General features: G+C 69.7%; 52 protein-coding genes (1 of these 52 cut by a window edge). 24 read left to right on the forward strand and 28 right to left on the reverse strand.

Annotated elements, in window-relative coordinates; genetic code table 11:
* Positions 1–698: 698 nt before the first annotated feature.
* The 4 genes from ACFY1H_RS03045 to ACFY1H_RS03060 form a co-directional block, all read right to left on the reverse strand.
* On the reverse strand, positions 699–1,367 hold the full coding sequence (locus ACFY1H_RS03045) for a DedA family protein (protein ID WP_360598142.1): 669 nt from the start codon (positions 1,365–1,367) through the stop codon (positions 699–701).
* Positions 1,368–1,529: 162 nt separating this feature from the next.
* Complete coding sequence (locus ACFY1H_RS03050) at positions 1,530–2,354, reverse strand: YceI family protein (protein WP_366580256.1); 825 nt, start codon at positions 2,352–2,354, stop codon at positions 1,530–1,532.
* A complete protein-coding gene (locus ACFY1H_RS03055) occupies positions 2,351–4,972 on the reverse strand; it encodes an MFS transporter (RefSeq protein WP_386944190.1) in 2,622 nt (873 codons plus the stop codon). Before ACFY1H_RS03055 ends, ACFY1H_RS03050 begins: the two co-directional genes overlap by 4 nt.
* Positions 4,973–4,979: 7 nt before the next feature.
* The gene (locus tag ACFY1H_RS03060; protein WP_285971553.1) at positions 4,980–5,504 is read right to left on the reverse strand and encodes a MarR family winged helix-turn-helix transcriptional regulator; all 525 of its coding nucleotides are present in this window, start codon (positions 5,502–5,504) and stop codon (positions 4,980–4,982) included.
* 245 nt (positions 5,505–5,749) lie between these two features.
* Here ACFY1H_RS03060 and ACFY1H_RS03065 point away from each other — a divergent pair, with 245 nt between their 5' ends.
* Complete coding sequence (locus ACFY1H_RS03065) at positions 5,750–6,175, forward strand: PPOX class F420-dependent oxidoreductase (RefSeq protein WP_366580260.1); 426 nt, start codon at positions 5,750–5,752, stop codon at positions 6,173–6,175.
* Positions 6,176–6,263: 88 nt separating this feature from the next.
* Positions 6,264–7,658, forward strand: coding sequence for an FAD-binding oxidoreductase (locus ACFY1H_RS03070; protein WP_386944193.1), 1,395 nt, complete (start codon positions 6,264–6,266; stop codon positions 7,656–7,658).
* 61 nt (positions 7,659–7,719) lie between these two features.
* On the opposite strand, the gene ACFY1H_RS03075 is transcribed toward ACFY1H_RS03070, so the two are convergent.
* The 4 genes from ACFY1H_RS03075 to ACFY1H_RS03090 all read right to left on the reverse strand — a co-directional run bounded on the left by ACFY1H_RS03075 (position 7,720) and on the right by ACFY1H_RS03090 (position 10,777).
* A complete protein-coding gene (locus ACFY1H_RS03075) occupies positions 7,720–8,433 on the reverse strand; it encodes a DedA family protein (RefSeq protein ID WP_386944195.1) in 714 nt (237 codons plus the stop codon).
* A gap of 77 nt (positions 8,434–8,510) precedes the next feature.
* Positions 8,511–8,912, reverse strand: a complete 402-nt coding sequence (locus tag ACFY1H_RS03080) for a hypothetical protein (RefSeq protein WP_366580263.1) — start codon at positions 8,910–8,912, stop codon at positions 8,511–8,513.
* A gap of 39 nt (positions 8,913–8,951) precedes the next feature.
* Positions 8,952–10,142: an N-acetylglucosamine-6-phosphate deacetylase gene (nagA, locus tag ACFY1H_RS03085; RefSeq protein WP_366580265.1), complete on the reverse strand. Its 1,191-nt coding sequence runs from the start codon at positions 10,140–10,142 to the stop codon at positions 8,952–8,954.
* Between the two features lie 59 nt (positions 10,143–10,201).
* Positions 10,202–10,777: a SigE family RNA polymerase sigma factor gene (locus ACFY1H_RS03090; protein ID WP_285971557.1), complete on the reverse strand. Its 576-nt coding sequence runs from the start codon at positions 10,775–10,777 to the stop codon at positions 10,202–10,204.
* A gap of 170 nt (positions 10,778–10,947) precedes the next feature.
* Here ACFY1H_RS03090 and ACFY1H_RS03095 point away from each other — a divergent pair, with 170 nt between their 5' ends.
* The gene (locus ACFY1H_RS03095) at positions 10,948–11,229 is read left to right on the forward strand and encodes a YciI family protein (RefSeq protein WP_386944842.1); all 282 of its coding nucleotides are present in this window, start codon (positions 10,948–10,950) and stop codon (positions 11,227–11,229) included.
* 3 nt (positions 11,230–11,232) lie between these two features.
* Here ACFY1H_RS03095 and ACFY1H_RS03100 read toward each other — a convergent pair whose 3' ends face one another.
* The 5 genes from ACFY1H_RS03100 to ACFY1H_RS03120 form a co-directional block, all read right to left on the reverse strand.
* Positions 11,233–12,183, reverse strand: coding sequence for a PDR/VanB family oxidoreductase (locus tag ACFY1H_RS03100; protein WP_386944843.1), 951 nt, complete (start codon positions 12,181–12,183; stop codon positions 11,233–11,235).
* A 64-nt stretch (positions 12,184–12,247) separates the two neighbouring features.
* Positions 12,248–13,111 (reverse strand): metal-dependent hydrolase, encoded by an 864-nt coding sequence (locus ACFY1H_RS03105; protein ID WP_386944198.1) that lies wholly within the window; start codon positions 13,109–13,111, stop codon positions 12,248–12,250.
* A complete protein-coding gene (locus ACFY1H_RS03110; protein WP_386944200.1) occupies positions 13,108–14,580 on the reverse strand; it encodes a flavin-containing monooxygenase in 1,473 nt (490 codons plus the stop codon). The genes ACFY1H_RS03105 and ACFY1H_RS03110 overlap by 4 nt, the downstream gene beginning before the upstream one ends.
* A gap of 81 nt (positions 14,581–14,661) precedes the next feature.
* A complete protein-coding gene (locus ACFY1H_RS03115; RefSeq protein WP_386944202.1) occupies positions 14,662–15,135 on the reverse strand; it encodes a pyridoxamine 5'-phosphate oxidase family protein in 474 nt (157 codons plus the stop codon).
* 11 nt (positions 15,136–15,146) lie between these two features.
* Positions 15,147–16,034 (reverse strand): SDR family oxidoreductase, encoded by an 888-nt coding sequence (locus ACFY1H_RS03120; RefSeq protein WP_386944204.1) that lies wholly within the window; start codon positions 16,032–16,034, stop codon positions 15,147–15,149.
* Positions 16,035–16,140: 106 nt separating this feature from the next.
* Between ACFY1H_RS03120 and ACFY1H_RS03125 the strand changes: the two genes are divergently transcribed.
* Complete coding sequence (locus ACFY1H_RS03125) at positions 16,141–16,785, forward strand: maleylpyruvate isomerase N-terminal domain-containing protein (RefSeq protein WP_366580271.1); 645 nt, start codon at positions 16,141–16,143, stop codon at positions 16,783–16,785.
* Here ACFY1H_RS03125 and ACFY1H_RS03130 read toward each other — a convergent pair.
* Positions 16,782–17,696, reverse strand: a complete 915-nt coding sequence (locus tag ACFY1H_RS03130) for an aldo/keto reductase (protein ID WP_386944206.1) — start codon at positions 17,694–17,696, stop codon at positions 16,782–16,784. The two genes, ACFY1H_RS03125 and ACFY1H_RS03130, sit on opposite strands and share 4 nt — an antisense overlap.
* Before the next feature lie 61 nt (positions 17,697–17,757).
* On the opposite strand from ACFY1H_RS03130, the gene ACFY1H_RS03135 reads away from it, so the two are divergent.
* Positions 17,758–18,579, forward strand: coding sequence for an LLM class F420-dependent oxidoreductase (locus tag ACFY1H_RS03135; RefSeq protein WP_366580275.1), 822 nt, complete (start codon positions 17,758–17,760; stop codon positions 18,577–18,579).
* Between the two features lie 113 nt (positions 18,580–18,692).
* Positions 18,693–19,724: a class II fructose-bisphosphate aldolase gene (fbaA, locus tag ACFY1H_RS03140; protein WP_366580277.1), complete on the forward strand. Its 1,032-nt coding sequence runs from the start codon at positions 18,693–18,695 to the stop codon at positions 19,722–19,724.
* A gap of 86 nt (positions 19,725–19,810) precedes the next feature.
* Here the strand turns inward: fbaA and ACFY1H_RS03145 are convergent, their stop codons facing one another.
* Positions 19,811–21,001 (reverse strand): hypothetical protein, encoded by a 1,191-nt coding sequence (locus tag ACFY1H_RS03145; protein WP_386944209.1) that lies wholly within the window; start codon positions 20,999–21,001, stop codon positions 19,811–19,813.
* A 226-nt stretch (positions 21,002–21,227) separates the two neighbouring features.
* On the opposite strand from ACFY1H_RS03145, the gene ACFY1H_RS03150 reads away from it, so the two are divergent.
* From ACFY1H_RS03150 to ACFY1H_RS03165, 4 genes are all read left to right on the forward strand, one after another.
* Entirely contained in the window at positions 21,228–21,638 is a 411-nt protein-coding gene (locus ACFY1H_RS03150) for a DUF3151 domain-containing protein (protein ID WP_366580280.1), read from the forward strand.
* Positions 21,639–21,766: 128 nt separating this feature from the next.
* Positions 21,767–22,642 carry a helix-turn-helix domain-containing protein gene (locus ACFY1H_RS03155; protein ID WP_386944211.1) on the forward strand — a complete coding sequence of 292 codons (876 nt, stop codon included), beginning with the start codon at positions 21,767–21,769 and terminating at the stop codon, positions 22,640–22,642.
* Positions 22,614–22,784, forward strand: coding sequence for a DUF397 domain-containing protein (locus ACFY1H_RS03160; RefSeq protein ID WP_386944213.1), 171 nt, complete (start codon positions 22,614–22,616; stop codon positions 22,782–22,784). Before ACFY1H_RS03155 ends, ACFY1H_RS03160 begins: the two co-directional genes overlap by 29 nt.
* The gene (locus ACFY1H_RS03165; RefSeq protein WP_386944215.1) at positions 22,784–23,428 is read left to right on the forward strand and encodes a TetR/AcrR family transcriptional regulator; all 645 of its coding nucleotides are present in this window, start codon (positions 22,784–22,786) and stop codon (positions 23,426–23,428) included. Before ACFY1H_RS03160 ends, ACFY1H_RS03165 begins: the two co-directional genes overlap by 1 nt.
* Positions 23,429–23,476: 48 nt before the next feature.
* Here ACFY1H_RS03165 and ACFY1H_RS03170 read toward each other — a convergent pair whose 3' ends face one another.
* A complete protein-coding gene (locus tag ACFY1H_RS03170; protein ID WP_386944217.1) occupies positions 23,477–24,664 on the reverse strand; it encodes a GGDEF domain-containing protein in 1,188 nt (395 codons plus the stop codon).
* A 313-nt stretch (positions 24,665–24,977) separates the two neighbouring features.
* Entirely contained in the window at positions 24,978–26,237 is a 1,260-nt protein-coding gene (locus tag ACFY1H_RS03175) for an MFS transporter (protein WP_386944218.1), read from the reverse strand.
* 342 nt (positions 26,238–26,579) lie between these two features.
* Here ACFY1H_RS03175 and ACFY1H_RS03180 point away from each other — a divergent pair, with 342 nt between their 5' ends.
* Positions 26,580–28,508: an FAD/NAD(P)-binding protein gene (locus ACFY1H_RS03180; RefSeq protein ID WP_386944845.1), complete on the forward strand. Its 1,929-nt coding sequence runs from the start codon at positions 26,580–26,582 to the stop codon at positions 28,506–28,508.
* Here the strand turns inward: ACFY1H_RS03180 and ACFY1H_RS03185 are convergent.
* Complete coding sequence (locus tag ACFY1H_RS03185; RefSeq protein WP_386944220.1) at positions 28,498–29,787, reverse strand: PQQ-binding-like beta-propeller repeat protein; 1,290 nt, start codon at positions 29,785–29,787, stop codon at positions 28,498–28,500. The genes ACFY1H_RS03180 and ACFY1H_RS03185 overlap by 11 nt on opposite strands.
* A gap of 272 nt (positions 29,788–30,059) precedes the next feature.
* On the opposite strand from ACFY1H_RS03185, the gene ACFY1H_RS03190 reads away from it, so the two are divergent.
* Positions 30,060–30,638 (forward strand): hypothetical protein, encoded by a 579-nt coding sequence (locus ACFY1H_RS03190; protein ID WP_386944221.1) that lies wholly within the window; start codon positions 30,060–30,062, stop codon positions 30,636–30,638.
* Positions 30,639–30,644: 6 nt separating this feature from the next.
* On the opposite strand, the gene ACFY1H_RS03195 is transcribed toward ACFY1H_RS03190, so the two are convergent.
* Positions 30,645–31,298, reverse strand: a complete 654-nt coding sequence (locus tag ACFY1H_RS03195) for an HAD family hydrolase (protein WP_386944223.1) — start codon at positions 31,296–31,298, stop codon at positions 30,645–30,647.
* Positions 31,295–31,909 (reverse strand): 3,4-dihydroxy-2-butanone-4-phosphate synthase, encoded by a 615-nt coding sequence (ribB, locus tag ACFY1H_RS03200; RefSeq protein WP_386944225.1) that lies wholly within the window; start codon positions 31,907–31,909, stop codon positions 31,295–31,297. Before ribB ends, ACFY1H_RS03195 begins: the two co-directional genes overlap by 4 nt.
* 260 nt (positions 31,910–32,169) lie before the next feature.
* Here ribB and ACFY1H_RS03205 point away from each other — a divergent pair, with 260 nt between their 5' ends.
* The 11 genes from ACFY1H_RS03205 to ACFY1H_RS03255 all read left to right on the forward strand — a co-directional run bounded on the left by ACFY1H_RS03205 (position 32,170) and on the right by ACFY1H_RS03255 (position 44,748).
* A complete protein-coding gene (locus ACFY1H_RS03205) occupies positions 32,170–33,450 on the forward strand; it encodes an acyl-CoA dehydrogenase family protein (protein WP_386944227.1) in 1,281 nt (426 codons plus the stop codon).
* On the forward strand, positions 33,447–34,451 hold the full coding sequence (locus tag ACFY1H_RS03210) for a phosphotransferase family protein (RefSeq protein ID WP_386944229.1): 1,005 nt from the start codon (positions 33,447–33,449) through the stop codon (positions 34,449–34,451). Before ACFY1H_RS03205 ends, ACFY1H_RS03210 begins: the two co-directional genes overlap by 4 nt.
* A 104-nt stretch (positions 34,452–34,555) precedes the next feature.
* On the forward strand, positions 34,556–35,593 hold the full coding sequence (locus tag ACFY1H_RS03215) for an LLM class flavin-dependent oxidoreductase (RefSeq protein WP_366580302.1): 1,038 nt from the start codon (positions 34,556–34,558) through the stop codon (positions 35,591–35,593).
* Positions 35,590–37,161 (forward strand): long-chain fatty acid--CoA ligase, encoded by a 1,572-nt coding sequence (locus ACFY1H_RS03220; protein WP_386944231.1) that lies wholly within the window; start codon positions 35,590–35,592, stop codon positions 37,159–37,161. Before ACFY1H_RS03215 ends, ACFY1H_RS03220 begins: the two co-directional genes overlap by 4 nt.
* Entirely contained in the window at positions 37,158–38,276 is a 1,119-nt protein-coding gene (locus tag ACFY1H_RS03225) for an LLM class flavin-dependent oxidoreductase (RefSeq protein ID WP_386944233.1), read from the forward strand. The genes ACFY1H_RS03220 and ACFY1H_RS03225 overlap by 4 nt, the downstream gene beginning before the upstream one ends.
* Positions 38,277–38,304: 28 nt before the next feature.
* The gene (locus tag ACFY1H_RS03230) at positions 38,305–39,105 is read left to right on the forward strand and encodes an alpha/beta fold hydrolase (protein WP_386944234.1); all 801 of its coding nucleotides are present in this window, start codon (positions 38,305–38,307) and stop codon (positions 39,103–39,105) included.
* Positions 39,102–39,815 (forward strand): SDR family oxidoreductase, encoded by a 714-nt coding sequence (locus ACFY1H_RS03235; protein WP_366580310.1) that lies wholly within the window; start codon positions 39,102–39,104, stop codon positions 39,813–39,815. Before ACFY1H_RS03230 ends, ACFY1H_RS03235 begins: the two co-directional genes overlap by 4 nt.
* Positions 39,816–39,962: 147 nt before the next feature.
* A complete protein-coding gene (locus tag ACFY1H_RS03240) occupies positions 39,963–41,051 on the forward strand; it encodes an LLM class flavin-dependent oxidoreductase (protein WP_366580312.1) in 1,089 nt (362 codons plus the stop codon).
* Between the two features lie 92 nt (positions 41,052–41,143).
* The gene (locus tag ACFY1H_RS03245; RefSeq protein ID WP_386944236.1) at positions 41,144–41,629 is read left to right on the forward strand and encodes a flavin reductase family protein; all 486 of its coding nucleotides are present in this window, start codon (positions 41,144–41,146) and stop codon (positions 41,627–41,629) included.
* Entirely contained in the window at positions 41,629–42,870 is a 1,242-nt protein-coding gene (locus ACFY1H_RS03250; protein WP_386944238.1) for a bifunctional 3,4-dihydroxy-2-butanone-4-phosphate synthase/GTP cyclohydrolase II, read from the forward strand. Before ACFY1H_RS03245 ends, ACFY1H_RS03250 begins: the two co-directional genes overlap by 1 nt.
* 51 nt (positions 42,871–42,921) lie before the next feature.
* Positions 42,922–44,748, forward strand: a complete 1,827-nt coding sequence (locus ACFY1H_RS03255) for a GAF domain-containing protein (RefSeq protein ID WP_366580316.1) — start codon at positions 42,922–42,924, stop codon at positions 44,746–44,748.
* Positions 44,749–44,939: 191 nt separating this feature from the next.
* Here the strand turns inward: ACFY1H_RS03255 and ACFY1H_RS03260 are convergent, their stop codons facing one another.
* The 3 genes from ACFY1H_RS03260 to ACFY1H_RS03270 all read right to left on the reverse strand — a co-directional run bounded on the left by ACFY1H_RS03260 (position 44,940) and on the right by ACFY1H_RS03270 (position 47,435).
* Positions 44,940–45,839: a glycosyl hydrolase family 18 protein gene (locus ACFY1H_RS03260; RefSeq protein ID WP_386944241.1), complete on the reverse strand. Its 900-nt coding sequence runs from the start codon at positions 45,837–45,839 to the stop codon at positions 44,940–44,942.
* A 138-nt stretch (positions 45,840–45,977) separates the two neighbouring features.
* Positions 45,978–46,616: an HNH endonuclease family protein gene (locus ACFY1H_RS03265; RefSeq protein WP_366580320.1), complete on the reverse strand. Its 639-nt coding sequence runs from the start codon at positions 46,614–46,616 to the stop codon at positions 45,978–45,980.
* 147 nt (positions 46,617–46,763) lie between these two features.
* The gene (locus tag ACFY1H_RS03270) at positions 46,764–47,435 is read right to left on the reverse strand and encodes a hypothetical protein (RefSeq protein WP_386944243.1); all 672 of its coding nucleotides are present in this window, start codon (positions 47,433–47,435) and stop codon (positions 46,764–46,766) included.
* A gap of 74 nt (positions 47,436–47,509) precedes the next feature.
* Between ACFY1H_RS03270 and ACFY1H_RS03275 the strand changes: the two genes are divergently transcribed.
* Positions 47,510–48,796, forward strand: a complete 1,287-nt coding sequence (locus ACFY1H_RS03275) for an adenylosuccinate synthase (RefSeq protein WP_366580324.1) — start codon at positions 47,510–47,512, stop codon at positions 48,794–48,796.
* Positions 48,797–48,832: 36 nt separating this feature from the next.
* Here the strand turns inward: ACFY1H_RS03275 and ACFY1H_RS03280 are convergent, their stop codons facing one another.
* The 5 genes from ACFY1H_RS03280 to ACFY1H_RS03300 all read right to left on the reverse strand — a co-directional run.
* A complete protein-coding gene (locus ACFY1H_RS03280; protein ID WP_386944245.1) occupies positions 48,833–50,473 on the reverse strand; it encodes a Na+/H+ antiporter in 1,641 nt (546 codons plus the stop codon).
* 37 nt (positions 50,474–50,510) lie between these two features.
* Complete coding sequence (locus ACFY1H_RS03285; protein WP_386944247.1) at positions 50,511–51,971, reverse strand: alpha/beta fold hydrolase; 1,461 nt, start codon at positions 51,969–51,971, stop codon at positions 50,511–50,513.
* Positions 51,972–52,030: 59 nt separating this feature from the next.
* Positions 52,031–53,575 (reverse strand): amino acid permease, encoded by a 1,545-nt coding sequence (locus ACFY1H_RS03290; protein WP_386944248.1) that lies wholly within the window; start codon positions 53,573–53,575, stop codon positions 52,031–52,033.
* Positions 53,576–53,962: 387 nt separating this feature from the next.
* Entirely contained in the window at positions 53,963–54,973 is a 1,011-nt protein-coding gene (locus ACFY1H_RS03295; RefSeq protein WP_386944847.1) for a serine hydrolase domain-containing protein, read from the reverse strand.
* Between the two features lie 72 nt (positions 54,974–55,045).
* Positions 55,046–55,898: the 3' portion of a glycerophosphodiester phosphodiesterase gene (locus tag ACFY1H_RS03300; RefSeq protein WP_386944250.1), read on the reverse strand. The gene runs 278 nt beyond the window's last position; 853 of the gene's 1,131 nt are visible here — the last part of the coding sequence; its start codon lies off the right edge, out of view; its stop codon occupies positions 55,046–55,048.

Here is a 55,898-nt window from a genome sequence, read left to right on the forward strand (position 1 = left end):
AGCCCGCAAGCCCGCAAGCCCGGGCAGTTGCGGGTCGGTTTCCGTTGTGGCGCCGAACAACTCCGGTGATGGCTGTGCCTCACCGCGCTCGCGGTTTCTCGATACCGGCCGGGCGATCGGAGTTATCCACACCCTGGGTCCAGTTGTGGACAAGTCGGCGGTTTGCGGCCTTGGCCACCGGTTTTGTCGTACCCCGCCGGTAGACTGGGCATGGGACGTCCCCCCAGGGAGGGCGGGGGCCGTCCGGCGGTTGCTGGTGAGTGTTGGCACAGCAACTCAGCCAAAGAGGTCCGTGTGGGAGGGGCGTGCTGAGGCCACGCCGAAGCGGCGCGGGAAAAGGTGGACCGTGGCTGTATCGCCGCGAGGTCAGGGTCGTCGAAAGGCCGGGCGCGTGCCGCGTTGAGGACCGCTGGAACGTCAGGTTCAGAGCGGAAGGCCCGCCGGAAGTTCAGTGGTGAATCGCCGTGCCGCGGGGCGGTGGCAAGTCGTGCGAGGGACGGATCGGCGGTGCGCCCTCAGTCGAGTCGGTCGGGATGGCCGATCCGAAGGGCCTGGGGGCTGTGGACGCGACACGGTGCACAGGGGGCGATCGGTGTGGCCGAAGCTGCCGCGTGCTCAGCAGGTCTGTCGGCGTGGCCGCAGGGAACAGCGGAAGAAGCGTGGGCCAGCGGATCAGACGTGAAGCGAAGCCCGGAGCGTCATGCGTGGGCGTCGTCCGGTTCGTCCACCGGGCGGCGCATTTCCTGGCGGTACCGAAGCACCCCGTACCCCGTGCCCAGGACGAAGAACGCCACCGAGACCCACAGGGCGGCCGTCTTCAGCCAGGGGAGGGCGTCGAGTAGGCCGGCGCCGTAGTAGCCCAGCAGGACGAGCGTGGGGACCCACAAAAGGCCGCCCAGGCTGGTGGCCGCGAGAAACCGCCGGGGGTCCATGCGGGCGGCGCCGGCGATGAGTGGCGCGAGGGTGCGGATCCACGGGATCCACCGCGCCGCGACGATGGCGAAGAAACCCTTGCGGTCCAGGAAGCGTTGGGCGCGGTCGAGGTTGTGGCGGTTGAGCACTTTGCCGCCGCGGCGGGCGATGAAGCGGGTGCCCGTACTTCGGCCGATGTAGTAGCCCACCTGGTTGCCGCCGACGGCCACCACGAGGGCGGCGCCCGACAGGAGCCACGCGTTGGCGTCGGAGCCGTGCTGGGCGAGGACCACGCCGGCGCCGAACAGCAGGGAGTCGCCCGGCAGGAAGAGGCCGACGATGAGCGCGCATTCCACGAAGACGAACGAAAGCACGATCACCCAGACGAGCAGCGGACCGGCGGTGTCCAGCCAGCTCACGCCGACGCCGGCGGCCTCGATGCTTGCGGGGTTCACGCGAAGAGCCTACGTGGCTGCGATCGCCGGAAGAAAGGAACCATCGAATCCAGCCTTCCGGTCACTTTCGGTATTCCTGGAATGAACTGCGCGTTCACCAATGGACCAAACGAACGGGCCGCCCGGGACAGTTCCCCGGGCGGCCCGATTCTCGAAAAACCTCTAGAACTGCGGCAAGGACTCGCCTTGCACCGCTTCGATGTCCAGCTCCACCTTGACCGTGGTGCCGATCGCGGCGACGCCCGCGCGGACCATCGCGCTGTAGTTGATCGCGAAGTCGTTGCGGTGCAGCTGGGTCTCGGCGTGGAACGCGGCGCGCACGCCGCCCCACGGGTCCGGGCCGTGGCCCTGGTAGCGCAGGTCGAGCTCGACCTGGCGGCGCTCGCCGTGCAGGGTCAGCTCGCCCAGCAGCGCCCAGGTGTCCGTGCCGCGCTGCGAAATGCCCGTGCTCTCGAACGTGATCAGCGGGAAGGCCTCCACGTCGAGGAACTCGGCCGAACGCAGGTGGTCGTCGCGCATCTTGATGCCGGTCTCGATGCTGCCCGCCTTGATCTCGGCGCGCACCGTCGAACGCTCCACCGGCCGCGTGATGTCGATGCGCCCGCCGACGTCGGGGAAGCGCACCTTGATGCTCGCGATGCCCATGTGGCGGGCGGTCGCGACCACCGAGGAGTGCACCGGGTCGATCGTCCACGGGCCGGCCGGCGGCAGCTCCACGGCCTCGGCCACGGGGGCCAGGGCGATGTCGCCGAGCAGCCCGGCGCCGTCGGAACCGACCTGCACGGTGCGGGCCATCGGCGTGTACCCCGGCGCCGTGATCACGGCGGTGTAGACGCCCGGGGGCAGCGGATCGGTCGCCACCGCCCCCTTCGCGTCCGTGACCTGGCGCGCGATCTGACGGCCGTTGAGGTCGGTCACCGTGAGCACGGCGTTCTCGACCGGCCAGCCGCCGTTGGCGCGGAGCTGTGCGCGCAGGCCCCCGCTCATGAGCGGTCGACCAGCTCGTCGAGCGCCTGGTCGTAGCTCAGGCGCACGTTGTGCTCGGCCTCGCCGTCGGTGAGCGTCACCTGGCTGGTGGCCGGCGGGTAACCGCTCGCCACCACCGTGTAGGCGCCGACCGGCAGGTCGCTCACCACGTACCGGCCTTCACCGTCCGTGCGCGCGACCGCCGCGACGTTGCCGTTCGCGTCGAGCACGGTGATCCGCGCGTCCGGCACGATCCGGTCGCCCTCGGTGCGCGCGATGCCCTGCATCAGCACGGCACCGGCCAGCTCGACGTCGTGGCGCAGCACGCCGCTGTCGGGCACGGTCAGGGTGACCGCCACCGGGCGGTAGTGCGGGCCGCTCGCGACCAGCGTGTACTGCCCGGCACCGACGCCGCTGAAAATGTAGACGCCGTCGTCGGCCGTGATGAACGCGCCGTTGACCTCGCCGCGCGAGTCGGTGAGCGTCACGGTGGCGTTGGCCAGCGGGGAACCGATCCCCACGGACCGCACGACACCCGTCAGCTCGCCCGAGCCGGTGAGCGTCACGTCGAGCTTCGCCGGCCCGCCGCCGACCACCACACTGGAGGCCTGCGGCTGGTGGCCGGGCGCGGCCACGATCAGCACGTAGGTGCCCGGACCCTGCGTCGGCACGGAGTAGCTGCCGTCGCCGTTGCCGGTCGCCCGCGCCACCTGACGGCCCTGCTGGTCGATCAGCGTCAGCGCGGCGGCACCGACGTGGCTGCCGTCCTGCCGGCGCACGTGCCCGGTCACCGGGGGACCGCCCGCGCCCAGCGGCACGTCGATGCCCGCACCCGCGGCCGAGTTGGTGATCGGCATGGGCAGTGAGCCCGAAATCGCCTGCGGGTCGCCGTGACCGTTGCCGTTCATCGAGTGCCTTCCGCCTGCGCCGACGAGAACGGGTTCCCGCGGCTGTTCTTCGAAGAGCGAGCCCGGCTTGGCCGCCTGGTCGACGATGTCCGTCGGCGTCTCGTCCTCCTCGAGCAGCGCCTCGCCGCCCTCGACCGCCGCGGCGGCCGGGTTCATGCCCGCGAGCGGGATTTCCTTCAGGAAGCACAGGACGATCGTGGCCAGCAGCGCGACCGCGCCGGCGACGTAGAAGACCGTGGTGATCGAGTCGGTGAAGCCGATCAGGATCGGGGTCTTCAGCGCGTCCGGCAGCGTCTGGATGACGCTGGTGTTGGTCTGCAGGTCGGCCAGCTGCGCACCGGCACCGGCCGGCGGGTTGCCGCCGAACGCCTTGGTGATGTTGCCCGGCAGCACGTTGAACAGAATCGTCAGGAACACCGCGACACCGGCCGTACCACCGATCTGGCGGAAGAACGTGGCCGACGCCGTGGAGGCGCCCATGTCGCTGCGCGGACCGGCGTTCTGCACCGCGATGACCAGCGTCTGCATGCACTGGCCGAGGCCGAGGCCGATGATGGCCGCGGCGACCAGCGGGTGCCACAGCGGCGAGTTGTACTGCACCTGCGCGAAGAAGAACGCGCCGCCGGCGATCAGCAGGGTGCCGACGATCGGGAACACCTTGTAGCGCCCGGTCTTCGACATGATCCGGCCGGAGCCGATCGAGCTCAGCATCAGGCCGCCCATCAGCGGCAGCATCAGCAGACCGGACTCGGTCGGCGTGTAGCCCTGAACCACCTGCATGAACTGCGGGATCATCGTGATCGCGCCGAACATGGCGACACCGACGATGACACCACCGATGATCGCGACGGTGAACGTCGAGTTCTTGAACAGCCGCAACGGGATCAGCGCGGCGTCCTTCATCAGCTTCTCGACGAGGATGAACGCGACGATGCCGACGCCACCGATCACGTAGCAGATGATCGCCTTGAAATCGCCCCAGCCCCAGGTCTGGCCCTGTTCCGCGACGATCAGGAACGGCACCACGGCCACGACGAGCGAAAGCGCGCCCCACCAGTCGATCTTGTGCTTCTGCGGCACGTGCGGCACGTTCAGCACCTTGGCGACCACGAAGAGCGCGACGATGCCGATCGGCACGTTGATCAGGAAGACCCAGCGCCAGCCGGAGATACCGCCGAGGGTGTCGAAGCCGGCGAAGAAACCGCCGAGCACCGGACCGAGCACAGTGGACAGACCGAAGACGGCGAGGATGTAACCCTGGTACCGCGGGCGTTCGCGCGGCGGCACCACGTCACCGATGATGGTCATGGCCAGGGACATCAGACCGCCGGCGCCGAGGCCCTGCACCGCGCGGAACGCGGCGAGCTCGTACATCGACTGCGAGAACGTCGAAGCCAGCGAACCGGCGACGAAGATCGAGATCGCGGCGAGGTAGAACGGCTTGCGGCCGTAGATGTCCGACAGCTTGCCGTAGATCGGCGTGACGATCGTCGACGTGATCAGGTACGCCGTGGTGGCCCACGCCTGCAGGTCGAAGCCGTGCAGGTCGTTGGCGATCTTGACGATCGACGTACCCACGATCGTCTGGTCCAGCGCGGCGAGGAACATGCCGCACATGAGCCCGCTCAGGATCGTGACGATCTGGCGGTGGCTCAGCCGCGGCACACCGGCCGCGTCCACGACGGGTGCTCCCCCCCGTTGCTGAGGTTGTTTCTCGACGGTGGTGCTCATGCTGTTCCTAGGCCCCCTTGGAGTGCACCGAGTCCGCCGGCGCGGAGTCGGTCATGTCTGGAAAGTTGTTCTCGATACCGGTGTTGAGCCGCCCGAACAGCTCGTTGAGGGTCTCGCGATCCTCCTGGGTCCAGTCGCCGAGGACGTCGGCGAGCCAGAGGTTGCGCTGCTTGCGGTTCTCGTCGAAGACCCGCAGGCCTTCGGCGGTGGGCGCCAGCAAGCAGGCGCGGCCGTCTTCGGGGTCGGCCTGACGTTCCACCAGTCCGTGCTGCACGAGCGCGCTCGACTGCCTGCTGATGGTGGAGATTTCGGAGTGCAGGAACTCGGCGAGCTTGCTGGTGCGCTGCGGTCCCTCGTGGATGAGGCAGAAGAGGATCGCGTACGCGGCCCGCTCGATGCCGTCCGGACCCTGCTTGGAGACCTGGGACTTCGCCTTGGTGATCAGGCGCATGAAACGGACCAGCTCGTGTCCGAGCTGGTCGGCCAAGTCGAGCCCGTCCTTGGGCCGGGTGGCGGCGCTGTTCGGTGCCATTCGGTCGATCTTTCTCGCGGTGAAACGAACCGTTGTTTGGCGGCTGCAACTAGTTGCCTTAAGCAAGAGTGTGCCTGATCCGTGCTTGGCGCAAGCTCGCGGACCCCGGTTGTGTCGCATCACACTTTAGTTGTTGCATGCAAGCAGATATTCACCGGAGGGTGTTCGTCCGTTTTCTCCCGAGTCCGAAGGCCCTGGTCACGGTCGCGGGGAACAAGACGGGGCGTGCTGGGTTGGATAGGGGTATGACCGACGACACACCGCTGTACGACCTCATCGGCTCCCGGCGCAACGGCGTGCTGGCCACGCTCAAGCGTGACGGGCGGCCCCAGCTGTCCACCGTCAGCCACTACTTCGACGCCGCCGAGCGCAAGATCCTCGTGTCGATCACCGAGACGCGGGCCAAGACGAAGAACATGCGCCGCGACCCGCGCGTCAGCTACCACGTCGGCAGCGAGAACGGCTGGTCGTACGCGGTGGCGGAGGGCAAGGCCGTGCTGACGCCGGTCGCCGCCGCCAAGGACGACGCGACGGTGGAGGCGCTCATCGAGCTGTACCGCAAGATCGGCGGCGAGCACCCCGACTGGGACGAGTACCGCGCCGCGATGGTGGCCGACCAGCGGCTGGTGCTCACGATCAACGTCGACCGCGTCTACGGGCTCGCGCGCTGACGGGAGTCACGCCGGGCAAGTCGCCATCCGGCTGAAATTTGGAAATTCTATTCCGCACTGCGGAGATATCTGTGCTTACGATGAAGCCATGAGCACTGACGTCCTCCTGCAGCGACTACGCGACGAGCTCGGCAAGGAGGCCGTGCTCACCGATGCCGACGTGACCGCGAGCTACTCGCGCGACATGATGCCGCTCGCCGATTCCGGGAAACCGCTGGCGGTGGTGCTGCCCGCGGACACGGCGGGGGTGCAGGCCGTGGTCAAGGCGTGTGCCGAGGCGAAGGTGCCGGTGGTGCCGCGCGGGGCGGGTAGTGGCCTGTCCGGCGCGGCCAACGCCATCGACGGCTGCGTGGTCCTGGTCCTGACCAAGCTCGACGAGATCGTGGAGATCGACCCCGGCAACCGCCTGGCCGTGGTGCAGCCGGGCGTGGTCAACCTCGACTTCCGCACCGCCGTGGAGAAGCACGGCCTGTTCTACCCGCCCGACCCGTCGAGCTACGACTGGTGCACGATCGGCGGCAACCTCTCCACCAACGCCGGCGGCCTGTGCTGCGTGAAGTACGGCGTGACCACCGACTCCGTGCTCGGCCTCGAGGTCGTGCTGGCCGACGGGTCGCTGCTCAAGACCGGCCGCCGCACCGTGAAGGGCGTGGCGGGTTACGACCTGACGAAGCTGTTCATCGGCAGCGAGGGCACGCTCGGCGTGATCACACAGGCCACCGTGGCGTTGCGCCCGTTGCCGCAGGCGCCGGCGACGCTGGTCGCGGGCTTCAACACCACGGAGGCGGCTGGCGAGGCCGTGGCGCGGGTCGTGCGCGAGGGACTCGTGCCGTCGCTGCTGGAGATCATGGACGCGGCTTCGATCAAGGCGGCGGAGACCTACCTCAAGACCGACCTCGGCGCCGGATCCGACTGCCAGGCGCTGCTGCTGGCGCAGTCCGACGTCGGTGGCGAGGCCGCGTTGCGCGAGCTCGCCGTGCTGGAACAGATCTGCGCCGACTGCGGCGCCGACCTGGTCTACGCCACCGACGACCTCGAAGAGGGCAAGATGCTGCTGCAGGCCCGGCGCGTGGTCCTGACCGCGCTGGAGACCTACGGCATCTGGCTCACCGACGACGTCAGCGTGCCCCGCACCCGCATCGCCGAGCTGATCCGCGGCTGCGAGCAGGTGAGCGAGAAGGTGGGCCTGAAGATCGCCGTGGTCGGCCACGCCGGCGACGGCAACATGCACCCGACGATCGTCTACGCGCCCGACTCCGAGGACGAGTTCGCCCGCGCGCGGCAGGCGTTCGACGACATCCTGGAGATCGGCCTCTCGCTCGGCGGCACGGTGACCGGCGAGCACGGCGTCGGCAAGATCAAGCGCGATTGGCTGGCGCGCGAGATCGGGCCGGTCGGGATGCGGGTGCACCGGCAGATCAAGCAGGCGCTGGACCCGGAGAACGTGTTCAACCCCGGTTCGATGTTCTCGATGACGGACTGAGTTTTCACGCAAAACGGCGCCGATCCCCTGCTCGGGGCCGGCGCCGTTTTGTGCGTCCAGGTCAGTCGCGCACGCGCGGGATCCGCTGCGTGACCTCGGCGGCGTTCTCCTCCGGCGCGCCGACGCGGGCCTTCTTCTCGCGGCGGCCCTTGAGGTACTCGAACAGGATCGGGACCACGGACACGAGCACGATCAGCACGAAGATGGCGTCGACGTTGTCGCGGATGAAGCCGATGTTGCCCAGCAGCGAGCCCAGCACCGTGATGCCCGCGGCCCAGACGATGCCGCCCAGCACCGTGTAGGTGAAGTACCGCTTCGGGTCCATGCGGCCGATGCCGGCGATCCAGGTGATGAACGTCCGCACGAACGGCACGAACCGCGCCAGCACCACGGCCTTGGGCCCGTGGTGGTCGAGGAAGGCGTGCGTCTTGTCGACGTACTCCCTCTTGAAGAACTTCGAATCCGGCCGGTTGAACAGCTTCGGGCCGACGAAGTAGCCGATGTAGTACCCGCAGACGTTGCCGAGCAGCGCCGCGGCCGTCACCAGCACGCACACCACCCACAGGGGCGCCTGCAGCGTGCCGTTGGCGATGAACAGGCCCGCCGTGAACAGCAGCGAGTCACCCGGCAGCACCGGGAAGATGCTGCTCTCGATGAAGATGATGAGGCAGAGCACCGCGATGACCGGCACGGTCAGGCCGGACAGCAGCTGCTCCGGGTCCAGCCCCGACGGCAGGATGGACATGGTCGTCACTGTGCTCTGGGCGAGAATCACACCGAAAACGGTACAGGGTGACGCTGAGTGCCTTCACAGGGAGAACCACCGCAGGTAATGGGGGTTTTCCGGAATTGTCAGACGAGCGTGAGCAGCCCGATGACCGAACCAGCGGCCAAACCCAGCAACAGCGCCAGCAGCAGCACCCAGTGCGCGGGCAGCGGCGCGGGGCCGGGCGCGGCCTGGCGCACCGTCGCCGGGTCCGGTGCGGGAACCGGCCGAGCACCCGAGGCGACCGGCGCCGTCCGCTGGCCGGAGGCGTCGTCGAGGGCCGCGCGTTCGCGTTCGAGGGAGTCGGCCCCCGCGCCGGAGAGCAGGCCGTAGCGGGGCGGGAGCTCCTCGGTGGGGCCGGTCGCGCCGGCCGAGCCCGGGGCCGCCGAGGTCTCGGGGGCGGGCTGCGAGCTGGTGTGCGGGGCGAACACGGCCTGGGCGCGCAGGGCGTCGGCGAGCAGTCGCTCCGGGTCCTTCGGCTCGCTCATCCCTCTCCGTACTTCCCCGCGGGCGGCCCGCGTAGTCGCTTACGTGCTCAAGGTAGCCCGGCCGACCTCGGCGACCCACTCGCCCCGGCGCAGCACCCGGACCGGCCGCAGGTCGTCGTCGAGGATCACGACGTCGGCGGCGAGGCCCGGCCGCAGCGAACCCGTGCGGTCGGCGATGCCCAGCAGCTCGGCGGGCCGGCCGGAGGTTGCCCGGACGGCGTCGAGGACACCGAGTTTGGCACCCTTCACAAGGTTGCGGAAGGCGTTGTCCATCGTCAACGTGCTGCCGGCCAGTGATCCATTGTCCAGCGTCGCCACGCCGTCGTGCACGTCGACCTCGAGGCGGCCCAGGGTGTAGCGGCCGTCGGCGGCGTCGGTGGCCGACATGGCGTCGGTGATCAGCACGGTCCGGCCGCGCCCGGCGTGCTGCGCGGCCAGGCGCACCACGGTCGGGTGCAGGTGCACGAGGTCGCAGATGAGCTCGACCGTCACGCGCTCGTCGTCCAGCAGCACGCCGACCGGGCCCGGTTCGCGGTGGTGCAGGGGGCGCATGCCGTTGAACAGGTGCGTCGCCACGGTGGCGCCCGCGTCGATGGCCGGCCCGAGCTGCTCGGCGAGGCCGTCGGTGTGCCCGATCGCGGCCGTCACGCCCGACTCGGCGAGCTGGCGCACGGCCTTCACGCCACCGTTGAGCTCCGGGGCGAGCGTGACCATGCGGATCGCGCCGGCGCCCGCGCGCAGGAGCTTCTCGACGGTGCCGGTGTCCGGTTCACGCAGCGTGTCCGGATCGTGCGCACCGCAGCGGGCGCGCGAGATGAACGGGCCTTCGAGGTGGATGCCGGCGAGCTCGCCTTCCTGCACGAGCTCGCGCAGCGCCGCGATCTGCTCGGTCAGCAGGTCGATCGGGTCCGAGACCAGGCTCGCGAGCGTCGTCGTGGTGCCGTGGCGCCGGTGCGCGCGCACGGCCGTGAGGATCTCGTCGGGGTCCAGAGTGGAGAACGAAGCGCCGCCACCGCCGTGGCAGTGGGTGTCGACGAACCCGGGCACCACGAGCGCTCCGCCCACGTCGACGACCTCGGTCTCGGGGCCACCCGGCGGCGTCCCCGTGCCGACCGCGGCGATCCGCCCGTCGGACACGGCGAGCCAGCCGTCGTCGAGTACGCGGTCGGGGGCGACGACCCGGCCGCCCGTGATGACGAAGTCTCCGGCGTGCTTCACGCCCTCCAGCATATATTGGTCTGGACCAGACATGGCTACGCAACTCGGTGATCGAGATTGGTCCACCCGGGTCACTGTGGGGTCTGCATCGCCTTCTGCAGGGCCTCCAGCGCCCGGCTGGCGGTCGATTTCACCGTACCCTTGGAGATGCCGGCGGCCTCGGAGATCTCGGCCTCGGACAGCCCTCCGTAGTACCTCAGCACCAGCACCTCGCGCTGGCGCGGCGGGAGCTTCGAAAGGGCGCTGACCACGGCTTGGTGCTCGCTCGACAGCATCGCGAGGCTCTCCGCGGACCGCGCGTTCACGGCGTGCGGAGGCACGTATTCACGGGCGGTTTTCCGCCGCCGCAGCACGCTGCGTGAGCCGTTGACCACGGCCGTGCGCAGGTAGCCGACGGCCGCGGCCGCGTCGCGCAGCCGGCCCCAGTTGCGGTGCAGACCGGTGAACGCCTCCTGCACCACATCCTCGGCCGTGGCCGGTTCGTCGACCAGCAGGATCGCCAGCCGCACGAGCCGCATCCGGTGCTGGCGGTACAGGTCCTCCAGGGTCAGCGGTGCGGCCGGCTGCTGCGGCGGCACCGGCCCGTCCATGGTCCGCAGGTGCCCGAGGGTCGCCTCGACACTGCGTTCCGCGTTGCCCTCCAGCATGTACCCCTGCCTGCCTGTTCTCGACCCCTGTGGTGCCCCTGCGCCGAGCTGCTGACGCAGCCCTAGCGTATCGGGTGAGCTCGGTCCCGCCACTGGTCGGATGCTGGGACCACGAGGTGTTGCCCGGTAGCGTCGGCAGCGTCACCAACGCACCCACCCGGGAGATCCACATGGCCTGGTACCTGGTCGAAATCCGTTACGTGCAGGAGAAGGTGGCCGACGTCCGGCCCCGTCACCGTGAGTGGTTGAGCCAGCACTCCGCCGAAGGCCGCGTGGCCGTCGCGGGACCGCTCGCCGACGGCTCCGGTGGTCTGGTCCTGTGGCAGGCCGAGGACGAGGCGGCGCTCGAGGAGCTGATCGGCAAGGACCCGTACCAGCTCGAAGGCGTCGTCGCCGAACGCTCGATCCGGGAGTACAAGCCGGTGCTCGGCGCTTGGGTGCCGCAGGTGTAGCACCTACAGCTCCAGGACGGCGGGTCCGCGGTCCACGCAGATCCGCACCGACCCGCCGTCCGGGGTCGCCACGGCACACGTGCCGCAGAAGCCCTGGCGGCAGGAGAACGCCACGTCAGGCAGCACTTCGCGCACCACGTCGAGCGTCGAACGGTCGGCCGGCACGGCGAGCGTGCGGCCGCTGCGGCGCAGGACCACGGTGTACGGCCGTCCGCCGACGATCGGCGGGGTCGAGAAGCGTTCGAAGTACACGGCCCTGGCGCCGGTGAGCTCCAGGTCCACTCGGACGCCGGTGATCATGGGCGTCGGCCCGCAGCAGTAGACCGAGGCGCCGTCGGGGACACCTTCGAGCAGTTCCGCGCCCGAGGCGGGGATGCCGTACTCGGTGTCCGGGCGCAACCACACGCGATCCTCGGGCAAATCCGAAAGTTCTTCCACAAACGGCATCGACGCGCGGCTGCGTCCCGTGTAGACGAGCCGCCAGTCGACACCGCGGGCCTCGGCCGCGCGGACCATCGGCAGGATCGGCGTGATGCCGATGCCGCCGGCGATGAAGACGTAGGACTCGGCGGCGACGAACGGGAACGCGTTGCGCGGTCCGCGCACGTCGACCTTGGTGCCGGGTTTGAGCGTGTGCACCTCACTCGACGCTTCGCCGATCCGCCGGACGGCCACGCGATAGTGCGTGAGGTCGCCGGGGTCGCCGCAGAGCGAGTACTGCCGGACCAGCCCCGACGGCAGCCTGAGGTCGAGGTGCGCGCCCGGCCGCCAGCCCGGCAACGGCTCGCCTTCGGGCCGCGTGAGCCGCAGGGACACGACGTCGTCGGCCTCGGGCCGGACGGTGGTCACGACCAGCGGTAACGTCCGGTCCACGGCCTGCACGGGCGGACGGCGCCGGCCGGAGTAGCGGGCGAGCTGCCGGTAGACCGCGCCGACACCGGCCAAAGTGGACATCAGCCGGTCGCGGCGGCCCGAGCCGTCGAGCCGCGGCGGGAAGTCGGGGATCACTTCGGTGCGGTCACTTCGGAGCGTCGGCCGCCCGGGCCGCGGGTGAGCTCGCCAGGTACGCCACGGCCTGGTCGGTGTTGCCGGTCTCCGTCGGGTGGTACGAGCGCCGGAAGTACGGCCGGATCTCCCGCAGCAGCTGGCGCGGCGCGGGCACCACGCCCTTCTTCGCGGCCTTCAGGTACGCGCGCCAAGACGCGCGCCCCGGCCGCGTCGGGTCGTTGCGCATGAGGAACTTCGTGCCCCGCACGAAAACCCACGCCAGCGCCGGCGTCACCACGGCCATGCTGCGCACACGGCGCGAGTAGCGGCCGTCGAGGTGGCAGAACAGGTCGTAGGCCACGGACCGGTGCTCGACCTCTTCGGCGCCGTGCCAGCGGAGCAGGTCGAGCATCGTCGGGTCGGAGCCGGCGGCGTCGAGCGCCTTCGCGTCGAGCACCCACTGGCCGAGGAACGCCGTGTAGTGCTCGATCGCGGCGATCAGCGCGAGCCGTTCGACGAGCCATTCCTCGCCGGCGCCCGGACGATCGCCCAGCAGGCGACGGAACAGCCACTCCATCTGCGCGACGTACGGCCGCACGGGCAGGCCCGCGGCTTCGAGGTGCTCCGCGGCGCCGTCGTGGGCCTCGGCGTGCATGGCCTCCTGGCCGATGAAGCCGAGGACGTCCTCCTTGAGGCGCTCGTCGCGGATCAGCCGCACGGCCTGCTTGAAGACCTCGACGAACCAGCGTTCGCCTTCGGGCAGGGCGATGTGCAGCACGTTGATGCTGTGCGTGGCCTGCGGTTCGCCGGGGATCCAGTGCATCGGCAGCTCGGCCCAGTCGAACTTGACGTCACGCGCGTGCAGCACGATCTGTTCGTGGTCGGCCGAGGTCACGACGGCCTCCCGGACAGCTCGTAGTCGCTCGGCTCCACCCGCCGCGTCTCGAGCCAGTACTTCCACGTGAAGCCGGGCCAGATCGTGCGGTTCACGCCCTTGGCGTCGAGGTACCAGCTCGTGCAGCCGCCCTGCGTCCACACGCCCTTGACTAGCTTGTCCTGGATCTCGTTCTGGAACCGGTCCTGCACGGACGGGCGCACGTCGAGCGCGGCGGCACCGTGGGAGTCGGCGAGCTTGATCGCGTCGACGACGTAGCGCGACTGCGACTCGATCATGAACACCACGGAGTTGTGGCCCAGCGCGGTGTTCGGGCCCAGCAGGAAGAACAGGTTCGGGAACCCGGCGACGGTGATGCCCTTGTGCGTGCGGATGCCTTCCGTGGCCCAGGTTTTCGCGAGGCTGCGGCCTTCGACTCCGGTGATGTCGAGGTACTCCAGCGCATCCGTGACGTGGAAGCCGGTGCCGTAGACGATCGCGTCGACCTCGTGCTCCACGCCGGCTTCGTCCACGACGCTGTTCGTGCGCACCTCGCGGATGCCGTCGGTGACCACGTCGACGTTCGGTCGGTCGAGGGCCGGGTAGTAGTCGTTGGAGATGAGCACGCGCTTGCAGCCCATGGTGTAGTCCGGCGTCACCTTGCGGCGCAGCTTCGGGTCGCGGATGCCCTTCGCGATGTGGCGGCGCGCGATCGATTCGGCCGCGTGCATGAGCTTCGGGTGCCCGTTGAAGCCGATCGCGCGTGCTTCGAGCAGCCAGTACAACGCGTTGCGGTACAGGCGTTGCGTGCCCGGCACGTAGCGGAACAGCTGCTTCGCCCAGCCGGGCATCGCGTGGTCCGGCTTCGGCATGATCCACGGCGGCGTGCGCTGGAACAGCGTCAGCTCGGCCACTTCGGGAGCGATCTGCGGCACGAACTGGATCGCGCTCGCACCCGTGCCGACCACCGCGACCTTCTTGCCGCGCAGGTCGAACTCGTGGTTCCACTGCGCCGAGTGCCACGTCCGGCCCGTGAACTTCTCGATGCCCGGCAGCTTCGGGATCGACGGGATGTGCAGCCCGCCGACGCCGGAAACCAGGAACTGCGCGGAGAATTCGTCGCCACTCTTGGTCTCGACGGTCCAGCGGCGCTCGCCCTCGTCCCAGTGGGCGCCGGTGATCTCCACGCCGAACCGGATCCGCTCGCGCAGCCGGTACTTGTCGGCGACGCCCTTGAGGTAGCCGAAGATCTCCGGCTGCGGCGAGAACGAGCGTGACCAGTCGGGGTTCTGCTCGTAGGAGAACGAGTACATGTGCGACTGGACGTCGCAGGCGCACCCGGGGTACGAGTTGTCCCGCCAGGTGCCGCCCACTTCGTCGGCCTTCTCCAGGATCACGTAGTCCCGGATGCCGGCCTTTTCGAGCTGGATCGCCTGCCCGAGCCCGGAAAACCCGGTGCCCACGATCACGACCTTGAACCGCTCGGTCATCTGTCGGCCTCCGCTGCGCTGGGGGTCTGCCGCAGATAACGTTACCTCAAGTAACAGTTACTCGAAAGTACCTGCTACCCGCTAGTACGTTCCGCCGAGCTTCGTGTGGTCCCACGAGACGACCTTGGTCGGGTGGAAGATCAGGCCGATGCGCTTCGGGGCCTGGCGGCCGATGAACTCGCTGAGCTCGGCGGGCACGGGGTCGCCCGGCTTGGCGCCCGCGTAGCGCTGCATGAGCGTGATGCCCATGCCGGTGACCTTGTCGGTGTCCTCGACGATCTGCACGTCGGACTCGATCGAGACGCCGCGCAGCTTCTCGTAGGAGTCGCCGCTTTCGATGAGCACGGTGGCCTCCGGCAGGCGGCGCAAGTTCTTCGCCTTCTGCGAGCTGCCGTACGTCCACGTCGCGACGCCGTCCTCGTGCGGGAAGTACCACAGCGGTGCCAGGTGGGGCCGGCTGTTCGGCCCGACCGTGGCGACGTTGATGACCTTCTGCTCGTCGAGGTAGGCCCGGATCTCCTCGGGCGTCATGCGGATCTGGTCGCGACGCGACATGTGCGGCTCCTCTAGCTCTTCCCGGTGGCCGCGCGGCCGCCGTGGCCGGTCACCGCCGACTCGTACGCGCCGCGCTTTTCGATGTCCTCCAGCGCGGCCTTGTCCGCCGCCGGCACGCGGGCCCGCGAGCCGAGCTCGATGATCGGCGGCAGGAACGCGCGCAGCAGCTTGAGGCCGCCGACCCAGCGTGGCACGTGGATCGTCCGGGCGCGCTTGAGGATGCCGGCTTCGAGGTCGTCGAGCGCCACGTCGAGCGGGTACGTCTTCCCGATCAGTCCCGGCATCGACGCCCGCAGCTTCCCGAACACCGGGTGCGCGTCGGCGCTTTCGACCAGGTCCGTGCGGATCCACGTGGGGTGCGCGACGCCGACCTTCACACCCAGGTGCGCCACCTCGGCGCGCAGGCTGTTGGAGAACGCTTCGACGCCCGCCTTCGCTGCCGCGTAGTTCGCCATGCCGGGCGCGTGGGTGATCGCGGCCAGCGACGAGATCGCGAGCAGGTAGCCGCGCCGCTCGATCACGTGCGGCAGCGTCACGCGGAACGTGCGCCACACCCCGAGCAGGTCGACCTCGATGACCTTCTCGAACGCCCGCGGGTCCACGCTTCGCACGAAGCCGGCCGTGGCGATCCCGGCGTTGGCGATGACGATGTCGATCCCGCCGAAGTGCTCCACCACGCCCTGGGTGGCCGCTTCGAGATCGTCCCAGCTGGTCACGTCGGCTTCCCACGCCTTGGCGTTCGGCCCGATCTTCTCGGCGACCTTCGCCTGCTCGTCCGCCTCCAGGCCGACCAGTGCGACCTTGGCCCCACGCGCGGCCAGCCGCTCCGCCAGCCCGGCCCCGATGCCCCGCGCGGCCCCGGTGATCAGCACGACCTTGCCGTCCACGTTCTTGACCACTGGTGCCCTCCTCGGCGTGCGTTTCCGCTTGTGGAGGGGACGGTACCCCAACCTACCCGGGGTAAGCTACTTATCGGTAGGTTGCGGTGGGTGGTTGGGTACGGGCATGGATGACGCACCCGTGGGGGATCTCGACCAGCCGTTTCTCGACGCCGCGGCGGTCTGTTCGACGTTGTTGCGGCTCGACGTCGTCCGGGAGCGCTGGGCCGAAGCCAGCGCGTTGCCGGAGCTTTCGGTGGGTGCGCTGGCCTGCCACCTCGCGCGCCAGGTGACGCGCGCGGCCGAGCTGCTCGCGGTCCCGTCGACCCTGCCGGTGCTCGCCGCGGTCGACGAGCACTACGCGCGCGCCGCCTGGGTCACGTCGACCTCGCTCGCCGATCAGGCCAACGACCGCACCACCGACGACGCCGAGGCCGAGCGTGGTTTCGACTGGATGCTCGCGCGGTACGACGACGACCGCGCCTTGGTCGCGCGGCTCTTGCGGGGCGAGGCGGCGGAGCGGGTGGATCTCCCGTGGCAGGGCTGGTCGTTGTGCCGCAACGACTTCCTGCACACCCGCCTGCTGGAGCTCGTCGTCCACTCCGCCGACCTCGCCGCGAGCGTCGACCGGCCGGCGCCGGACTTCCCCGACGCGGCCTTCGCACCCGTGCTCGCGTTGCTGTCCCGGCTCGCCGTCCGCCGGCACGGTCAGGGCGCGGTCGTCAGCACCCTGACCCGCCGGGAGCGGGCGCGGAACATCAGCGCGTTCTAGACCGACGCCTTGCTCAGCATCTCGACCTCGACACCCGTCAGCTCCAGCTCCACCGACGCCACGAGGTCCGTGAGCTGCTCCGGCGTCCGCGCGCTCGCGATGGGCGCGGCGACCGTCGGCTGCACGCGCAGCCAGGCCAGTGCCACCGAGGCGACGGACGCGCCGTGCGCCGAGGCGATCGAGTCCAGTGCGGCCAGCACGCGCTCGCCGCGGTCGTCGAGGTACGCGATCGCGCGCGGGGCGCGGGGCGAGTCGCCGGGCTCGTCGGCCGAGCGGTACTTGCCGGTGAGGAAACCCTTGGCCAGCGCGAAATACGGCAGGGTCGAGAGGCCCTCGCGGGAGACCGTCGGGGCGAGGTCGTTCTCGTAGTCCCGCTCCACCAGGTTGTAGTGCGGCTGCAGGGCCACGTAGCGCGCAAGGCCTTCACGGTCCGAAATGGACAGTGCCTCGGTCAGCCGCTCCGCCGAGTAGTTCGACGCCGCGATGTAGCGCACCTTGCCCGCGCGCACGAGCGAGTCGAACGCCGACAGCGTTTCCTCGAGCGGCGTGTCCTGGTCGTCCCGGTGTGCGTAGTACAGGTCGATGTGGTCGGTTTGCAGGCGCCGCAACGAATCCTCGGCGGCGGCCGTGATGTTGGCCGCAGACAGACCCGGGCGCTGGTCCCACGCGCCGACCTTCGTGGCGACCACGATGTCGTCGCGGCGGCCGCGCTTGGTGAGCCAGTTGCCGATGATCGTTTCCGAACCGCCGCCACCGCCGTACACGTCCGCGGTGTCGAGGAAGTTGCCGCTGGCTGAAGCGTAGGCGTCGAGAACCGCGTGGGAAGTCGCTTCGTCCGCGGTGAAGTTGAAGACGTTGCAGCCGAGGTTGAGGCCGTAGACGTCGAGGTCCGAGTTGCCGAGCTTGGTCATGCCACGAAACTACAACCGAGACCCGGAAGAATCCGCCGGGCGACGGGTGTTGGGATGGGTTATGGCTATCGAACTGGGCAGGATCGGCATTTGGCGCAGCGCCACGCAGACGAACGGCGAGTTCGCGGCGGAGGTGGAGAAGCTCGGCTACGGCGCGGTGTGGCTCGGCGGCTCGCCGGGCGGCGACCTGGCGATCGTCGACGAGCTGCTCGGCGCGACCGACCACCTCGCCGTCGCGACCGGCATCGTCAACATCTGGGCCGACACGCCCGAGTCCATCGCGAAGGCGTTCCACCGCATCGAGGCGAAGCACCCGGGCCGGTTCCTCCTCGGCATCGGTGCGGGCCATCCGGAGGCGACGCAGGAGTACAAGAAGCCCTACGCCGCCCTCGTTGAATATCTCGACGGCCTCGACGCGGCGGGCGTCCCGCAGGCGTCGCGCGCGCTCGCGGCGCTGGGCCCGAAGGTGCTGAAGCTGTCGGGCGACCGCACCGCCGGCGCGCACCCGTACCTGACCATCCCGGAGCACACGCGCTCCGCCCGCGAGATCCTCGGCGCGGGTCCGCTGCTCGCCCCCGAGCACAAGGTCGTGTTCGACACCGACCCGGAGCGCGCGCGGGCGCTCGGCCGCAAGACCGTGCAGTTCTACCTGCAGCTGTCCAACTACACGGCCAACCTGCGCAAGCTCGGCTTCACCGAGGAAGACCTCGCCGGCGACGGCAGCGACCGCCTCGTCGACGCCCTCGTGCTGCACGGCGACGCCCCGGCCATCGCGGCGGGCGTGCGCGCGCACCTCGACGCGGGTGCCGACCACGTGAACATCCAGGTCTTGAACGAGGACCCGTTCCCGGCATACCGGGCGCTGGCGGCGGAGTTGTTCTGAATCGTTCCACGTGAGGATGTCCATAGGCGTTCCAAATGAGGTGGACCGGCCCACGCGGCCGGTCCACCTCGTACGATGCGGCTGAGAAGCCAGTCAGTTCCGAGGAGGAAACGATGCCCATCGCCACCCCCGAGGTCTACGCGGAGATGCTCGACCGGGCCAAGGCGAACGAGTTCGCCTACCCGGCCATCAACGTGACCTCGTCGGAGACCGTGAACGCCGCGATCCGCGGGTTCGCCGAGGCGGAGAGCGACGGGATCATCCAGGTCTCCACCGGCGGCGCCGAGTTCGCCTCCGGCCAGAAGGTCAAGGACATGGTCACCGGCGCGTCCGCGCTGGCCGAGTTCGCGCAGGTCGTGGCGGCGAAGTACGACGTGAACGTCGCGCTCCACACCGACCACTGCCCGAAGGACAAGCTCGACGGTTTCGTCCGTCCGCTGATCGAGATCTCGGCCGAGCGCGTGAAGAACGGCCAGAACCCGCTGTTCCAGTCGCACATGTGGGACGGCTCCGCGATCGACCTCGACGAGAACCTGCAGATCGCGCAGGAGCTGCTCGCCAAGACGGCCGCCGCGAAGATCATCCTCGAGGTCGAGATCGGCGTCGTCGGCGGCGAGGAGGACGGCGTCGCGCACGACATCAACGAGAAGCTCTACACCGCCGAAGGCGACTTCCTGAAGACCATCGACGCCCTCGGTTCGGGCGAGAACGGCCGCTACCTGCTGGCCGCGACCTTCGGCAACGTCCACGGCGTCTACAAGCCCGGCAACGTCAAGCTCCGCCCCGACGTGCTCAAGGGCGGCCAGGAAGCGGCCGCCAAGAAGCTCGGCCTCGACGCCGGCGCCAAGCCGTTCGAGCTGGTCTTCCACGGCGGCTCGGGCTCGCTCCCCGAGGAGATCCGCGAGGCGGTGACCTACGGCGTCGTCAAGATGAACGTCGACACGGACACCCAGTACGCCTTCACCCGCCCGATCGTCGACCACTTCTTCAAGAACTACGACGGCGTGCTCAAGATCGACGGCGAGGTGGGCAACAAGAAGGTCTACGACCCGCGCTCCTACCTCAAGGCCGCCGAGGGTGGCATGGCGGCTCGCGTGGTCGAGGCTTGCCAGGCCCTGGGCTCGGCCGGGACGAAGGTCAAGTAAGACCTTGGTCTGAAGTCTGGTCTGGTTGCACGTGAAACGGCCCTTCCCCTGGGTGTCCCGGGGGAAGGGCCGTTTTCTGCACTTGGCTAGGCGACCAGCTTCTCGGGGGTCACCTTCCGCCGGGCGGTCCAGCGGCGCGTGACCGGTCCGGCGCTCGCCCACAGCACGAAGACGCCGACCAATGCCACCACCACCGTCCAGTACGCCACCGGCGGCGCGGACTCCGTGTGCGCGTCGCCGAGGAACCAGACGCGGAACTGCGACTGCAGCCACAGCGCGCCGTAGCCGAAGGCCGTCACCAGCAAGGCCCCGATGGCCGCGGTGGCGACGCGATGGCCGGCGCCGATCGTGAAGGCGAGGTCCACCGCCAACCCGACGGCCAGCAGGTAGAACGGCACCGTCGACACCGGGAAACCCAGCCCCAGCAGCAGCGGCCACATCACGCACCGGTAAGCCACGTAAGCACCGGCCACCGCCAGCGCGGCCCAGCGGAACCGCAGCGTGTGGCGGGCGAGGGCGAGGATGAGCGCCATCACCGCGATGCCCCACAGCGGGTAGACCCACTCCGGGATCGGCATCGTGAAGTGCAGGATCGCCGTCCGGTCGACGGGGTGCCCGATCTGGTTGGCGGCAAAGCTCAGCAGCGAAGGCTCGGCCTCGGGCGCCCCGCGCTCCCACGCGCGGAGGCCGAGGATGCCGTACTCCTGCTGGCCGTTGGGGAAGAACGTGTTCTCCAGGAAAAACGCCCACAGCGCCAGCAGCACGCCCGTCCGGAAGCGTCCCGGCGGTGCGAGGCGCAGCCAGCCGAGCAGGACGCCCGCCTGCATGATGCCGGTGCCGAGGTACAGCATCATGTGCGACGGGCTCCACGCGGTGAGGTCGAGGCCGTTCACGCGGTGGTTGATCACGTCCAGCGGCGCCGCGACGAGGAACACCACGAGGCCCGTCTGCATCAGCCGCAGCGACGGTTTGTCGCAGCCCAGGCCCGTGTAGCTGTGGATCGCGACCAGCACGATGATGATCACCGTGCCGACGGTGTTGATCAGGTGCGGGGGCGCCAGGTCGTCGCGCAGCCACCTGAAGTGCCACGACATGTCCCACGACGAGCCCAGCAGCTTGAACCCGAACGCCGCCAGCCACATCCCGTAGCAGAATCGCAGCACCCACGCGGGCGTCGGCTGTCCGGCCGCCCCGCGGTGCCAGTGCCGCCGGAAGAACAGCCGGGTCTTCCCGACCGGGCTCCGCGGGATCACGTCTACCTGCGTCATGGTCGTCATCATTCCCGGCGCGCGGGCAGCGGTGGTGCGGAAGGTGCCAAACCGCGCGAAAACCGGGGTTCACCCCTACGGGTGGCGGATTTGCCTCCGCGGCCTTTTTCACGGCATGGTGTCGCGCCATGATGCCGAAACGCGTTGTCGCCGCAGTCGTCGTCGCCGCCCTCGTACTGGCCGGCGGAGGCGTGCTGACGAGCCTCTTCCTCTGAGCGCGCGGCAGAATGTCGGTATGACGCACAACCTGCTTGGCCCCGAGCCGACGTTGCTGCCCGAGCACACCGCCGCCCAGGCCGCCCTGGACGCGGGCACCGACCCGTCGGCTGTCGCCGCCGAACACCCCGACTTCAGCGCCGCGTGGGCCGCCCTCGCCGAAAAGGCCCTCGCCGACGGCGAAACCGTCGCCGCCTACGCCTACGCCCGCACCGGCTACCACCGCGGCCTCGACCAGCTCCGCCGCGCCGGCTGGAAGGGCTTCGGCCCGGTGCCGTGGTCGCACCGCCCCAACCAGGGCTTCCTCCGCGCCCTGGCCGCCCTCGGCCTCGCCGCGGGCCGCATCGGCGAAACCGACGAGTACGACCGCGTGAAGACCTTCCTCAACGACTCCGACCCAGCCGCGGGCGAAGCGACGGGCCTGAAGTAAGCCAACCGGCGGCTGGCCCCCACCTCGAACCGGGTGGGGGCCAGCCGCGCCTCCGCCGTGGCGTTCCTTCGGGTGATCTCCGGTGTGAACGTAAGTGTTCCCAGTTGGGGACACTTTACTTTCTGTGAATGAAAACCACCGCCATGCTCACGCCGCGGATTCGCACCCTGGGTGCATCCCTTCGCGCGGCGCGGGTTGGTGCGCACTACGGCGTTCGTGAGCTGGCCCGCCGGATCGGGGTGAGCCCGTCGCTGGTGGTGCATTGGGAGCTGGGATCGCGGGTGCCGACAGCCGAAGATGTGTCCGGGGTGCTGGGAGCGCTCGGTGTTGTCGGCGACGAGAAACAGCGCATTCTCAACTTGGCTCACGGATCCGCCGAACAAGGATGGATCGCCTACGGCCGCCCGGGAACGCCGAACCAACTGCATTGCCTGGTGGCGTGCGAGCAAGCCGCGAAGGCGATGGTCGAGTGGTCGCCGCTCGGTATTCCGGGACTTCTCCAGACCTCTGACTACGCGCGGGCGCTGCTCGAGTCGACCGGGCTGGCGGCCGCCGAGGTCGAGCGGCGCATTGCGGTGCGGCTGGAGCGGCGGAAGCTCATTGTCGACGTCGACCCGCTGCCGTTCGAGGCTCTGGTCGGCGAAGCCGCTCTGCGGGACACAATCGGCACTGCGGCCACCATGGCCGGGCAGCTGCGCTCACTCGCGAGTTTGTCCGCGCGGCCGACGATCACGGTCCGAGTGGTGCCCTCGGGCATCGGCTGGCACCCCGGTCTCGCAGGGCGGTTCATCCTCTACACCATCCGCGACTCGCGACCGGTGGTCTACTTCGAGCATTTGAGCTCAGGTGCCTTCGTGGCCGATGACTACGATGTGCGGCAGTACCGCGCGGCTATCGAGGGGATCCGCAAGGTCGCACTCGACGCGGCCGATTCCGCCGCGCTGGCTACTCGGCTTGCGGAGGAGATCGAGGAACGTGGCGGAGACCAGGTGGCGCAAGAGTAGCTACAGCGACAAGGAAGGCGCCTGTGTCGAAGTCGCGCTCGATCGGGCCGCCGTTCTCGTGCGTGATTCGAAAGCGCCGGCGCTGCCTGGTCACAGTTATCCCGCCTCGGCTTGGCGGGCGTTCGTTCGCCACCTCCGCTGATGTCGAACCCCGCGCCGCGTGGGAGGCCGCGGAAGTGGCCCGTGGCGGAGCAGCGGGCCAAGGTGGTGCGGGCGGCGACCGAGGCGGTGGCGCGGCACGGGTTCGAGGCGGCGACGATCGAGGAGATCGCGAGGGCCGCCGGGGTGTCGCGGCAGTCCGTGTACGAGCAGTTCGGGGAGCGCAAGAGCCTGTTCGCCGTGGTGGTCGCCGACGCGGAGGAGAGGGCGTTCGAAGCGATCGGGGCGCCGGCGAGGGACGCGTCGGAGCCGGATTTGCGGGCGTGGGCGAGGGCGAACTACGCGAACATGTTCAGGTTCGTCGAGGAGGACCCGCACGCGTTTCCCGTGCTCAGAGAAGCCGAGCGAGCGGGGAATCCGGCGTTGACGAGGCTGCGGGAGCGGCTGGCCGTGATCTACGCGGAGGCGAGCCGCAAGCGGTGGGCGGCGTACGGGGTGGACTCGGGGCGGGCCGACAAAGCACTCGTGACCTTGTACTTCGCGATGACCGAAGCGTTGGTCCAAGTGTCCTGGGAAGGTGACCCGCCGGCCCAGGACGCGTTGGTGGATCTGCTCACGGAGTTCACCGTCGGTGGGGTGCTGAGGCTGCAGACCCAGGCGGCGGATGTGATCGAAAGGCTGCGCTAGGTCCGGCCGAAGCTCGGGGGAGGAAGCCGGCCGGACCCCGCGTGGACCCTATGCGACGGCCGCGAGCTCCCGGACCGGCGAGGAAACCGCGCCGATCACCCGGTTGCGGCCGCCGTGCTTCGCCGCGTACACGGCGGCGTCGGCGGAAGCCATGACTTCGTCGACGCTCGTGCCGTCCACCGGGAACGACGCGACGCCGATCGACGCCGTGCGCTCGGAGATCTCGACGGCCGCGCCTTCGTTGGTGTGCGTCGCGATCACGAGCTCGCTGATGCGCTGGCGGATGCGCTCCGCCGTGACGATCGCGTCTTCCTTCGACGTCGACGGCAGGAGCGCGACGAACTCTTCGCCGCCGAAGCGGCCGACGAGGTCGTGGGCGCGGGTCTCCTGCTTGACGACGGCGGCCACGGCCTTGAGCACGTCGTCGCCGGCGAGGTGGCCGAAGGTGTCGTTGATGGACTTGAAGTGGTCGAGGTCGATCATCAGCGCGCCGAAGCTGCCGTTTTCGCGCTCGGCGCGGGAGACCTCGCGCTGCGCGCCGTCCTGCCAGGTGGTGGCGTTGAGCAGCTGGGTCTTCTGGTCCGTGGTCGCGAGCTCTTCGAGGCGCTTGATCAGCACCGAGCGCTGCAGCACGTACAGGGGCAGGATCACCAGCACCGACAGCAGCGGTTCGCTGGTGAGCACCATGGTCAGCAGACCGCCGACACACAGGATCGACGCCTCGAGGAGGTTGTCGTCCATCGTGCCGAAGCAGGACGCGGGGGTCGCCTGCGCCGGGTCGGCGAGGTACAGGCCGAGACCGGTGAGCGCGGTGTTCACGACGAAGTAGCCGAGCGCCGCGGCGGCGACCATCGCGACACCGTGGCTGCCCGCGAGGTGACCGCCGAGCGCGGCGCCGAAACCGGACAGGATCATCGTCGTCGCGTTCGCCGCGACGCGGTGGGCCTCACCCGGACGGGTGCCGTGCCAGCTGCGGAACGCGAGGTAGCCGTAGAGCAAAACGGCCAGTCCGGCCACGAGCTGCGGCGGAACCAGCAACGCGGCGGGCAGCAGCCACACGGACGTCACGTTGATGTGCGGGCCCCGGCTGAGCATCCGGCGCTGGCGCTCGATCTGCCGGGTGATCTCGGTCTGAGCGACGGCCAGGCCCGTGATCAGCGCGAACAGCTCCAGCTGACCCGTGGTGACCGGCACCAGCAGGCTGCTCACGACCGCCAGCACGACGGCGACGGCCATGCTCGTGAGCGTGACGGCGATCCACCGTCGCGGCCTCGACCACAGCGCCCACCCCTTGACCGCAGCGACCGCGCCCTGCCCAGACCGTTCCCCCGATGTGACCATTTTTCCCCCAAACCCTTGCGCGAGTGTCCGGTGACAATCTCCTCACGCACAGTTTCGGGCCGTTTGCCGCCTGTCCACAAGAGCCTTAGGTGTGTACCTTTTTCCCGAACACGCCGGATGAAGGGTGACCAGCTATGCGCAGCAAGGATCAGTGACCGCGTAGCAGCACCGCAAGGTCGCGCAGGTCAGAGCCCACGCGCCGAGCATGTCAGGCATGCTCGGCGCGTGTGGCTTCCTTCGCCGTACCCTCGCTCGTCCGGCCGGAGAACGTCCGCTGCCACATGATCGTTAGCGGAATCGTAATCAGAAGTCCGACCAACCCGAAGATCCCGACAGTCGTCTGGGCGGTCAGGTGGTCGGCGATCACTCCGCCGATCAGGGGAACCACGCCCATCGTGGTCGTCAGGCCCGTGTTGGACAGGCCCATCGTCTGCGCCCGGGTCTCGTCCGGCACCGCCACGGTGAGCGAAGCCGTGGCTTGCAACAGCGCGATCGTGCCGAAACCGCCGGAGATCACGAACAGGATGATCGACGCGACGGGCCCCGGCTGCAGGAAGCAGAGCAGGAGCGGGATCGCGGCGAGCGCCGTCATCGGCCCGATCAGCTTCGGCCGCACCTCGGCGGGCACCCAGCGCGTGTAGATGAAGGTGAAGATCACGCTGCCCACCGGGTCGGCCGCAAGCAGCAGGCCGATCACCTCCGGGCCGCCGCCGGACGACGCGACGTACGGCGCCGCGATGCCCTCGTACACGGGCATGAAGCCGGCCAGCCAGGTGAACAGCATCAGCGAACGCAGCGCCGAGGTCGCGAAGCCGACCTTGCCGCCCGCGCTCAGCGACGCGAGGAACGGCTTGCGCTTCTCCCCGGTCGCGGCCGCCGGGCGCGCCTTCACGCCGAAGCGGATGAACAGGGCCGAGAGCACGAAGGTGCCGGCGTCGAGGACCAGCGCCAGACGCGGGTCGAGCGCCAGCAGCAGCACGCCACCGCCGGCGAAGCCGAGCAGCTGCGCCGACTGCACCGTCATGCTGCGGATGCCCATGCCGACCACGAACCGGTCGCCTTCGAGCACCTGCGGCAGGAGCGCCAGCTGCGACGCCTTGAAGGGTGGGTTCAGCAGCGAGACGCAGCCGACGAGCACGCACAGGACCCAGAACGGCAGCCCGGGGATGGCCACCAGCAGGATCAGCGCGGCCCGCGCCGAATCGACCACCACCATCACCGTGCGCCGGGAGAAGCGGTCGGCGATGCCGGTGAGGAAGATGCCGCCGAGCAGGGACGGGAAGAACGTGAGCGCGTAGGTGAGGCCGGTGAGCGTGGCCGACTGCGTGGTGGCGTAGACCAGCACGGACAGCGCGACGCGGGCCAGCTGGTCGCCGGCGATCGACAGCAGCTCGCCGAACCACATCGCGCGGAACTCGGCGACCCCGAAGACCTCGCGGAACGTCACCCGTCCCGGTGCTGCCGTCATGCGTGCTTCTCCCCGACATTCGTGTGCGGACGGTTCCGCACGGTGATCAGGCGGTGACCTTAGGACCTCGTGGTCACGAGCCAATCACAAAACGTGAGTTGCCAAGGTCAGTGTCCCGTGACTGTTGGTGAATCTCTAGGTTCTTTCGCCGGTATCCAACGGGTCACGGACAGTTCTCCGAGTGTCCAGACCATAGCGCCGAGCACCGTCAAGATCACGAGGGTAGCGTGATGTGGCCTGCGCCACACTCGTCCGGATGCCGCGCTGCGTAGTGCAGTTGCACCGGTGTCCGCACTGTGGGAGCGCCACTTCGTGGCCGCCTGGCGGCGTAGCTTCGAGTCCGTGGCCGATCACCCGACGTTCACGCTCGCCGTCGTGGGCGCCGGACCTCGCGGGGTCGGTGTCCTGGAGCGGCTCTCCGCCAACGCACCCGAACTGCTCGGCGACCGGCGGTTCGTGGTGCACCTGATCGACCCGTTCCCCGTGGGGCCGGGCCGCGTGTGGCGCTATGAGCAGTCGCCGCTGCTGCGCATGAACTCCATGCCCGAGGACGTCACGATGTACACGGACGACTCGGTGCGCATGGAGGGACCGGTCGCGCCCGGGCCGTCGCTCATCGAGTGGACGCGCGAGGTGCGTTCGGGCTCCTTGTCCTTCCCCGTGCCGGAAGACCTGCGTGCGGAGTTCGACGCGCTCGCCAGCACCGACTTCCCGACGCGGCGGCTGCAGAGCCTGTACCTGCGCTGGTTCTACGAGAAGGTGCGCGCCGAGCTCCCGCCGGGGATCGAGGTGGTGGAGCACGCGAGCGCGGCCGTCGCGATCGAGGACGGGCCGCCGCAGCGCGTGCGCCTGGCCGACGGCTCCGAACTGACGGCCGACGCCGTGCTCCTGACCGTCGGCCACCTCGACGCGACGCCGGACCAGGGCGAGAGCGCGCTGGCGGCCTTCGCCGAGCGGCACGAGCTGGCGTACTACCCGGCGGGTTACACCGCCGACGTCGACTACTCCGGCGTGCCGGCCGGCGAGCCCGTGCTGGTGCGCGGCTTCGGGCTCGCGTTCGTCGACCTCATGCTCCTGCTCACGGAGGGCCGCGGCGGCCGTTTCGAGGACCTGCCCGGCGGCGGCCTGCGCTACCACCCGAGCGGGGCGGAGCCGGTGCTGCACGTCGGCTCGCGGCGCGGGGTGCCGTACCACGCGAAGACGGGGTACCGGCTGCGCGGGAAACCGTTGCAGCTGCCCAGGTTCTTCGACTCCTACGCGATCGACGCGCTGTGCGCCCGGCCGGGGCCGATCGACTTCCGCGCCGACGTGTGGCCCTTGATCGCGAAGGAGCTCGCGTGGGCGTATTACACGGAGCTCTTCACGGGGCACCCGGATCGGGTGGTGATGGATTTCGCGGTTTTCGCGGACCGGTTCGCGGATCTGCCGTGGGGGACGGCCGAAATGGAAGCGCTGGTCGTTTCCGCGATTCCCGCCGAAGAGGACCGGCTTGATCTGGAGCGGCTGGACCGGCCGTTCGGGGGTGAGCATTTCGAATCCGTGGAGGAATTCGGAAAAGCCGTCCGGGAGTACGTGGAAGCCGACCTCGCGCGCCGCGCGGACCAGCGGTTCAGCGCGGATCTCGGGGCGTTCATGGCGCTGTTGTCCGTGGTCGGGCAGCTGCCGGCGTTGCTGATGACCGGCCGGCTTTCGGCGGCGTCGCAGGTCGCCGACATGGACGGGTGGTTCCGCGGCTTCTTTTCTTTCTACGCGAGTGGGCCGCCGCCGCGTCGGCTGGAGGAATTGCTGGCTCTGGCCGACGCCGGCCTGGTTTCTTTCCTGGGTGCGGATTTGCTGGTGACGGCGGATGAAAACACCGGGGAATTCGCCGCTTCGAGTTCGAGCTTCCCCGACGTGGTGCGCGCCCGCACGTTGATCGAGGCGCGGCTGCCGGAAGCAAGCGTGCCGCGCGTGTTCGACACGCTGCTGCGCCAGATGCGCGACGCCGGGACCCTGACGGAGGAAGCCGTCCCCGACGCCCTCGGCGACGACCAGCCCTCCGGCCGCATCGCCACGCGCATCACGGACTCCCGCCTCCTTGACGAGGCCGGCACCGCGCACCCGCGCCGCTTTGCCATGGGCGTGCACACGAGCATCCGCTCGCCGGGAGCGTTCACCCGCCCCCGGACGAACGCGATCATGTTCCGTCAGAACGACGCTCTGGCAAGGGAACTGCTGCAGCTGTCACCCGACGACCAGCCCACCGCGGTGGCCGGGCCGATCACTTCTTGACGGGGTACGCCTTGGCATTGCCGTCGTCGTCCACGCCGACACCGGCATACGCGCTGACCAGGACGGGCGCGGCGCCGACGTTGTCGGTGGACAGGTCCTTGCCGGTCTTGGCGTCCAGCACGATCGGCTGCCCGCCTTGGGTTTTGCCGTACAGGGCGCCGTGCCAGGCGACGGTGACGCTCGGCGCGACGCGGTTGGCGGCCTGGTCCGGCAGGCTCCACAGCTTGGCGGCGGTCTTGGCGTCGTAGCCGGTGAGCACGCCGTCTTCCTCGCACGTCAGCACGGACTGCTGGTCGTAGAGGCAGTCGCCGTAGGCCTGGGCGCCGAAGCCGTGCGCGCCTTCGATCTTGGCCTTCTCGGCGCCGGTGGCGGGGTCGAGGAACAGCAGGTACGACTGCCCGGAGCCGTAGTCGGTGCGGTTGGCCACGACGAGTGCTGGATCCGCCTGCACCATCGTGAGCCCGTACGACTCGCGTGCGCCGATCCACTTCTGCTGCCCGGTGGCCAGGTCGAGCGCGGTGGCCTGGGTCATCGAGGAGTTCTCGGGCACGTTGAAGTCGGTGCCGACGAGGACGTCGCCGTGGAGGCTGCCGGCCAGGTAGTCCTTGCGCTGCCACAGGGTCTTGCCGGTCGCCGGGTCGAGCGCGGCCGTGACGTGGTCCTCGTCCTGGCTGTAGCTCGCGACGACGGCCTTGTCGGTCACGGCGACGACCTGGGTCACGGCGTTGCCGGCGTCGGCGTACTGGTCGTCGGACACCTTGATGTCCGCCTGCCAGGCCTTGGTGCCGGTCTCCTTGTCCGCCGCGATCACCGACAGCGTGATGTAGGCCGGGGTGGTGCCTTGTTCCGGCATGAGGACCGGAACGGCGCCGACCGCGAGCTTGTCGCCGACCGCCGGCGGGCGCGGTCCGGTCTCGTTCACGAACGGTGTGGCCTGGTTGTACGGGTCGCCGGGTTTGCCGGTGACCGCGACGGTCCACTTCTGCCGGCCGGTCAGCACGTCCACCGCGTTGAGCGCGGTCTGCGTGATGATGTAGGCGGTGCGGTCGCGCAAGGTCGTGAACGTCGACACGACGTTGCCGGCCACGTTGGCGCGAAGTGCCTCGGCGGGCAGGCCGACGCCTGCGCCCGCGTCGAACGCGGTCGGCGGATCAGCGGTCTTGGCCGCGGGCTCGGTGGACGTCGGCTGCTGCGCGGCCGGTGCTGATCCGGCGGGCACCGAAGCGGTGCCGTTGTTCGTGCCGCCACTGCAGCCGGCGACGGTGATAGCTGTCCCCAAGCACGCCACGAAAACCAGAGCTCGTCGCATGTGCGCCTGCCTTCCCCCAAGGTCCACTGCTTCGACCGCCGCACCATAACCGAGTGGGTGCGCGCGATGTGGCAGTTCACACGAATGTGTCACTATTTCCTGATCAGCGGCCTGTATTCTCGAAGATCCCGCGGTGAAACCCGCCTCCGTGTGACGATTCGCCGGGCTTTCCGGTTCCGCCCCCACGGGCGCCGGTCTGTCGCTTACTCTCCGGGGGTTCTTACTGAGGGGAAAGGTGCTCCATGTCCGTTCGTGCGCTGGTCGTCCTGACCACGGGTGCTGCCCTGCTGATCGCCGGATGCTCCAGCAGCGTCGGCGGCTCGGCGGCACCGGCTTCGCCGGCCAACCCGGCGTCGCCGTCCACGGCCGCCTCGTCCGCGCCGCCGTCGACTCCGACTTCAACTTCGACTTCGACTTCGACGCAGCCGGCCACCTCGACGCAGGCCGGCTCGCCCCAGTCCGGTTCGGAGAAGTCGACCGCGGGCGCGGTCGCGCGCTACGAGGCCTTCCTGCACGCCGTCGGCAAGGAAGATCTCGCCACGGCCTGCGAGATCGCGGGCCCGGCCGCCAAAAAAGCCGAGGACGAGGGCTGGGGCCCGTGTGAGCAGACGTTCCCGATCACGTTCCAGATGATCTCCGCCCAGCAGAAGGCCGCCCTGCGCGGCGCCACCGTCGACCCCGGCCGGGTCACCGAAACGAGCTCGACGAAGGTCGAAATCCCGGCCACCGCCATCCGCGCCACCGTGAAGTTCAGCGACAGCGACATCGGCGACGCCACCATGGAATACCGCGGCGGCCAGTGGTTCGTCATCGACGACTGAGCCGGACTAAGGCCGCAGCAGCTGGTCCACGATCTTCGCGGCGATGTACGCGTCGGTGGCCTGGTGCGCGGCGAGGGCGAGCGTCGCGGAGTCGCGGGCGGCGGTCAGGTTGGGGATGACGAGCACGGTCATGCCCGCCGCGTGGGCCGAGCGGATGCCGGAGCTCGAGTCCTCGACGACGAGGCACCGCGCCGGGGTCAGGCCGAGGCGCTGGGCGGCGAGCAGGTATGGGTCGGGCGCGGGTTTGCCGTGGGTGACGTCGTCACCGGTCACGGTGGTGCGGAAGGGGAGGCCGCACGCGGAGATCGCGGCCTCGACGTAGGGGCGGGGCGAGGCGGAGACCAGCGCGACCGGGCCCAGTCCGGCAGCCGTGGCGACGAGGTCGGCGGCACCGGGGACCAGCCCGAACTCACCTCGCTGAACAGCTGCGACCATGCCGTCGACGCATTCGGTGACCGCCGACTCCGGTGTGAGGCCAGGGCAGCGCGAAGCCAGGTGCGCGGCCCAATGCGTGGTGCTCTTGCCCTGGATCGCGGCCCAGTCGGCGGGGGTCCACGGAGTGCCGTGCCTGGTGGCGACGGCGGAGAAGACCCGGTTCCACGTGGTGGCGCTGTCGACGAGCGTCTCGTCGAGGTCGAAGATCGTGGCGGTAAGCGTCACCGGGCTGCCGCGGGCTGGGGCGCGAAGGCGCAGATCTGTTCGATCGACGTGACCTTGAGCCACAGCCGGTCGGCGAGCGCGCGCAGCTGGGGCAGGCGGGCGACGCTGCCGTCTTCGTTGCACACCTCGCTGATCACGGCGACCGGCGCGAGCCCGGCCAGCCGCATCAGTTCGACGGACGCCTCGGTGTGGCCGCGGCGCTCGGCCAGGCCGCCGGCTCGCGCGCGCAGGGGGAACACGTGCCCTGGCCGGCACAGCGCGCCGGGCGTGGTGGTGGGGTCGGCGAGCAGGCGAAGGGTGTGCGCGCGGTCGGCCGCGGAGATGCCGGACTCGATGCCGGCCGCGGCGTCGACCGACACGGTGTAGGCCGTGCCCGCCGGGTCCTCATTGCGCGCCACCATCGGCGGCAGGTGCAGCCGGTCGGCGATCTCCGGGGTCATCGGTGCGCAGATCAGGCCGCTGGTGTGGCGCAGGTAGAAGGCGAGCGCCTGCGGCGTGGCGTGTTCGGCGGCCATGATGAGGTCGCCTTCGTTCTCGCGGTCCTCGTCGTCGACGACGATCACCGGACGGCCGGACTTGAGGTCCAGGATCGCCGCCGCGACGGTGTCCAAACCGGACATTCGATCGGGGCGCGGTTGCTCGGGAATCACGTTCGCCGACTCTATGGCGCAGGTGTGCCGATCACCGGGACCATCACCCCACCTTCGGGTACCGGACCCTGGCGGGTGACGCCCGGCGGCCCGGAGTAGCCGCGATCCGCCGGGTGGAGCAGCCGCTGTGGAAATCCACAAAAGCCCGCCGCCGCGTGGCTGGTTCGGCTGGCGCGCCCTTCCTAGCGTGAGGGGCGTACGGCGAAGCGGAAGGGCGGCAGATGACCTGGGACTTCTCCACGGAACCGGAGTTCGCGGCGAAGCTGGACTGGGCGCGGGAGTTCGTGCGCACCGAGATCTACCCGCTCGAGGTGCTGGACCTCGACCACGCGGGGTTCCGGCGGATCGCGAAGCCGCTGCAGCAGGCGGTGAAGGACCACGGCCTGTGGGCCGCGCACCTCGGACCCGAGCTCGGCGGGCAAGGCTACGGCCAGGTGAAGCTCGGGCTGCTCCACGAGATCCTCGGGACCACCGAGTTCGCGTCCTACGTCTTCGGGTGCCAGGCGCCGGACTCGGGCAACGCGGAGCTGCTGGCGATCGCGGGGACCGAGGAACAGAAGGCCAAGTACATGCGGCCGCTGCTCGACGGCGAGCTGCTGTCCGCGTTCTCCATGACGGAGCAGGGCACCGGGTCCGACCCGCGGCAGTTCACCACCACGGCGCGGTTCGACGGTGACGAGTGGGTCCTCGACGGCGCGAAGTGGTTCGTGGGCAACGCGTCGCGGGCGGACTTCCACATCGTGATGGCCGTGACGGAGCCCGACGCCGACCCGTACCACCGGATGTCGATGCTGATCGTGCCCACGACCGCTGAAGGGATCACGACTCGCGAGATCGGGTTGATGAACGACCCGGACCACAAGAACCCCATCTGGTCGCACTGCGAAGTCGGGTACGAAGGCGTCCGCGTGCCGAAGGAGAACCTGCTGGGCGAACGCGGTGAGGCGTTCGCGTTGGCGCAAAAGCGGCTCGGGCCCGGGCGGATCCACCACTGCATGCGGTGGGTGGGTGTGTGCCGGCGTGCGTTCGACATGTTGTGCGAACGCGCGGTGAGCATCGACGTGCACGGGGGACCGCTCGCGGACAAGCAGACGGTGCAGAACTGGGTCGCCGACAGCGCCGCGCAGATCGAGTCCGCGCGGCTGCTGACGCTGCAGACCGCGTGGAAGATCGACCAGGTCGGCGCGCAGGCCGCGCGCACCGAGATCGCGATGATCAAGTACCACGGCGCCACCGTGCTGCACGACGTGATCGACCGCGCCATCCAGGTCCACGGCTCGCTCGGCTTCTCCACGGACATGCCACTGGAGCAGATGTACCGCTGGGCCCGCGCGGCGCGCATCTACGACGGGCCCGACGAGGTGCACCGGGTGACCGTCGCGCGGCGGCTGCTCAAGCAGTACCAGCCGGCGAAGGTGCCGACAGAGCACATCCCGACGCGACGGGCCGCGGCGCTGGAGAAGTTCCGCGACCGGCTCGAAGAGTTCACGGCGGCCCAGTGAGCACGCGGCTGCTCGACCGGCCGCTGGCCGGCTGGCTCACCGCGCACACGGGCGACCCCGGGCCGTGGGAGCTGCGGAAACTCACCGGCGGGAACTCCAACGAGACGTGCCTGCTCACCGGCGACGGCACCAGCTACGTCCTGCGTCGGCCGCCCGATCACGCGTTGTCGGCATCGGCGCACAGCGTCGCGCGGGAGCACCGGCTGCTCACGGCCCTCGCAGCCACCGAGGTCCCGGCGCCGAAACCCGTCGCGCTGTGCGAGGACCCCACGCAGACGCTGGCGCCGTTCCTGGTGATGGAGCACGTGGCCGACTCGGTGTCGATCACGGACACGCTTCCCTACCCCGCCCAGGACATCGCGCGGGTGGCCGACGAGGTCGTCGACGCGCTCGCCGCCGTCCACTCGCTCGACTGGCGAGCTGCCGGGCTCACCGGGTTCGGCCGACCCGAGCGGTTCCTCGACCGACAGGTCGAGCGCTGGTACCGGCAGTGGGAAGGCATCGCGCGGCGGCCGCTGCCGGCGATGCCGAAGATCGCCGCGTGGCTGGAGCAGAACAAGCCGGAACCGACCGAACCCGCGTTGCTGCACGGCGACTTCCACCTCGACAACTGCCTGTTCTCCGCGCACGAGCCGCGCCTGAAAGCCGTGATCGACTGGGAGATGGCGACGATCGGCGATCCGCTGCTCGACCTGGGGTTGCTGCTCGCGTTGTGGGGTGGGCGCGGCCGCGCGATGCCCGCCATCCAGGGCGTCTCCCGGGCGCCCGGCGCGCCGCCGCGCGAGCACCTGCTCCAGCGCTACGAGCACGCGGTCGGCCGCGAGCTCCCGCAGATCCGCTACTACCAGTGCCTCGCGTTGTTCAAGCTCGCCGCGATCGTCGAGGCCGCGTGGTCGCAGTTCCTCACTGGAGAACTCTCCAGCGCCTACGCCGCCGCGCTGGAGCACGACGTGCCCGCGCTCCTCGACGAGGCTCTCGACACGGCGGGGGTGACGCCGTGACGTTGGAGGGAGCCACAACGGCACCCGCGATCGGGGGTGGCCTGCCGCCGCCCGGCTGAGCACGGTGGGAGGCAACCAGCCGCTACGTCGACAAAGGAGACGGCGTGACCGAGCAAAGCGTCAATTTCGGGCTCTGGTACGACTTCCGCAACCCCGAGCAGTGGTTCCGGCCTTTTTCCACGCTCTACCGCGAGGCGCTGGACCAGCTCGCGTGGGCGGAGAGCGTCGGGATCGGCTCGGTCTGGCTGACCGAGCACCACTTCTGCGAGGACGGCTACACGCCCTCGCCGTACACGCTGGCCGCGGCGATCGGCGAGCGCACGAAGACCATGCGCATCGGCACGAACCTCGTGATCGCGCCGCTGCACAACCCCGTGCGCCTGGCCGAGGACGCCGCGACGCTCTCGCTGCTCACGGGCGGCCGCTTCGACCTCGGGCTCGGGCAGGGCTACTGGGCGCCGGAGTTCGCGGCGTTCGACCGCAACCTCAAGCACCGGCCGAGCCTGCTCGAAGAGAGCGTGGCGGTGATCCGCCAGGCGTGGTCGGGTGAGGAGAAACCGTTCGAGGGCAAGCGGTTCTCGCTGCCGTCGGTGCGGATCACGCCGAAGCCGGAGGTCCTCCCGAAGCTGCTCGTCGGCGCGATGGCCGACCCGGCGATCGAGCGCGCGGCCCGCATCTCCGACGGGTTCCTCAGCACCCAGAACGTGCACCAGCAGTCCTATTTGGACGCGCTGGACCGCGTGGGCAAATCGTCGGCCGACGGCCAGATCTTCGCCGGCCAGTGGGCCGTGATCGCCGAGGACCCGGAGCGCGAGTGGGCGCGGATCGGGCAGTACGCGTTGTACCAGCTCAACAACTACATCGAGTGGGGCGCGTTCGGCCCGCCCGACGTGGTGCCCAAGTTCGAGAACGCGGACCAGATCGTGGCAGGCGGCGCGTTCCAGCTGTGGGACGTGGCCACGGCCGTCGACGAGCTGACCGCGCTGCTGAAGGACAAGCCGCAGATCAAGGACGTGCACTTCTGGGCGCAGCTGCCCGGCGAGCCCGTGGACAGCGGTTCGGCGCGCATCGAGCTGCTCGCCACGAAGGTCGTGCCGCAGGTCCGCGAGCGGCTGGGCCAGAAGGCGGGGGTGGCGGGGTGAACCAGCCGCTCGTGCTCACCGACCTCCTGCACCGTGCGCGGGAGTTCTTCCCCGCTCAGGAGATCGTGGAGTACGGCGGCGGTGCCGAGCCGCACCGCTACACCAACCGGGAGTTCCACGAACGCGTCGTCGCGCTCGCCGGAGCCCTGGTCAGGCTGGGGGTGCGGCCCGGTGACCGGGTCGCCACCCTCGCCTGGAACCACCACCGCCACCTCGAGCTGTACTTCGCCGTGCCGCTCGCGGGCGCCGTGCTGCACACGGTGAACCTGCGGCTCGAACCGACGGAGATCGCGTACGTGCTGGGCCACGCCGAGGACGTCGTGGTGTTCGCCGACCTGTCGCTGCTGCCGCGGCTGGAAGTGGCACGGGCGGAACGGCCGGAGATGCTCGTCGTCGCCACCGACGGCTCCGCGCCGGGTGCGCTCGCATACGAGGACCTCGTGGCCGAGGGGCCGCCCCTGGAAAACCCGCCGGAGATCGACGAAAACGATCTCGCGGCGCTCTGCTACACCTCCGGCACCACGGGCCCGCCCAAGGGCGTCGGCTACTCGCACCGGTCGCTCTACCTGCACACCTTCGCCGCCTGCCTCGCCGACGGCCACGCGATCAGCGAGCGCGACACCGTGCTGCACGTCGTGCCGATGTTCCACGCCAACGCGTGGGGCATCCCGTTCGCCGCGCTCATGACGGGTGCCAAGCAGGTGCTGCCCGGTCCCCACCCGGTGCCGGCGGAGATCGCGAAAATCGTGGAAGCCGAGCGCGTGACCTACACCGGCATGGTGCCGACCGTCGCGGCCGACCTCGTGCGTCACGTCGCCGCGACCGGCGCCGACCTGAGCAGCCTGCGGGCGCTCGTGCTCGGCGGCTCGCCCCCGGACGACGAGCTGCTGCGGGCTCTCGACTCGCTGGGCATCCCGTCGTTCCAGGGCTGGGGGATGACGGAGATCTCGCCGATGGGCACGTTCTCGCGGCCGTTGCCCAGCGTCACGGATCCGGCCGAGCGGCGCCGGTCGGTCCGCAAACAAGGCCGGCTTCTGCCCGGCCTGCGCTGGCGGCTCGTCGGAGAGGACGGCACCAACCAGCCTCACGACGGGGTTTCGCGCGGTGAGCTGCTGATCCGCGGGCCGTGGGTCGCCACGCAGTACTTCCGCGACGAGCACCCGGACAGCTTCGCCGACGGCTGGCTGCGCACCGGCGACATCGCGACCATCGACGCCGACGGCTACCTGGAGATCGTCGACCGGGCCAAGGACCTGATCAAGAGCGGTGGCGAGTGGATCAGCTCGGTCGCGCTGGAGCAGGCGCTCACGGCCAACCCCGCTGTCGCCGAGGCCGCCGTGGTCGCGGTGGCGCACGAGCGGTGGCAGGAACGGCCGTACGCGCTGGTCGTGCTGGAGCCCGGCCGCGCGGACACACCGGCGGAAATCCTCGCTGACCTGCGGGAACGCGTGCCGCGCTGGTGGCTGCCCGAGGGCGTGCTCGTGGTCGAGGAGCTGCCGCGCACGAGCGTCGGCAAGATCGACAAGAAGGTGCTGCGCGCGAAAGTGGCCGCGGGTGGTGCCGGATGAAGTTCGGTGTCTTCTACGTCCTCGAGTGCCGTGACCACGACTTCCGCCGCGCGTACGAGGAGATGCTCGCGCAGATCTCCTACGCCGAGCAGCTCGGGTTCGACGAGGTGTGGCTGGCCGAGCACCACGGCAGCGACTACGGCTCGATGCCGTCTCCGCAGGTCGCGGCCGCCGCGGTGGCCGAGCGCACGAGCCGGATGCGCATCGGCATCGCCGTCAGCAACCTGACCTTCGACTGGCCGGTGCGGGTGGCCGAGGACTACGCGATGGTCGACGTGCTGTCGAACGGGCGGCTCGATTTCGGCGCCGGCCGCGGGTACCAGCCGGGCGAGTTCCACAACATGGGCGTCGGCGACCGCCAGGACGTGAGCCGCGAGGTGTTCGACGAGGCGCTGGAGATCGTGCGCGGCCTGTGGAGCAAACGCGCGGGCGAGCCGTTCTCCTTCCACGGCAGGCACTTCGACCTCACCGAGGTCGACTGCCGGCCCACGCCGGTGCAGCGCCCGACCCCGCCGATCTACGTCGCGTCGATCAGCCCCGAGACGTTCCACCTGGCGGCCGCGCAGGGCTACAACCTGCTGGTCACCCCGACGTTGATGACGTTGCCGGAGCTCAACCGGCTGGTGGTGGACATCAAGCGTTCGCTCATCACGAGCGGCCGCGACCCGCTGTCGCTCGACTTCCCCATGAACTGGCAGGTCCACCTCGCCGACACCACCGAGGAAGCGCTGGCGAACGTCGCCGAACCGCTGTCCTGGTACTACCGCCACGTGCTCGACCTCGTGCCGAGCGGGCCGGGGGCACCGCACACCTACGAGCGGTACGCGGAACTCGTTGCGGCGTCGGAGGAAGCGGGCGGGCCGACGCTCGACGGGTTGCGCGAGAGCGGCGTGGTCTACGCGGGTGACCCGGCGGGGCTCGTCGCCGAGATCGAGACGCTGTACGAGGAAACCGGGCTGCAGCACCTCATCTGCTGGATGCGGATCGGTGGCCTCGCGCACGAGAAGGTGCTGCACTCGCTGGAACTGTTCGCCGAGCACGTGCTGCCCCGCTTCCGCGACCGGCCGCCGGTCGTGCCGCGGGCGTTGCGCGCCGAAGTCGCTGCCACCCATTGAGTTCCCCGAAGGAGAGAGGCGAGATCCCATGGGCTACCTAGAGGTCGAAAACGGCCGGCGCGTGTACTTCGAGCACCACCGGGGCTCGGGCCGCCCCATCGTGCTCATCCACGGCTGGGGCGCGACCGCCCGCTGCTGGGACACCACCGCGCCGGCGTTGCGGGCCAACGGGAACGAGGTCGTGCTGCTCGACCAACGCGCGTGCGGCCGCTCGGACAACGATTTCTCCGACGTCACGATCTCCGCGCTCGGCTCCGACGTCGTGCGGCTCGTGGAGCAGCTCGGCCTGCGCGAACCCGTGGTCAACGGCTGGTCGCTCGGCGGCGCGGTCGCCGTGGACGCGGTGGCGAAGCTGGGGTCGAACTGCTCGGGCCTGGTCTTGACCGGCGGCGCCACCCCGCGATACACGTCCACTTCGGACTGGCCGCACGGTGCGACGGTGGACGACGTGAAGGGCGTACTCGGTGCGGCCGCCGCCGACCGCGCGAACACCTTCAAGGGCGTCGCCGAAGCCGTGTGCGCCGAGCCGCCGACGGCCGACACGATCGCCTGGCTGTGGGGAATGTTCATGGAGATGGGCCCGCTCGGTGACGAGTCCCTGCTGGACCTCGCCGAGCTCGACCAGCGCAAGCTCCTCGGCGGCCTGGCCGTGCCCGTGCTGTCCCTGCACGGGCGCAAGGACGGCTTCGTGCCGTTCTCCGGCGCCGAGGCCGCGCGTGACCTGTGCTCCGACGCCCGGCTTGTCGAGTTCCCCAACGCCGGCCACGCGCCGTTCCTGGAGGACCGCGACACCTACCTCGCCGAGCTCACCGGCTTCCTGAACCGATGACCACCTGGCTCGTCACCGGCGGTTCGCGCGGGATCGGCCGCGCCGTCGTCGACCACGTCGCCGCCGCGGGTGACAACGTGGCGTCGCTGGCGCGGTCGGCCGGCTCCTCGCCGCCGGCGGTGCCGAACCGCGTGCTCGAGGTCAAGGGCGACGTGACCGACGAGGACTCGATCCGCCGCTGCGTCGAGGCCGTGACCGAGCGGTTCGGCCCGATCGACGTGGTGGTCAACAGCGCCGGCGTGCACCGCGGCCGCCGCATCGACGCGCTGGCGAGATCGGCGTGGGACGAGGTGCTCGCCACGAACCTCACCGGTGCGTTCGAGGTCTGCCGCGCGGTGGTGCCGTTGCTGCCACGGGGTTCGGCGATCGTCAACGTCGGCGCGGTCGTCGGCTTGCGCGGGTTTCCCGGCGACGTTGCGTACGGCTCGGCGAAGGCGGGGCTGTCGGGGCTGACGCAGGTGCTGGCCGTGGAGCTCGCTCCGCGCGGCGTGCGCGTGAACCTCGTGGTCCCGGGCTTTGTGGACACCGACATGACCGCAGGGCTCAGCGATCGGGCCCGCAAGAGCATCGTCGACAAGATTCCCGCCGGGCGCATCGGGACGACGGCCGAGATCGCGGAGGTCATCGTGGCCGTGGCGCGCTCGACGTACATGACGGGCGCGACCGTGCCCGTCGACGGCGGATTGCTCGCGACGTTCGGCGGCGGCTGACCCGCGCGTTTTGTGTGGACCTCCAACGGCCCCACGCGAAGAGCGTTCTTCCCGCGCCCGGTCCTGGTTAGCGTCGGAAGGCGAACCAGGGCGACCCACCCGTAGACGGAGAACACCGACCACCCCCACGAAGAAGGAGAACCACCCATGGACGTCGGAATGCTGCTGGTCTTCCAGAACTGGTTCGAGGACGTCAGCGACCACGAGGTCTTCACGCGCGAGCTCGAGATGGGCGTGCTGGGCGAGCAGTACGGCTTCGACTCCGTCTGGTCGGCCGAACACCACTTCGACGACTACTCGATGTGCCCGGACAACCTCCAGATCATGGCCTACCTCGCCGGGCGCACCTCGAAGATCAAGCTCGGCACGGGCGCGGTCATCCTGCCCTGGAACGACCCGCTGCGCGTGGTGGAGAAGGCCATCATGCTCGACCACATGTCCAACGGGCGCCTGCTGCTTGGCATGGGCCGTGGCCTGGCGAAGATGGAGTACGAGGGTTTCCGCGTCGACATGAACGAGTCGCGCGAGCGCTTCGACGAGGCCGCCGCGATGATCATCCGCGGGCTGCAGAACGGGTACGTCGAGAACGACGGCAAGTACTACAAGCAGCCGCGCGTCACCGTCCGGCCGGGCCCGGCCGGGCACTCGTGGGAAGGCCGGATCTTCGGCGTCGCGATGTCGCCCGACTCGATCCCGGCCGTCGCGGAGCTGGGCGCGCAGATGATGACGTTCATGCAGTACGACTTCGCGCAGCACCTCGAGGCGATCGACCGCTGGCGTGGCCTGCACCGCGAGAAGCACGGCACGGAGCCGGGCGCACCGCTGATCCAGGACTTCGTGTACTGCCACGAAGATCCCGAAGAGGCGAAGCGCATCGCGCACGAGCACATCTCGCGCTACTTCCTGTCGGTGATCAAGCACTACGACTTCGCCGGCTCGCACTGGCGGGAGACGAAGGGCTACGAGGCCTACCAGGCCGGCGCCGACATGATCCGCGAGGCGGGCATGGAAACCGCGGCGAGCGCGTACGTCGACGCGAACATCTGGGGCACGCCCGAGGAGATCGTGGAGAAGTACGCCGCGCGGCGCGAGCAGGGTGGCGAGCTGATGGCCAACGCCGCGTTCTGCTTCGGCGGCCTGCCGCTGGACAAGGCGGAGGCGAGCATGCGGCTGTTCGGCGAGAAGGTGGTGCCGCAGCTGCACAAGATGTCCTCGCGCGCGCCCGCGGGGGTGTGAGGCCGGGTAGTGGCCCGGGTTTCCGCCCGGGCCACGGCACCTTCCCGGGCTTTCGTGGTTTCGGGCTTTCGGACTGGAGCTGGATGGAAACCGTGACCAGACCGGCATTCGCCGAGCAGTTCCGCGAAGTGATGTCGGGCGTGTGCACCCCGGTTTCGGTGGTGACCGCCCTCGACGGCACGCGGCCGCACGGCACGACGGTGAGCGCGTTCGCGTCGCTCTCGATGGACCCGCCGATGGTGCTCGTGTCGCTCGACCGCACGTCCGACCTGCTGACGGTGGTGCGGCGCGCGGGGCGCTTCGGCCTGAACGTGCTGGAAAGCGGCCAGGCGGAGCTCGCGAAACGCTTCGCCCGCAAGGGAATGGCCAAGTTCGACGGCGTCACCTGGGCGCTCGAGGACGACCTGCCGCGGCTCGCGGGCTCGTCCGGCTGGGTGGCGTGCACCGTCGAGAAGTTCCTCGAAGGGGGTGACCACGTGGTCGCGCTCGGCCTGGTGGAGGCGGCGGACTCGCGGCCGCTGGCGCCGTTGACCTACCACGCGCGGACCTTCGGCACCCACACCCGGACGGACGGCTGATGGCACCCGGCGAGCAGGTGCAGCACGCCGTCGCGGCGCTGGCGCAGGGCCGGCTGGTCGTGGTCGTCGACGACGCCGACCGCGAGAACGAGGGCGACCTCGTCGGTGCCGCGCGGACGATGACCGCCGCGCAGATGGCGTTCCTCGTACGGCACACCACGGGGATCGTCTGCGCGCCGATGCCCGGCGAACGCGCGGACGCGTTGCGGCTGCGGCAGATGGTCGCGGACAACACCGACGCACACGGCACGGCGTTCACGGTGAGCGTCGACCACGCTTCGGCGGGTACCGGCGTCTCGGCGGCGGACCGGACCACGACCGTGCGGGCGCTGGCGGACCCGGCCACCAAACCCGGTGAGCTGCGCCGGCCCGGCCACGTGTTCCCGCTGCGGGCGCGTGAGGGCGGAGTGCTGGTGCGGGCCGGGCACACGGAAGCGGCCGTCGACCTGCTGGCGATGGCCGGCGCGGGTGACGTCGGCGTGATCAGCGAGCTGGTGGCCGACGACGGGTCGATGCTGCGCGGCGCCGCGGTGGAGGAGTTCGCCGCGCGCCACGACCTGCCGGTGCTGCGGATCGCCGACCTCGTGCGCTACCGCGGGGCGACGGAACGCCTGGTGGAGCCCGTGGCGAGCGCGGCCATGCCGACGGCGTTCGGCGACTTCCGGGCCGTCGCCTACCGGTCCGTGCTCGACGGGACCGAGCACCTCGCGCTGGTGCGGGGCGATGTCGCGGCGGCCGGGCAGTCGGCTGCCGGTGCCCTGGTCCGGGTGCACAGCGAATGCCTGACCGGCGACATCCTGGGCTCGCTGCGGTGCGACTGCGGCGCACAGCTGGAGTACGCGCTGCGGGCGATTGCCGAAGAGGGCGCGGGCGCGGTGATCTACCTGCGGGGCCACGAAGGCCGCGGGATCGGGCTGGCGCACAAGATCCACGCGTACGCGCTGCAGGAGCAGGGTCTGGACACCGTCGAGGCCAACCTCGCGCAGGGCCTGCCGGTCGATTCGCGCAGCTACGGCATCGGCGCCCGGATCCTGACCGACCTCGGCGTCCGCCGGATGCGGCTCATCACGAACAATCCCGCCAAGTACGGCGGGCTCGAGGGCTACGCGCTCGACATCGTCGGACGCGTGCGCCTGCCCGTCACACAGACGCCGCACAACGTGCGTTACCTGCGGACCAAGCAGGAGCGCATGGGCCATGACCTGGGCGTACTCGCTTCAGGCATGGACGGGAGCGGGTGAGGTAAGGCACCCTCAGACGGAGTCCGGATTTCAACGGTGAAGGCGGATCCCATGCGCGACGCTTCGGTTCGGTCCCTGGTGCGCCCGGTGGATCCGGCGCACCGTGAGCGTGAGGTCATCGCCGCGTTCAGCGAGATCACGACCGAGGCCATCACCACCACGCGGCTCGAGGACCTGCTGGGCCTGCTCGGCAAGCAGCTGTGCCACCTGCTGGGCGTCACACGCTGTTCGGTGTACCTGCGCGACGGCGACGGCCGGTTCCGCGGCGCCGCCGGCTACTGCGAGAGCGAGGGCGACATCTCGGCCGCCGTGCAGGCGCAGGAGGCCGGCATCCAGGGCGACCGGTTCAGCCGCGAGGTCATCGAGTCGGCCGCGCCTGTGCTCATCTCCGACGTGCCGCGCGACCCGCGCCCGCACCGCCGCACCATGGAGCACTGGCACGTGCGCGCGATGCTCGGCGTGCCGCTCGTGTTCGACGGCAAGGTGATCGGCCTGATCTTCGTCGACAACGTGCAGAAGGACCACGTGTACGCCGACGAAGACGTGGCGCTTGCGGAGCTGTTCGCCCGGCTGGGCGCGTTGTTCCTGCGGCAGGCCATGCTGAACGCGCACCTGAAGAACAAGGCCGCCGAGGTCGTGCGGCAGAAGAACACCCTGGCGTACCTGGCCGATGTGCACCAGAAGCTGACCAACGCCGTGCTCGACGGCGCGAGCATCCAGACCGTGGTGACGCTGCTGGGTGAGCTCTCGGCGAAGCCCGTGGTGCTGTACAACGAGGATTTCCAGGTCCTGGCGTGGTCCGCACCTGCGGGGTTGAAAATGACGCAGCCGCCGGAGCTGGCCGCGCGGATCCGGGAGCTGCCGTCGGTGAAGCAGGCGCTGGCGTCGCTGAGCGCCAGCTGCCCGTCGACGATCGTGCCGCCGACGCCGGCGGTGTGGGTGGGTCGGCGACACCTGATGTGCCGGCTGATCATCGAGGGCCAGCCCAGTGGGTACCTCGGGATCGTCGAGGTCGGGCGCGGTCTGGAGGAGCTGGACACGAAGCTCGCGGAGCACGGCGCGACGGTGCTGTCGTTGCAGGTGCTGTCCGAACGACGCCAGGCGGAGGCCGAGGGCCAGGCGCGCGAGGACTTCCTGTCCGACCTGCTGCACCGCACCCGCGACGCCGAGCAGCTGGCGCGGCGCGGCCCGCAGTTCGGGGTGAACCTGGCTCAGCCGCACGTGCTGGTGCGGTTCGCGTTGGACAACGCGAGCCAGAACGTGAGCGTTTCGGTGGGGCGGAAGCTGGTGATCCGTTCACTGGCCACGGTTCTGTCGGTGTCCGAACCGGCCGCGGTCAGCCTGCCGGGCGCGGTGGTCGCGCTGCTGTCCCTTCCGGACGGTTCGGAACCGCGCGACTTGCGCGCGGCGGTCGACGAGGTTCGGCTGGCTGTCGGCCCGCGCTTGCGGGTGCGGACCGCCGTGATCTCCGGCGTGTGCCGTTCTCCGGAGGATTTCCCTTTGGCCCACCGGGAGTTGCGGGAGATCGACGAGCTGGCCACGTCGTTCGGCTGGTCCGGTGGCGTGGTGACGGTGACCGAGCTGGGGCTGTTCCGGCTGGTCGCGTCCAGCGGCCGGGTCAAGGAGGCGGTGCAGTTCGCGCACGAAACGATCCGGCCGTTGCGGGACGCGGACCCGTCGCTTCTGGAGACGTGGCGCGCTTTCGTCGCCGCCGAGGGGCGCGTTCAGAGCACCGCGTCGGAGCTGGGCGTGCACGAGAACACGATCCGCTACCGGCTGGGGAAGATCGGAAAGCTGATCGGGCAGGATCCGGGTGCGTTGGATTGTCTGCTGCAGTCGCGGATCGCGTTTCAGATTCTGGATCTGGCTGGTTGGTGAGTCATTTTTGCAGGATTTTGGCGAGGGTGCCGAGGTTGTCTTGCATTCCTCGTTTGAAGAGCTTCTCGGCCAGCGGGCCGAGTAGCGCGGCTGGTAGGGGAGTCCGGCGCAGGTTTGGCTCTGGTGTCAAGCCACGCTGATGGGCCGGGCGGTGCGCGGCCCCGGAAATGCCGGCGGGTGAGCCGTCCGGATCAGCCCTTCACCACCGGCGCGACCTGTTGCGCCCACTGCCAAGGCGCACCTGTCCCGCCCGGCAAGGAGTTGAAGTACTCCCAGCCATCCACCCCGCCGAAGTCCGGGTACTTCGCGACCAGCGAACGAGCCGTCGACTGCAGCCGCGATATGTCGACATACCCACCACAGTTGGCGGGATTCGTCACGGTCCCGGCGACGACCTTCGCGGCCGGCACAACGCCGTGGCCGACGATGGCGTCGTAGCCGGAGGTGTCGGACAGGGAGCCCCAGCCGCAGTAGAACTGGGTGTTGAACCAGGAGATCTGGGGGCCGCGGTCGCGGTAGAGCTGGTCGTAGTTCAGGCCCGAGAGGCCGCGCCCGCCACTCAGCTCCGGGGCGACGGGGGCGAAGGTGATGAGAAACGACGGGCCGAAGTCCGCGCGCAGCGCGTCGATGAGGCGGACGACGGAGGCGTTGTCCACCGTCTCCTCGATGTCCAGGTCGATGCCCGACAGCGAGTGGTCGCGAAGCAGAGCGCGAAGCGGTGGGTAGTACGTGTTGAAGTCGGACGCGAGCCGCTGGAAGCTGCCCTGGGCCGCGCCGCCGAGGAAGGCCAGGGTGTGGACGCCCTGGGAGCGCAAGGTGCCGAGGTCCTGCCACATCTGGTTGAACTTCGCGGCCGACGGCGGGTCGTCGTTCACGTGCACCACGCCGCCGGGGTCGAGGTGGACGGCACCGACGAGGACGTCGGTGACGCCGGCGTTGTGTTGCGTGAGGCCGAGCGGCGAGACGTACGCGCTGCCGTTGTAGATCGTCTGGTAGTACACGATCACGCGCCGCCCGGTCGCGGCCGAGGCCGGCACGGCGCCGCACAGCACCAGGAGCACGGCCAGCGCGGCCGCCGCGAGGTTCCTCATGGTCCAGACCTTACGTGGCAGAACGTGCCCGCACTACCACCGTCCGTAGGGTTCCGCGCGGGGCGGGACCGGCGTGATCGGCCGTCGGACCCCAGACCCCAGAACCGATCCCGGCCCCGCGCGAAGCACTCGGCTGACTCAGCAGCGGCCCAGCATGTCCGTCAGCGCGGACTTCTCGGCGGAGTTCACCGTGAGCTTGAACTTCGACTTCACCGCGACCCACATGCGGGCGTAGGTGCACCAGTAGCCCGTGGACGGCGGCTTCCACTGGTCCGGCGACTTGTCGCCCTTCTCCTGGTTGACGTTGTCCGTCACGGCGATCAGCTGCGGGTCGGACAGGTCGTTGGCGTAGGCCTGGCGCTGCGCCGTGGTCCACGACGACGCACCGGTGCGCCACGCGTCGGCCAGCGGCACGACGTGGTCGATGTCCACATCGGACGCCGCGGTCCAGGTCGCGCCGTCGTAGGGCGAAACCCACTTGCCCGAGGTGGCGGTGCAGCTGGAGTTGGTGACGACGTTCGTGCCGTCGCGCTTGAGCACGACCTCACGGGTGTCGCAGTTGTTGCCCTGCTGGATCCAGTGCGGGAACTTGTCGCGGCTGTAGCCGGTCAGCGAACCGTCGGCCTTCACGGTGAGGCCGGCGAGCTCGCTCTTGGCCGTCGCGGCCGACGGGATGCCGGGCGGGGTCGCGTCGGCGATGCCGACCATCGTGCCGCCGAGCAGCGTCACGCCGACGAGGACGGTCAAGGAGTTTCGGACACTACGCGCTGTGGGCATATTGCCGCCTCCGTGTCGAGTGTGGGACTGATTCACCTTCGACCACGGAAGTGGCGCAAGCAACACTTACGGGTGACATGTAACAGACCTTCAGTGAACAGAAAGTGCCGTTAGGCCACCTGGCGCAGAACTATCGGATGAAACCGGTCACGGTCGGATCAGGCGCAGGTCCTCGGTGTGCCGGTACCAGGTCCGCTTGGTGACCTCGCGGGGGTGCGCGACGCCGTCGCTCACGAGCGACGTGGTCGGCAGGCAGCCGAGCTGGAACGCGCGACCGTGGAACACGGCGCTGCGCTTCACCAGCTTCCCACGCGTCACCCGGGCGACCAAGCCGTTCTCGTCCGCCGACACCTCCACGGCGGCCGCGGCGCCGTCGAAGGCCAGGTGCTCGTCGCAGTACGCCTGGCCCTGGACGTTACGCAGAGTGGCGCGCCCGGCCAGGATGCCGCCGGTGTCGTCACGCACGAGCGGCACTTCCGAGGCCGAAGCGTCGAGGGCGATTTCGAGCGCCTTGACGGGGTCCGTGGGCAGTCCCCAGAGCGCCGCGACGGCCGAACCGGACTCGGACGGCACGAACCCGATCGACACGCCCGACACGCGATCGGTCCGCAGCAATCGCACGAGCACCGCCGCGAGGTCCGCGTCGGTCCCCGCGACGATCAGGCGCTCGTGTTTCCCCAGCAAGGGATCGATTTCCGTCTTGCCCGGAAGCGCCGAGACGCGCACGATGGACAGGTCACGGAGGCCCGTGAACGAGTGCGGATCATCACCGCAGGCCACCACGATTCCGCGCACGCCCACGTCCTCCGTTACAGTCATGCACCGGCATTTCCCAGCGCCACCCCGTGTCCCATCGGGACACTTTCCCTGTTGCCGAACACCTGGAGTGTCACATGCCGGCGATCGTGCTGATCGGTGCCCAGTGGGGGGACGAAGGCAAGGGCAAGGCGACCGACCTGCTCGGTGACCGTGTGCAGTGGGTCGTCCGCTACCAGGGCGGCAACAACGCCGGCCACACCGTCGTCCTTCCCAACGGCGAGAACTTCGCCCTCCACCTCATCCCGTCCGGGATCCTCACGCCGGGCGTGACCAACGTCATCGGCAACGGTGTGGTGGTCGACCCGGGCGTGCTGCTCGACGAGCTCGCGGGTCTGGAGGAGCGCGGCGTCGACACGAGCGGGCTGCGGATCTCCGCCGACGCGCACTTGATCATGCCGTACCACGTGGCGATCGACAAAGTCACCGAGCGCTACCTGGGCAGCCGCAAGATCGGCACCACCGGCCGGGGCATCGGGCCGTGCTACCAGGACAAGATCGCCCGCGTCGGCGTCCGCGTGCAGGACCTGCTCGACGAGAAGATCTTCCGCCAGAAGGTCGAAGCGGCGCTGGAGTTCAAGAACCAGGTTCTGGTGAAGGTCTACAACCGCAAGGCGCTCGACGCGAACCAGGTCGCCGACGAGGTGCTCGCCGCCGGCGAGAAGTTCGCGCACCGCATCGCCGACACGCGCCTGCAGCTCAACCAGGCCCTCGAACGCGGCGAAACGGTGCTGCTGGAGGGTTCGCAGGGCACGCTGCTCGACGTGGACCACGGCACGTACCCGTTCGTCACGTCGTCGAACCCGACCTCGGGCGGCGCGAGCGCGGGTTCGGGCATCGGCCCGGGCCGCATCACCACCGTGCTGGGCATCCTGAAGGCCTACACCACGCGCGTCGGCTCGGGCCCGTTCCCGACGGAGCTCGACGACGAGTCCGGCGAGTACCTGCGCAAGCAGGGCGGCGAGTTCGGCGTGACCACGGGCCGTTCGCGGCGCACCGGCTGGTTCGACGCCGTGATCGCCCGCTACGCCGTGCGCGTCAACGGGATCACCGACTACTTCCTCACCAAGCTCGACGTGCTGTCGGGCCTGGAGAAGGTGCCGGTGTGCGTCGGCTACGACGTGGACGGCCGCCGCACCCACGACATGCCGATGACGCAGACCGACGTGCACCACGCCGTGCCGGTGTACGAAGAGCTGCCGGGCTGGTTCGAGGACATCTCGGGCTGCCGCACGTTCGACGAGCTGCCGGCCAACGCGCGGTCCTATGTGGAGCGTCTGGAAGAGCTGTCGGGTGCGCGGGTCTCGGCCATCGGCGTGGGGCCGGGCCGCGAGCAGACGATCGTGCGCCACGACTTCGTCTGAGCCGTTTGCCGGCGGGCGTTCCCGGCGGAACGCCCGTCAGCCCATGCCCATCCGGTTGGTGAGGGTGTTGGTGGCGGAGAGCTCTTCGAGGTCCAGCTCGACGAGGACCTTGCGCAGCACCTCGTCGTCGAGGCGCCCGGCGCGGTTCTCCGCGATCATCGCCGCGCGCTGGGTGATCAGCAGCTCACGCCGGGCCTGGGCGAACTTCGCCTGCGGGCTGGCGCTGCGTTCCTCGCCGGACAGCGTGATCGCGGCTCGCGCGAAGCGGTAGCGGGTGTCGACGAGCCGCTCCAGACGTTCTTCCAGCCGCTTCATGCGGTCCGGCGGCAGGTCCGCCTTGGCCATCGCCGCCTGCGTGATCTCCTTCAGCCGCGTGTGCGCCGCCTTCTGCGCGACCTCCCGCGCGGCCAGCTCCTCGGCCTGGTCGCGGGCGGCCTCGGCCGGGTTCCGGACCTTGAGCCAGCGGATCAGCGGCGGCAAGGTCAGGCCCTGGATCAGCACCGTGCCGACGGCGACGGTGAACGCGAACAGCTGGATCTCCGGGCGCCCCGGCGTCCCGAGCGGCACGGCCGAAGCCGCGGCGAGTGTGACCACGCCGCGCATCCCGGTCCACGACACCACGGCCAGCGCTTGCCACGAAGCCGAGTCGCGCGTCCGGCCGAACAGCCGCAGCGTTCTCGGCAGGTAGCTCGACAGGAACACCGCGGGGATCCGCACGGCCATCGTCACCAGCAGCACGACGACAGCGACGATCGCGAGGGTGCCGTTGTCGCGGGCCGCGCGGTCGGCGCCGTCGAGCACGAACGGCAGCTGCAGGCCCATCAACGCGAACACCAGCGCTTCGAGCAGCACGTCGATCGACGTCCACACGGACCGGTCCTGCATGCGCGTGGCCGGGGACGCGCGCAGCGAGCGCTGGCCGAGGTAGAGGCCGGCCGTGACCACGGCGAGCACGCCCGAGCCGCTGAACTCCGAGCCGAACGGGTGCAAGTGCTCGGCCGTCACGTAGGCCGCGAACGGCACGATGATCCCGAACGCCGACTCCAGCAGCGGGTCGTCGAGCCGCGAGCGGATGAACACCACCACGAACCCGGCCACGAGGCCCACGGCGATGCCCAGCACCGTCGCCACCGCGAACACGCCAAGGCCATGGCCGATCGACCCGGCCGTGCCCGCGACGGCGGCGAGCGCGACCTTGTACAGCGTGAGCGCGGCGGCGTCGTTGACCAGGCTTTCGCCGGTCAGCACGGTCATGATCCCGCGCGGCAGGCCGAGCTTGCGCCCGATCGCCACGGCCGTCACGGCGTCCGGCGGTGCCACCACCGCCCCGAGTACCAGCGCTGACGCCCACGGCAGGTCGGGCAGCAGCAGGTGCACCACGAACGCGACGACCACGGCCGTCACCACCACCAGCACGACACCCAGCCCGATGATCGGGCGCAAGTTGGCGCGGAAGTGCGTGAGCGAGCTGTCGAGCGACGTCGAGTAGAGCAGCGGCGGCAGCACCACCGTGAGGATCAGCTCGGGCTCCAGTTCGATCCGTGGCACGCCCGGAATCAGCGCGACCCCCAGCGCGACCACGACGATCAGCAGCGGCGCCGACACGTTGTAGCGCCGGGCGAGCGCGGTCAGGCCGAGCGAGCCGGCGAGGACTCCGACCAGCGTGAGGGTCTCCATGCCCGCATCTTCACCCAGGTTGATCTCGGATGACGGGTCACGGGCACGTCGTGTCGCGTCCGGGCAGGTGATCTTCGAGCAGGAAATCGGTGAGCCGGCCGGCCGTGCACGCGTTGGTGAGGTCCACGCCGTGGCCGGCGTCGTCGATCGTGGTCAGCTCCGCGCGGCGGCCGAGGGCTTGGCGCATCTCCAGGGCGCCGGAGTACGCGGTGGAGGGGTCGGCGTGGTTCTGGAGCATCAGGACGTTGCGCGGGCCGTTCGCGGTGATGGGCTGCGGTTGGTGCACGGCGTCGCGCGGCCAGAAGGCGCACGGCCAGATGTCGACGGGCATGCCGTTGGTGAGGGGGTGGGCCTGGCGGTCCTGCTGCACGGCGGCGGCGTACGTCGCGGGGTCGCGGGAGACGGGCGCGTCACCGCAGAGGACGGCGTACTGGTCGCTGGCGAAGTTGTCGGGGATCGGCTGGGTGAAGGTGGTGCCGAAGGGCAGGTCCTGGCCGTCGCCGAGGGCCATCAGCGTGGCGATGACGGGGTAGATCGCCGGCTTCTCGAGGAACGGCGGCAAGGCGACGCGCACGTCGTTGCCGGTGAGGACGCGGCCGCTGTCGAAGGTGCGGGGGTGCTGGTCGAGGGCCGCGGTGATGCGGAAGTAGGCGGCTTCTATCGCGTCCGGGGTGGTGCCGAGGTGGAAGGTGCTGTCGTGGTCGGCGGCCCATTCGGCGAACGGGGGAAACGCCGTTTCCACGGCTTCGCCCTTCAGCCGGATCGCGGCCGTGACGCCGTCCGGCGGAGTGCTGCTGTCGAGCACGATCTTGCCGGTGTTCCGCGGGAACATCGAGGCGTAGACGGCGCCGCGGTAGGTGCCGTAGGACGTGCCGTAGTAGTTCAGCTCGCGCGCGCCGAGGGCTTGGCGGATGCGGTCCATGTCCTGTGCGACGTTCTTCGTGTTGAGGTACGGCAGGTAGGCGCCGGCGTTCTTCGCGCAGGTGGCGGCGACGCGGCGGGCGTAGGTGACGTTGGCGCTGATGTCGCCGTCCGGCGCCGGGTACGGGTCGACGAGGGTGGCGGCGCGGTCGGCGTCGGACAGTCCACAGAGGACCGGAGTCGAGTTGCCGATGCCGCGGTCGTCGAAGCCGATGAGGTCGTACTGGCTCAGCAGTTGCTTGCCGACGGCCGTGGTCGACCACACGCTCGGCTGGTCCAGGCCGGACCCGCCGGGCCCGCCCGGGCCGATGGCCAGTGGCTGGTGTTTCGTGCCGGGGATGCGCGAGATCGTGAGGGTGATGGTTTTCCCGTGCGGGTGGGCGTAGTCGAGCGGGACGGTCAGCGTGGCGCACTGCTGGCGCGGGTCGCGCTGGACGGTGTTGCTCGACGCGTCGGGGGTCGGGGCGGGGCAGGTGCCCCAGGACAGCGGCGGGGTAGCCGCGGCGGCGGGTACGACGGTGAGCGCGCCGAGGCTCACGGCGGCGAGCGCGAGAGTGGCTGTTCGGTTCGGTTTCACCGTCCCGATCTTCACGGCCGCCGCTGGGTGACACCTCCACCTGCGGGTTGATCCCGGGTCTATCCCAGTTCTTTGAGCTCCCGTTCGACGGCTTCCAGTTCCGCCGCGGATCCCTGCACCTTCGGGCCCGTGAACCATTTGCGCGCCGACACGACCCACCACAGCGCCGCGCCGCCGAGCACGATCAGGAACGCGATCGGCGTGTAGTTGAACGAGTCGACCGTGACGGGTGAGCCCTGCGGCAGCATGAACAGCACGAAGATCACCACGACCCACGCGGTCGCGACGATGCCGATCGGCTTGCCCCAGCGACCGAGGTGCCACGGTCCCTTCTCGAAGCTGTCACCGCGTCGGACGCGCAGGAACACGGGGATCACGTACGCCACGTAGAGCCCGACGGTCGCGATCGATGTGACCGCCGCGTAGGCCGTGGCGCTCCACAGGTACGGCAGCGCCAGGATCAGCGCGCCACCGGCGGCGAGCCACACGGCGTTGGTAGGCGTCTGCGTGCGCTTGTTGATGCGGTGCCAGATCTTCGAGCCGGGGATGGCGCCGTCGCGGGCGAACGCGTAGATCATCCGCGAGTTTGCCGTCACCGAGGCCATGCCGCAGAACAGTTGCGCGCCGATGCAGATCAGCAGCAGGAACTTGCCCGTGACCGCGCCGGTGGCCTCGATGAAGATCTGCGCCGGCGGCACCCCCGTGGCCGAGTTGACGGCGCCGTCGTAGTCCTGGATGGCGAACGTGAGCCCGATCAGCAGTACCCACCCTGCGACGAGCGACACGAGGATCGAGTTGATGATCCCGCGCGGCCCGGCCTTCGCGGCGTTCTTGGTTTCCTCGGTCATGTGCGCCGACGCGTCGTAGCCGGTCAGCGTGTACTGCGCCAGCAGCAACCCGAGCGCGAACACGTACACCGACGAGCTCCAGCCCGTCTCGTTCGCGAAGTGCCCGAACACGAACGACGCTTCCTGGTGCTTCGCCGGCACGAACACGAGCACGCCGACGATCACCAGCACCCCGATCAGGTGCCACCACACGCTCACGCTGTTGAGGATCGCCACCACGCGCACGCCGAACGTGTTCAGCGCCCCGTGCACGACCAGGATGATCGCCAGCAGCAGGATCGTGTGCCCCGGCGTCGCGGCATAGCCCCACTGCAGGTCGAGGAACGCGTTCAGGAACAGCGCCGCCCCGAAGTCGATGCCCGCCGTCACGGCGATCTGCCCGATCAGGTTGAACCACCCGGTGAACCACGACCACGCCGGCCCGTTGCGTGTCGCGAGCTTCGCGGCCCAGTAGTACAGACCACCGGCCGTCGGGTAGCTGGAACACACCTCCGCCATGCCGAGCCCCACAAGGATCACGAAGAGACCGACGAGCGGCCACCCCCAGATCATCGCCACGGGCCCGCCGGTCTTCATGCCGAAGCCGTACAGCGTCAGACATCCGGACAGGATCGAGATGATCGTGAACGACACCGCGAAGTTCGAAAACGACGACATCGTGCGCTTCAGCTCCTGCGCATACCCCAGCGCATGCAGCCGCGCACTGTCCTCATCGTGTCGGTCGGGTTCGGCGGTCTGCTGGTCGGAGACATCCATCGGGCACCCACCTGAAAGGTATGTGTACAGACCTTTGAAGTTCCGGAGAAGCTAGCCCGGCCCGTCCGCGGGTGTCAAGGCTCCGTCAAGAACCCCTCCCGCGCGCGGCCGCCATTGGTTCCTCACCGCGACCGTGGGCGCCTGGCCGCGTGACGAGGTGCTCCGCCACAACGCCCCGCAGCATTCCGCAATCCGCAGACAGGCCGGTGCAGCCAACCCGCAACTGACGGCAGCAGCCTGCTGTCAACCTCGTGCCAGCCCGTCGCAACCCATCAACGGCTGTCCGTGGCAACCCTTCGAGATCGCGAGGGCTGTCGTTCAGCCGGTCCTGCTCCGGCCGCCGGACTTACCGCGATCGGCCGGCCGGCCGAGCGCTTCCTTCGCGCATCAGCCGTTCGCCACCAACTCCCCTCCGAGCCATCGGGTCAACGGCCACGCACCCTCCGAAGTGTTGGAAACAACCGTGAACACCAGGCCGTCGGAGGGGCGCGAGACGCTGCGGAACGAGACGCCGTAGTCGTAGCCCTCAAGCATCACCGTGGTGTCGTCGGGTGGGAGCCAGAAGCCGAGGCCGTAGCGGAGCTGTTCGCGGGTCGAGGTGTCTGTGCTCACCACGGTCGTCATTCGCGAAACCCACTCCGGTGGCACGATCCGGCCGGCGTGAAACGCGGACCAGAACGCCGCGAAGTCGCCGGCGGTCGAGTAGATCCCGCCGTCGCCGCTGCCGACCACGGGCAGGCTGAAGACGTTGGTGCGCCCGTCTTCCAGGTACCCCGTGGCCGCGTCGCCGGGTAGCGCGTCCGAGCGGAGGAACGACGTGTGTGTCATGCCGGCAGGAGCGGCAACGCGCGAAGCGACCAGATCCGCGAAAGGCGTACCCGCAGCCCGTTCCGCCAGTAACGCCAGTACCGCGAACCCGCCGTTGTTGTACGAGAACCGCCATCCCGGCGGAAACCGTTGCGGGAACCCGTCCAGTGCGGGCAAATACGCCGCCGCCGAGGTGAAGGACTGCGGTTGCGCCGGTGGCGAGGCGTCTTCGTCGCAGTAGTCGCCGATGCCCGAGCGGTGGGAGAGCAGGTGTTCCACCGTGACGTCGTCGTCGATCAACGGCAGGTCCGCGCCCAGCAGGGAGCGCACCCGGGTGCCCAGGGTCAGCAACCCCTCGACGATGAGCCGAACCACCACCAAGGCAGTGAAACCCTTGGTACCACTGGCGATCGCGAACCTGGTGTCCACTGTGTTCGGTACGCCGTACCCGCGGTGCGCCGAGCCGTACGCACGCGCGAGCACCGATTCATCACGACGGCTGACCGACACGACCCCGGAAAACCCGGTGTCACGCGCCAGCCGGTCGATCTCCTCCCCCAGAACCATGGCGGCAACTCTAGGAACCGGCACCGACAAAAAACAGCAGGCCCGTCCACCATCGGGTGAACGGGCCTGCGGAAAATCCGGCTACAGAGCCAAAAATCAGTGCCCCAGGAAATCGTGCAGCGACTCCAGCGCCGTGTCCGCCTGGTCGGCGAAGAAGCCGTCGACGCCGGCCTTGAGGAACGCCGCCTCCTCCGCGAACACGTTGCCGAACGCGGTCGGGCTGGCGGAAGAACGCAGGTTCGCCGGCAGGAACGGGTTCTCGTTGCGGAAGGTGTACGGCTGCACCTTGAGACCCACGCGGTGCGCGTCAGCGACCAGCGAGGTCGGCTTGCCGAGGTTGTCCGAAGCGTCGCGCGGGATGATCTGCGCCTTGTCCGGGCCGAGGTACTTCGCGTACTTCGCGACTTCACGCAGCCCCGCCGGCGTCACGATGTCCGCGTACGTGCGCTTGTCACCGGCGGCCACGAAGTCGGCCGGCGCGCCCGAAGCCTCCGTGAGCTGCAGCAGCGGCACCCGCACCTGCTTGTGCAGCTCCTTGAGGTTCGCCACCTCGAACGACTGGATGATCACCGGCGCGTCGGCGCGGTTGAGGCCGTTGCGGTTGAGGAACGCGACGAGCTTCGGCTCGGTCGGGTTGCCGATCGAGGAGAAGTACGTCGAGTGCTTGACCTCGGGGTACGTGCCCAGCGTGCGGTGCAGCTCCTTGCTCAGCCGCCGCGTGAGGTCGATGACCTCCTGGTAGGTCGCGATCTGGAAGCGGCCGTTGTACAGCTGGTTGTTCGGGCGGTTCTCCGGGATCCGCTCCTTCGCGCGCAGCGTCTTGAGCTCCGCGAGCGTGAAGTCCTCGGTGAACCAGCCGGTCATCGACACGCCGTCGACGGTCTTGGTGGTCTTGCGCGAGGCGAACTCCTTGTGGTCCGCCACGTCGGTGGTGCCGCCGATCTCCGGC

The organism is Amycolatopsis sp. NPDC001319 (assembly GCF_042896185.1).
GTDB lineage: Bacteria > Actinomycetota > Actinomycetes > Mycobacteriales > Pseudonocardiaceae > Amycolatopsis.

Bases quoted from the DNA above. Each gene is read 5' to 3' on its own strand.
- ACFY1H_RS03080 (WP_366580263.1), bottom strand. From the start codon at position 8,912: ATGAGCGAGCCGAAGGACCCGGAGCGACTGCTCGCCGACGCCCTGCGC.
- ACFY1H_RS03205 (WP_386944227.1), top strand. From the start codon at position 32,170: ATGACCTGGGACTTCTCCACGGAACCGGAGTTCGCGGCGAAGCTGGAC.
- ACFY1H_RS03240 (WP_366580312.1), top strand. From the start codon at position 39,963: ATGGACGTCGGAATGCTGCTGGTCTTCCAGAACTGGTTCGAGGACGTC.
- ACFY1H_RS03135 (WP_366580275.1), top strand. From the start codon at position 17,758: ATGGCTATCGAACTGGGCAGGATCGGCATTTGGCGCAGCGCCACGCAG.
- ACFY1H_RS03070 (WP_386944193.1), top strand. From the start codon at position 6,264: ATGAGCACTGACGTCCTCCTGCAGCGACTACGCGACGAGCTCGGCAAG.
- ACFY1H_RS03165 (WP_386944215.1), top strand. From the start codon at position 22,784: ATGTCGAACCCCGCGCCGCGTGGGAGGCCGCGGAAGTGGCCCGTGGCG.
- fbaA (WP_366580277.1), top strand. From the start codon at position 18,693: ATGCCCATCGCCACCCCCGAGGTCTACGCGGAGATGCTCGACCGGGCC.
- ACFY1H_RS03110 (WP_386944200.1), bottom strand. From the start codon at position 14,580: ATGACCGAGCGGTTCAAGGTCGTGATCGTGGGCACCGGGTTTTCCGGG.
- ACFY1H_RS03130 (WP_386944206.1), bottom strand. From the start codon at position 17,696: ATGACCAAGCTCGGCAACTCGGACCTCGACGTCTACGGCCTCAACCTC.
- ACFY1H_RS03095 (WP_386944842.1), top strand. From the start codon at position 10,948: ATGGCCTGGTACCTGGTCGAAATCCGTTACGTGCAGGAGAAGGTGGCC.
- ACFY1H_RS03230 (WP_386944234.1), top strand. From the start codon at position 38,305: ATGGGCTACCTAGAGGTCGAAAACGGCCGGCGCGTGTACTTCGAGCAC.
- ACFY1H_RS03145 (WP_386944209.1), bottom strand. From the start codon at position 21,001: ATGACGACCATGACGCAGGTAGACGTGATCCCGCGGAGCCCGGTCGGG.
- ACFY1H_RS03275 (WP_366580324.1), top strand. From the start codon at position 47,510: ATGCCGGCGATCGTGCTGATCGGTGCCCAGTGGGGGGACGAAGGCAAG.
- ACFY1H_RS03235 (WP_366580310.1), top strand. From the start codon at position 39,102: ATGACCACCTGGCTCGTCACCGGCGGTTCGCGCGGGATCGGCCGCGCC.
- ACFY1H_RS03265 (WP_366580320.1), bottom strand. From the start codon at position 46,616: ATGCCCACAGCGCGTAGTGTCCGAAACTCCTTGACCGTCCTCGTCGGC.
- ACFY1H_RS03270 (WP_386944243.1), bottom strand. From the start codon at position 47,435: ATGACTGTAACGGAGGACGTGGGCGTGCGCGGAATCGTGGTGGCCTGC.
- ACFY1H_RS03100 (WP_386944843.1), bottom strand. From the start codon at position 12,183: ATGTCCACTTTGGCCGGTGTCGGCGCGGTCTACCGGCAGCTCGCCCGC.
- ACFY1H_RS03150 (WP_366580280.1), top strand. From the start codon at position 21,228: ATGACGCACAACCTGCTTGGCCCCGAGCCGACGTTGCTGCCCGAGCAC.
- ACFY1H_RS03155 (WP_386944211.1), top strand. From the start codon at position 21,767: ATGAAAACCACCGCCATGCTCACGCCGCGGATTCGCACCCTGGGTGCA.
- ACFY1H_RS03060 (WP_285971553.1), bottom strand. From the start codon at position 5,504: ATGGCACCGAACAGCGCCGCCACCCGGCCCAAGGACGGGCTCGACTTG.
- ACFY1H_RS03280 (WP_386944245.1), bottom strand. From the start codon at position 50,473: ATGGAGACCCTCACGCTGGTCGGAGTCCTCGCCGGCTCGCTCGGCCTG.
- ACFY1H_RS03090 (WP_285971557.1), bottom strand. From the start codon at position 10,777: ATGCTGGAGGGCAACGCGGAACGCAGTGTCGAGGCGACCCTCGGGCAC.
- ACFY1H_RS03055 (WP_386944190.1), bottom strand. From the start codon at position 4,972: ATGAGCACCACCGTCGAGAAACAACCTCAGCAACGGGGGGGAGCACCC.
- nagA (WP_366580265.1), bottom strand. From the start codon at position 10,142: ATGCTGGAGGGCGTGAAGCACGCCGGAGACTTCGTCATCACGGGCGGC.
- ACFY1H_RS03065 (WP_366580260.1), top strand. From the start codon at position 5,750: ATGACCGACGACACACCGCTGTACGACCTCATCGGCTCCCGGCGCAAC.
- ACFY1H_RS03115 (WP_386944202.1), bottom strand. From the start codon at position 15,135: ATGTCGCGTCGCGACCAGATCCGCATGACGCCCGAGGAGATCCGGGCC.
- ACFY1H_RS03175 (WP_386944218.1), bottom strand. From the start codon at position 26,237: ATGACGGCAGCACCGGGACGGGTGACGTTCCGCGAGGTCTTCGGGGTC.
- ACFY1H_RS03225 (WP_386944233.1), top strand. From the start codon at position 37,158: ATGAAGTTCGGTGTCTTCTACGTCCTCGAGTGCCGTGACCACGACTTC.
- ACFY1H_RS03260 (WP_386944241.1), bottom strand. From the start codon at position 45,839: ATGAGGAACCTCGCGGCGGCCGCGCTGGCCGTGCTCCTGGTGCTGTGC.
- ACFY1H_RS03050 (WP_366580256.1), bottom strand. From the start codon at position 2,354: ATGAGCGGGGGCCTGCGCGCACAGCTCCGCGCCAACGGCGGCTGGCCG.
- ACFY1H_RS03190 (WP_386944221.1), top strand. From the start codon at position 30,060: ATGTCCGTTCGTGCGCTGGTCGTCCTGACCACGGGTGCTGCCCTGCTG.
- ACFY1H_RS03250 (WP_386944238.1), top strand. From the start codon at position 41,629: ATGGCACCCGGCGAGCAGGTGCAGCACGCCGTCGCGGCGCTGGCGCAG.
- ACFY1H_RS03255 (WP_366580316.1), top strand. From the start codon at position 42,922: ATGCGCGACGCTTCGGTTCGGTCCCTGGTGCGCCCGGTGGATCCGGCG.
- ACFY1H_RS03125 (WP_366580271.1), top strand. From the start codon at position 16,141: ATGGATGACGCACCCGTGGGGGATCTCGACCAGCCGTTTCTCGACGCC.
- ACFY1H_RS03290 (WP_386944248.1), bottom strand. From the start codon at position 53,575: ATGGATGTCTCCGACCAGCAGACCGCCGAACCCGACCGACACGATGAG.
- ACFY1H_RS03170 (WP_386944217.1), bottom strand. From the start codon at position 24,664: ATGGCCGTCGCCGTCGTGCTGGCGGTCGTGAGCAGCCTGCTGGTGCCG.